Origin of the sequence: Streptomyces sp. AM 4-1-1 (assembly GCF_029167625.1) — a bacterium.
In the GTDB taxonomy this organism is placed as follows: domain Bacteria; phylum Actinomycetota; class Actinomycetes; order Streptomycetales; family Streptomycetaceae; genus Streptomyces.
Genome location: NZ_CP119146.1, coordinates 228,841 through 286,091, shown reverse-complemented (window position 1 = coordinate 286,091; position 57,251 = coordinate 228,841). Strand labels below are relative to the sequence as shown.

The 57,251-nt window shown below is 69.5% G+C and carries 55 protein-coding genes and 3 pseudogenes (2 of these 58 only partly in view); 40 read left to right on the top strand and 18 right to left on the bottom strand.

Annotation, left to right across the window (positions count from 1 at the left end):
• Positions 1-405, top strand: the 3' portion of a protein-coding gene (locus PZB75_RS31985; protein WP_275538518.1) for a hypothetical protein. The gene continues 99 nt to the left of window position 1, outside the view; 405 of the gene's 504 nt are visible here — the last part of the coding sequence; its start codon lies off the left edge, out of view; it ends in the stop codon at positions 403-405.
• A gap of 105 nt (positions 406-510) precedes the next feature.
• Here PZB75_RS31985 and PZB75_RS31980 read toward each other — a convergent pair whose 3' ends face one another.
• Positions 511-753 (bottom strand): hypothetical protein, encoded by a 243-nt coding sequence (locus PZB75_RS31980; RefSeq protein WP_275538517.1) that lies wholly within the window; start codon positions 751-753, stop codon positions 511-513.
• Positions 754-843: 90 nt separating this feature from the next.
• Between PZB75_RS31980 and PZB75_RS31975 the strand changes: the two genes are divergently transcribed.
• From PZB75_RS31975 to PZB75_RS31965, 3 genes are all read left to right on the top strand, one after another.
• Positions 844-3,006, top strand: coding sequence for an NACHT domain-containing protein (locus tag PZB75_RS31975; protein ID WP_275539191.1), 2,163 nt, complete (start codon positions 844-846; stop codon positions 3,004-3,006).
• A 248-nt stretch (positions 3,007-3,254) separates the two neighbouring features.
• Complete coding sequence (locus tag PZB75_RS31970; RefSeq protein WP_275539190.1) at positions 3,255-3,419, top strand: hypothetical protein; 165 nt, start codon at positions 3,255-3,257, stop codon at positions 3,417-3,419.
• Between the two features lie 35 nt (positions 3,420-3,454).
• The gene (locus PZB75_RS31965; protein ID WP_275539189.1) at positions 3,455-3,619 is read left to right on the top strand and encodes a hypothetical protein; all 165 of its coding nucleotides are present in this window, start codon (positions 3,455-3,457) and stop codon (positions 3,617-3,619) included.
• A 939-nt stretch (positions 3,620-4,558) separates the two neighbouring features.
• Here PZB75_RS31965 and PZB75_RS31960 read toward each other — a convergent pair.
• The 14 genes from PZB75_RS31960 to PZB75_RS31895 form a co-directional block, all read right to left on the bottom strand.
• Positions 4,559-5,545, bottom strand: a complete 987-nt coding sequence (locus tag PZB75_RS31960) for a hypothetical protein (protein WP_275539188.1) — start codon at positions 5,543-5,545, stop codon at positions 4,559-4,561.
• Between the two features lie 56 nt (positions 5,546-5,601).
• Positions 5,602-5,808 (bottom strand): hypothetical protein, encoded by a 207-nt coding sequence (locus PZB75_RS31955; RefSeq protein WP_275539187.1) that lies wholly within the window; start codon positions 5,806-5,808, stop codon positions 5,602-5,604.
• Positions 5,809-6,031: 223 nt separating this feature from the next.
• The gene (locus tag PZB75_RS31950) at positions 6,032-6,196 is read right to left on the bottom strand and encodes a hypothetical protein (protein WP_275539186.1); all 165 of its coding nucleotides are present in this window, start codon (positions 6,194-6,196) and stop codon (positions 6,032-6,034) included.
• A 172-nt stretch (positions 6,197-6,368) separates the two neighbouring features.
• A complete protein-coding gene (locus PZB75_RS31945; RefSeq protein WP_275539185.1) occupies positions 6,369-6,893 on the bottom strand; it encodes a hypothetical protein in 525 nt (174 codons plus the stop codon).
• Positions 6,894-6,933: 40 nt separating this feature from the next.
• Positions 6,934-7,500, bottom strand: a complete 567-nt coding sequence (locus PZB75_RS31940; RefSeq protein WP_275539184.1) for a hypothetical protein — start codon at positions 7,498-7,500, stop codon at positions 6,934-6,936.
• Between the two features lie 228 nt (positions 7,501-7,728).
• A complete protein-coding gene (locus PZB75_RS31935) occupies positions 7,729-7,965 on the bottom strand; it encodes a hypothetical protein (RefSeq protein ID WP_275539183.1) in 237 nt (78 codons plus the stop codon).
• A gap of 277 nt (positions 7,966-8,242) precedes the next feature.
• On the bottom strand, positions 8,243-8,599 hold the full coding sequence (locus PZB75_RS31930) for a hypothetical protein (RefSeq protein WP_275539182.1): 357 nt from the start codon (positions 8,597-8,599) through the stop codon (positions 8,243-8,245).
• A 73-nt stretch (positions 8,600-8,672) separates the two neighbouring features.
• Complete coding sequence (locus PZB75_RS31925) at positions 8,673-9,071, bottom strand: hypothetical protein (protein ID WP_275539181.1); 399 nt, start codon at positions 9,069-9,071, stop codon at positions 8,673-8,675.
• On the bottom strand, positions 9,068-9,508 hold the full coding sequence (locus PZB75_RS31920; protein ID WP_047181660.1) for a hypothetical protein: 441 nt from the start codon (positions 9,506-9,508) through the stop codon (positions 9,068-9,070). The genes PZB75_RS31925 and PZB75_RS31920 overlap by 4 nt, the downstream gene beginning before the upstream one ends.
• Before the next feature lie 8 nt (positions 9,509-9,516).
• Positions 9,517-9,789 carry a hypothetical protein gene (locus tag PZB75_RS31915; protein ID WP_275539180.1) on the bottom strand — a complete coding sequence of 91 codons (273 nt, stop codon included), beginning with the start codon at positions 9,787-9,789 and terminating at the stop codon, positions 9,517-9,519.
• Positions 9,790-10,527: 738 nt separating this feature from the next.
• Positions 10,528-10,701: a hypothetical protein gene (locus PZB75_RS31910; protein WP_275539179.1), complete on the bottom strand. Its 174-nt coding sequence runs from the start codon at positions 10,699-10,701 to the stop codon at positions 10,528-10,530.
• A gap of 60 nt (positions 10,702-10,761) precedes the next feature.
• The gene (locus tag PZB75_RS31905; RefSeq protein ID WP_275539178.1) at positions 10,762-12,309 is read right to left on the bottom strand and encodes a DUF2637 domain-containing protein; all 1,548 of its coding nucleotides are present in this window, start codon (positions 12,307-12,309) and stop codon (positions 10,762-10,764) included.
• Positions 12,306-12,590: a hypothetical protein gene (locus tag PZB75_RS31900; RefSeq protein ID WP_275539177.1), complete on the bottom strand. Its 285-nt coding sequence runs from the start codon at positions 12,588-12,590 to the stop codon at positions 12,306-12,308. The genes PZB75_RS31905 and PZB75_RS31900 overlap by 4 nt, the downstream gene beginning before the upstream one ends.
• Positions 12,587-13,222, bottom strand: coding sequence for a WhiB family transcriptional regulator (locus tag PZB75_RS31895; RefSeq protein ID WP_275539195.1), 636 nt, complete (start codon positions 13,220-13,222; stop codon positions 12,587-12,589). Before PZB75_RS31895 ends, PZB75_RS31900 begins: the two co-directional genes overlap by 4 nt.
• A gap of 148 nt (positions 13,223-13,370) precedes the next feature.
• On the opposite strand from PZB75_RS31895, the gene PZB75_RS31890 reads away from it, so the two are divergent.
• From PZB75_RS31890 to PZB75_RS31760, 27 genes and pseudogenes are all read left to right on the top strand, one after another.
• Positions 13,371-14,147: a GntR family transcriptional regulator gene (locus PZB75_RS31890; RefSeq protein WP_275539176.1), complete on the top strand. Its 777-nt coding sequence runs from the start codon at positions 13,371-13,373 to the stop codon at positions 14,145-14,147.
• 1,020 nt (positions 14,148-15,167) lie between these two features.
• Complete coding sequence (locus PZB75_RS31885; RefSeq protein ID WP_275539175.1) at positions 15,168-16,793, top strand: hypothetical protein; 1,626 nt, start codon at positions 15,168-15,170, stop codon at positions 16,791-16,793.
• A 488-nt stretch (positions 16,794-17,281) separates the two neighbouring features.
• Positions 17,282-17,767, top strand: a complete 486-nt coding sequence (locus PZB75_RS31880) for a hypothetical protein (protein WP_275539174.1) — start codon at positions 17,282-17,284, stop codon at positions 17,765-17,767.
• Positions 17,768-17,840: 73 nt separating this feature from the next.
• The gene (locus PZB75_RS31875) at positions 17,841-18,296 is read left to right on the top strand and encodes a hypothetical protein (protein ID WP_275539173.1); all 456 of its coding nucleotides are present in this window, start codon (positions 17,841-17,843) and stop codon (positions 18,294-18,296) included.
• 135 nt (positions 18,297-18,431) lie between these two features.
• The gene (locus tag PZB75_RS31870) at positions 18,432-19,202 is read left to right on the top strand and encodes a transposase family protein (protein ID WP_275539172.1); all 771 of its coding nucleotides are present in this window, start codon (positions 18,432-18,434) and stop codon (positions 19,200-19,202) included.
• 2,196 nt (positions 19,203-21,398) lie between these two features.
• Positions 21,399-22,397, top strand: a complete 999-nt coding sequence (locus tag PZB75_RS31865) for a hypothetical protein (RefSeq protein ID WP_275539171.1) — start codon at positions 21,399-21,401, stop codon at positions 22,395-22,397.
• A gap of 180 nt (positions 22,398-22,577) precedes the next feature.
• Positions 22,578-22,844 (top strand): hypothetical protein, encoded by a 267-nt coding sequence (locus PZB75_RS31860; protein WP_047181773.1) that lies wholly within the window; start codon positions 22,578-22,580, stop codon positions 22,842-22,844.
• Positions 22,841-23,959 carry a conjugal transfer protein gene (locus PZB75_RS31855; protein ID WP_275539170.1) on the top strand — a complete coding sequence of 373 codons (1,119 nt, stop codon included), beginning with the start codon at positions 22,841-22,843 and terminating at the stop codon, positions 23,957-23,959. The genes PZB75_RS31860 and PZB75_RS31855 overlap by 4 nt, the downstream gene beginning before the upstream one ends.
• A 17-nt stretch (positions 23,960-23,976) precedes the next feature.
• Complete coding sequence (locus tag PZB75_RS31850; RefSeq protein WP_275539169.1) at positions 23,977-24,321, top strand: hypothetical protein; 345 nt, start codon at positions 23,977-23,979, stop codon at positions 24,319-24,321.
• Positions 24,318-24,881 carry a hypothetical protein gene (locus PZB75_RS31845; RefSeq protein ID WP_275539168.1) on the top strand — a complete coding sequence of 188 codons (564 nt, stop codon included), beginning with the start codon at positions 24,318-24,320 and terminating at the stop codon, positions 24,879-24,881. Before PZB75_RS31850 ends, PZB75_RS31845 begins: the two co-directional genes overlap by 4 nt.
• Before the next feature lie 42 nt (positions 24,882-24,923).
• A complete protein-coding gene (locus PZB75_RS31840; protein ID WP_275539167.1) occupies positions 24,924-27,527 on the top strand; it encodes an ATP-binding protein in 2,604 nt (867 codons plus the stop codon).
• Entirely contained in the window at positions 27,524-29,971 is a 2,448-nt protein-coding gene (locus PZB75_RS31835; RefSeq protein ID WP_275539166.1) for a hypothetical protein, read from the top strand. The genes PZB75_RS31840 and PZB75_RS31835 overlap by 4 nt, the downstream gene beginning before the upstream one ends.
• Positions 29,972-30,046: 75 nt before the next feature.
• Positions 30,047-30,718: a hypothetical protein gene (locus PZB75_RS31830; protein ID WP_275539165.1), complete on the top strand. Its 672-nt coding sequence runs from the start codon at positions 30,047-30,049 to the stop codon at positions 30,716-30,718.
• Entirely contained in the window at positions 30,711-32,168 is a 1,458-nt protein-coding gene (locus PZB75_RS31825) for a peptidoglycan DD-metalloendopeptidase family protein (RefSeq protein WP_275539164.1), read from the top strand. The genes PZB75_RS31830 and PZB75_RS31825 overlap by 8 nt, the downstream gene beginning before the upstream one ends.
• A 223-nt stretch (positions 32,169-32,391) precedes the next feature.
• The gene (locus tag PZB75_RS31820; RefSeq protein ID WP_275539163.1) at positions 32,392-32,877 is read left to right on the top strand and encodes a hypothetical protein; all 486 of its coding nucleotides are present in this window, start codon (positions 32,392-32,394) and stop codon (positions 32,875-32,877) included.
• A 33-nt stretch (positions 32,878-32,910) separates the two neighbouring features.
• Positions 32,911-35,388: an ATP/GTP-binding protein gene (locus PZB75_RS31815; RefSeq protein WP_275539162.1), complete on the top strand. Its 2,478-nt coding sequence runs from the start codon at positions 32,911-32,913 to the stop codon at positions 35,386-35,388.
• Positions 35,385-36,398: a replication-relaxation family protein gene (locus PZB75_RS31810; protein ID WP_275539161.1), complete on the top strand. Its 1,014-nt coding sequence runs from the start codon at positions 35,385-35,387 to the stop codon at positions 36,396-36,398. The genes PZB75_RS31815 and PZB75_RS31810 overlap by 4 nt, the downstream gene beginning before the upstream one ends.
• 78 nt (positions 36,399-36,476) lie before the next feature.
• The gene (locus PZB75_RS31805; protein ID WP_275539160.1) at positions 36,477-37,778 is read left to right on the top strand and encodes a ParB N-terminal domain-containing protein; all 1,302 of its coding nucleotides are present in this window, start codon (positions 36,477-36,479) and stop codon (positions 37,776-37,778) included.
• Positions 37,775-38,890: a DUF4417 domain-containing protein gene (locus PZB75_RS31800; protein ID WP_275539159.1), complete on the top strand. Its 1,116-nt coding sequence runs from the start codon at positions 37,775-37,777 to the stop codon at positions 38,888-38,890. The genes PZB75_RS31805 and PZB75_RS31800 overlap by 4 nt, the downstream gene beginning before the upstream one ends.
• A gap of 80 nt (positions 38,891-38,970) precedes the next feature.
• Positions 38,971-39,372 (top strand): hypothetical protein, encoded by a 402-nt coding sequence (locus PZB75_RS31795; protein ID WP_275539158.1) that lies wholly within the window; start codon positions 38,971-38,973, stop codon positions 39,370-39,372.
• Complete coding sequence (locus PZB75_RS31790) at positions 39,372-41,999, top strand: hypothetical protein (RefSeq protein WP_275539157.1); 2,628 nt, start codon at positions 39,372-39,374, stop codon at positions 41,997-41,999. The genes PZB75_RS31795 and PZB75_RS31790 overlap by 1 nt, the downstream gene beginning before the upstream one ends.
• Positions 41,999-44,272: a hypothetical protein gene (locus PZB75_RS31785; RefSeq protein ID WP_275539156.1), complete on the top strand. Its 2,274-nt coding sequence runs from the start codon at positions 41,999-42,001 to the stop codon at positions 44,270-44,272. Before PZB75_RS31790 ends, PZB75_RS31785 begins: the two co-directional genes overlap by 1 nt.
• A 20-nt stretch (positions 44,273-44,292) precedes the next feature.
• Positions 44,293-44,760: a hypothetical protein gene (locus PZB75_RS31780; RefSeq protein ID WP_275539155.1), complete on the top strand. Its 468-nt coding sequence runs from the start codon at positions 44,293-44,295 to the stop codon at positions 44,758-44,760.
• 158 nt (positions 44,761-44,918) lie between these two features.
• Complete coding sequence (locus PZB75_RS31775) at positions 44,919-45,347, top strand: hypothetical protein (protein ID WP_275539154.1); 429 nt, start codon at positions 44,919-44,921, stop codon at positions 45,345-45,347.
• A gap of 244 nt (positions 45,348-45,591) precedes the next feature.
• Positions 45,592-46,095 (top strand): hypothetical protein, encoded by a 504-nt coding sequence (locus PZB75_RS31770; RefSeq protein ID WP_275539153.1) that lies wholly within the window; start codon positions 45,592-45,594, stop codon positions 46,093-46,095.
• A 158-nt stretch (positions 46,096-46,253) separates the two neighbouring features.
• The gene (locus tag PZB75_RS31765) at positions 46,254-46,610 is read left to right on the top strand and encodes a hypothetical protein (protein WP_275539152.1); all 357 of its coding nucleotides are present in this window, start codon (positions 46,254-46,256) and stop codon (positions 46,608-46,610) included.
• A pseudogene (locus tag PZB75_RS31760) lies at positions 46,603-46,758 on the top strand (hypothetical protein); the annotation flags it as partial. The gene PZB75_RS31765 and the pseudogene PZB75_RS31760, both read left to right, overlap by 8 nt.
• 128 nt (positions 46,759-46,886) lie before the next feature.
• On the opposite strand, the pseudogene PZB75_RS31755 reads toward PZB75_RS31760, so the two are convergent.
• Positions 46,887-47,333 (bottom strand): annotated as a pseudogene (locus PZB75_RS31755) (IS30 family transposase); the annotation flags it as partial.
• Between the two features lie 545 nt (positions 47,334-47,878).
• On the opposite strand from PZB75_RS31755, the gene PZB75_RS31750 reads away from it, so the two are divergent.
• Positions 47,879-49,237, top strand: coding sequence for a hypothetical protein (locus PZB75_RS31750; RefSeq protein WP_275539151.1), 1,359 nt, complete (start codon positions 47,879-47,881; stop codon positions 49,235-49,237).
• A 169-nt stretch (positions 49,238-49,406) separates the two neighbouring features.
• Here the strand turns inward: PZB75_RS31750 and PZB75_RS31745 are convergent, their stop codons facing one another.
• Both PZB75_RS31745 and PZB75_RS31740 read right to left on the bottom strand, forming a co-directional pair.
• The gene (locus PZB75_RS31745; protein ID WP_275539150.1) at positions 49,407-49,646 is read right to left on the bottom strand and encodes a hypothetical protein; all 240 of its coding nucleotides are present in this window, start codon (positions 49,644-49,646) and stop codon (positions 49,407-49,409) included.
• A 147-nt stretch (positions 49,647-49,793) separates the two neighbouring features.
• Entirely contained in the window at positions 49,794-51,389 is a 1,596-nt protein-coding gene (locus tag PZB75_RS31740; RefSeq protein WP_275539149.1) for an ADP-ribosylglycohydrolase family protein, read from the bottom strand.
• A 305-nt stretch (positions 51,390-51,694) separates the two neighbouring features.
• Between PZB75_RS31740 and PZB75_RS31735 the strand changes: the two are divergent.
• The 8 genes and pseudogenes from PZB75_RS31735 to PZB75_RS31700 form a co-directional block, all read left to right on the top strand.
• Positions 51,695-52,105 (top strand): annotated as a pseudogene (locus PZB75_RS31735) (HU family DNA-binding protein); the annotation flags it as partial.
• Positions 52,106-52,255: 150 nt separating this feature from the next.
• Positions 52,256-53,008 carry a hypothetical protein gene (locus tag PZB75_RS31730; RefSeq protein ID WP_275539148.1) on the top strand — a complete coding sequence of 251 codons (753 nt, stop codon included), beginning with the start codon at positions 52,256-52,258 and terminating at the stop codon, positions 53,006-53,008.
• A 26-nt stretch (positions 53,009-53,034) separates the two neighbouring features.
• On the top strand, positions 53,035-53,805 hold the full coding sequence (locus PZB75_RS31725; protein WP_275539147.1) for a hypothetical protein: 771 nt from the start codon (positions 53,035-53,037) through the stop codon (positions 53,803-53,805).
• Between the two features lie 189 nt (positions 53,806-53,994).
• A complete protein-coding gene (locus PZB75_RS31720) occupies positions 53,995-54,345 on the top strand; it encodes a hypothetical protein (RefSeq protein WP_275539146.1) in 351 nt (116 codons plus the stop codon).
• Positions 54,342-54,947: a hypothetical protein gene (locus PZB75_RS31715; RefSeq protein ID WP_275539145.1), complete on the top strand. Its 606-nt coding sequence runs from the start codon at positions 54,342-54,344 to the stop codon at positions 54,945-54,947. The genes PZB75_RS31720 and PZB75_RS31715 overlap by 4 nt, the downstream gene beginning before the upstream one ends.
• A gap of 62 nt (positions 54,948-55,009) precedes the next feature.
• A complete protein-coding gene (locus PZB75_RS31710; RefSeq protein ID WP_275539144.1) occupies positions 55,010-55,993 on the top strand; it encodes a hypothetical protein in 984 nt (327 codons plus the stop codon).
• Positions 55,990-56,448 (top strand): hypothetical protein, encoded by a 459-nt coding sequence (locus PZB75_RS31705; protein WP_275539143.1) that lies wholly within the window; start codon positions 55,990-55,992, stop codon positions 56,446-56,448. The genes PZB75_RS31710 and PZB75_RS31705 overlap by 4 nt, the downstream gene beginning before the upstream one ends.
• A gap of 69 nt (positions 56,449-56,517) precedes the next feature.
• A protein-coding gene (locus PZB75_RS31700; RefSeq protein WP_275539142.1) for a hypothetical protein crosses the window boundary here: on the top strand, positions 56,518-57,251 show its 5' portion. It continues 628 nt past the right edge of the window; 734 of the gene's 1,362 nt are visible here — the first part of the coding sequence; it begins with the start codon at positions 56,518-56,520; its stop codon lies beyond the right edge, outside the window.

Genomic DNA, 57,251 nt, shown 5'->3' with positions numbered 1-57,251 from the left:
GGGCACGGGGTCTATGTAGTGATCCGCATGGCCGTCGCTCCCCCGGCGTTCCTCTCCTCCAGCTCGGCCGGACATCTGAAGGGTCGCAACCCGTCCGTGGCCCCCTGCAAGCTCGCCGATGCCTGGGTGGACGGGGCGACGGTCGTCTATGTGGGCAAGGCTGGAGGCCGCAACGGGTTGCGCCAGCGGCTGACCGCGTATCGCCGGCACGGAACCGGTCAGCGAGCCGGGCACTGGGGCGGCCGCTACATCTGGCAACTGGCCGATTCGGACACGCTGGTCGTGGCTTGGCGGCCGACGCCGCACGCGAGTAAGGCGGAGCAGGCCCTTCTCGACGAGTTCAAGATCATCTACCACGGTGCACTGCCTTTCGCCAACCTCAGGAACAGCACCCGCAACAGGTAACGCCGGGGAAACTGGCTAAGGCCTCCCCGTCCCTCGCGACCGAGTCCGCCGTCGTGCCCGGCGCCGTGTGTGTGCATCTGTCGCAGTGCAGCACTGCATCCGTCTTCATAGTGCTGCGAGGAGGAAGGTCAGCAGTGCCAGGGAGAGGGTGGCGCTGCCTGCGAAAGCCAGGGCACCCCGTAGCAGGGCGCCGGCGTAGGTGGCTCCCTCGATGCGGGCAAGCTTGCCGGCCGCTGCTCCTACAAGGGTGCAGAAGATCGCAACGACTGCGAGCAACAGGACCAGGAGCATCAGGTGGCTGGATGAGGTGTTCATGGCTTCTTCCCGGGACGCTTGACGAGGTGACACCGAGGAATTTCTCGGTTTCGGTGTTCGCCGGGGTTCGGGGTGAACAAAGATGAACGAAGGCGGTCGCCCTGCAGGACGGAGAAGCGGGACATGGGGGACGTGGACGAGGATCCGTTGGCGGAGCTCGCGTCTCGGCTGCGTACCCTCAGGGTGCAGCGTGGTTTGCAGATGGGTGGGTTGCAGCAGAGGACCGGGCTGGGGCGGACAACGGTCAGCCAGGCACTGAATGGTCAGGCGTTGCCTTCCGAGGCCACGCTGGTGGCCCTGGCCAAGGCGTTGGGTGCAGATGTGGAGCCTCTGCTGGCCTTACGTAACGCCGCCTCCCCCGTGCCGCAGGCACGCAGGAACTATCCGCAGCTGGTTAGGGCAACGCGGCTGAAGGCACAGCCTTCGTTCGAGGAGCGGTACCTCCGTTACGTGGCGGAGCGGCATTCCCAGCTGACGGTCGTGGGGCTGGATCTGAGTCGGCCGGAACGTGCGCGTTGGCCACTGGACGCGGCTTACTTGAGCTTGGAACTGGCGGAGCGGCCGGAAGACTGGCTTGCGGGCAATGAGGAAGCCAACCGGCCGTCCGTCGTCGTGAAGCGTGCGGAGCACGCGTTGGCCAACTGCCGCCGAGTTCTTCTGCGAGGACTCGCGGGCAGCGGAAAGACAACACTGCTGCAGTGGCTGGCTGTCGCGACGGCACGCAATGAGCTGCCGGAGGAACTGGCGGACTGGCGGGGGCGCGTACCTTTCGTCCTGCCACTGCGGACGCTGGTGAGGCGTGGCCCGCTTCCTGAGCCGCACGATTTCCTGTCTGCGGTCGGCACCCCCTTGGCCGCATCACAGCCTGAGGGCTGGGCCGATGCTGTGCTCGACAGGGGGGAGGCACTCGTCCTGGTCGATGGCATCGACGAGGTTCCTCAAGAGCACCGCGGCGCCACGCGGGACTGGCTCGAGCAGCTTCTTGCGGCCTACAAGGACGCACGCGTCGTGGTCACCACACGTCCGTCCGCTGTCCCGGAAGGCTGGCTGGCCTCGTCGCACTTCACCGAACTGTCAGTGCGGCCCATGAGTGCGGCCGACACCGGAGTCTTCGTTCACCGGTGGCATACCGCAGCCCAGCACAGTTCTACGACCGAGACCGAGCGGGCACAGCTACATGATCTCGAGACAGCGCTCCAGGTCACCGTGCGTGCGCAGCGCGATCTGGCGCAGCTGTCCAGCACACCCTTGATGTGTGCCTTGATTTGCGCGCTGCACAGGGACCGCCGCGGTCATCTGCCTCACAGCCGCATGGAGTTGTACGAGGCAGCGCTGTCTATGCTGCTCGTGCGCCGCGACCTCGAGCGCAGCATCGATGACCCGGAAGGCATCCAGCTCACCGAACACCAGAGCGTCCAGCTACTGCAGCGTCTGGCTTACTGGCTCATCCGCAACCGCCAGACCGAGATGGAACGAGCCACTGCGCTGGCCCTGATCGGCGACGCGCTGCCAGCCATGCAGGCCGTGGCCGAACAGGGCACCCGCGACCAGGTTCTAACACACCTGGTCGGCCGCAGCGGGCTCCTGCGCCAGCCCACGGCGGACACCATCGACTTCGTCCACCGCACCTTCCAGGACTACCTCGGGGCCAAAGCCGCCATCGAAGCCCACGATTTCCCTACCACCCCGGCCGGTAACACCTACTCGTACGCCGTCGAGACGGGCGAGAACGGCGAGGCGATCTACGACCTGTCCCGCGTCCTCCAGGACGGGGTGTTCCCCATCGGCACGATCGTGGTCCACCCGAACTGGGAACTGTTCCCGAAGACCGAGGGTCTGCTGAACGTCCAGTTCGGCAAGGGCAGCGCCACCGACCGCCACGAGCGGACCGACGCCCCGAAGCTGGGCGACATGGAGCTGCCGTACGTGGTCGGCAGCCACCTGGTCAACCCGGCCGACCTGACCGCCGAGACGGACAACGGGAACGCGCCGCTGCTCAAGTTCCGCAAGCGGATGCTGGGGGCCGCCTTCGAGACCAGCGCCCCGGCCGAGAACGCCAGCCCGGAGACCTTCGAGAAGGTCCGCGACCTCGTCACCGGCCTGATCACCACCTACCAGACCGACAAGGCCACCCCCGCCCGCCAGGCCACCTACACCAAGTTCCTCAACAAGCAGCGCGCCGAAGCCACCCAGGCCCAGATCAACAAGCTCGACGACAAGGCACAGGCACTCGCCTTCATGCGCGCCGAACTGGTCGAGAAGCTGAACGGCTACAACGCCGCCTAACCCCCCAACAACCCACGGGGGCACAGACCCCCACCAAGGGCCGCCCCACCCCCCACACCCCCTCCAAGGGCCCCCAAGGGCCCGCCCGCGGCCCTGGGAGACACCAGACCAGGGCCGGGCGGCCCTGCCCTCCAAGGGCCGCCCGCGCCCGCCACAGGCCCGGCCCCAGCCCCCCTCACCCCACTGGGGCCGGGCCGCCCCCACCGCGCATCTCCGCGCCGCCCTCACAAGCTAGGAAAGTGGGACCGATGATGAACCGCAGGATCAACCGCCGAGCCGGGATCTTCCTGGGTGCCCTGCTGGGTGTCTCCGCAATCGTCCTCACTGTGTTCAGCTTCAAGATCTCCATGGATGCTTCCCGCGCGCTCTCGAACCCCGCCGCCGAAGCTCACGCCGTGCCCCGTTGCCGGTAACGGCTTACACCCGTTACCCACCGAGAGGACCCCTGATGACTGACAGCAAGATCACGGAGTTGCTTGCCCGCGCAGCGAGTGGCGACGCTGAGGCCGCCGCCGCGTTCGTGCGAGCGCGAGCACTCCGCCTCTACGCGGCGGGACACGTCAGCGCCAGCGGCCGGGCGGCTGCACGGCGGATGCTGCGGCGAGCTTCGTAGTCTCGCGTGCCGCGCCTCACCCGGCGCGCCCCCGGCCCTTGCGCGCCCCCGCTCAGCGTTTCGCTGGGCGGGGTCGCTTGCGTTCCGCAGCCCTCGGCAATCTGCTCAACTCACCGGCCCTCTCGAACCCGTCTCGGCTCTCTACCTCGTACTCACGGTCCCTGGGGCTTCCCGCTTCCGTTCTCCGTTCTCCCTGTCTGTCTCAGTGCTTCGTGGTCTATCTGTGTCTCGTCTGTCGTTGTCTGCTTCGGCTGTTCCTCTACCTCTTCGGCTCTTGTGCTCCTCGGCTTCTTCCTCTCGCTTGCTGTTGTGGTTCTGGTTGCTCCCGTTGTTCGCTACTCCTCCTTCCCTCGCTCCTTCCGTCCTGCTGCTCTCTCGTCCGTCTCGCTTCCTCCTCACTCCTCTGCCGGCTTCCTCCTTCCTGTCGTTCGTCTGTAGCACTTCGCTGGTGTCCTCAGTTCCCTTATGGGTCTTATAGAGAAGTAGTCGGCGCGCACCGGCCCCCTTGACCGTCCCGCTGAAGTGCAGTTTTCCCTGTCGAGTGCGCAGCGTGGGGGCAAGTTGTGGGGCAAGTCGAAGGGCAAGCTGTAGAGCAAGTTGTGGCGCATGTTGTAGGGCAAGTTGTAGGGCAGGTTGCCTTTTGGAGCCCTTAGTGGGGTTGAGTCGCACCGTTGGGGGGGTGATTTCTCCCCCCTGTGGCATCTACGTGGGGGAGAGAAATCACCCCCCTCTGGCTAGTGAGTTCTACAGGAGGGGGGAGAAATCTCCCTCCGTCAGGGGGGGGGAGATTTCTCTGTTGCCGTGGGGGGAGATTTCTCCCCCCACTTGGCCTTGGGGGGAGAAATCACAGTCCCTTGGTGCGTGCCCGGGGCGGGGCGCCGGCGCAGGTCGGGCGTGCCACTCAGCGCCGGCAGTTGTGCGGTCTTGGACGCGGTAGGGTCATGCTTCCTGCGGCGTCAGGGCGGTGGCTGGCGCGCTGTCGGGGGAGCGCCCGTCGAGGCAGAGTTCGCGGTAGCCGGGCGGGTAGGTGAAGCCGTGGCCCTCGCAAGTGGCGCAGTCCGGGGCGTGAGCGGTGGGAGTGCCAAAGCAAAGGACCGGTTCCTGGTGGACCGGGGTGTAGATGTCGTCGCCGTGGTGCTCCCAGGTGAGCACGGTGAGGACTTCACCGGTGCCGTAGCAGTCTCCTGCGCAGTCACGGGGGTGCGGGTCGTCGTCCTCCTCCTGGTCGTCGAGGTCGCGGAAGGCGTCGCGGAGGTAGGCGCGGGGAGGGAGGTCAGTCAGGGCGGCCCGGCGGTCGAAGGTCCGCAGGACGTGGCCGGCGTTGGCGGCGGCCGCCGCTGCGGCGCTGTCGGCCGGTGCCGCGGAGGCGGCCCAGTCGAGAAGGAGTCCGCGGGTCATGACGTGTCGCCGTTGCTCGCTGGCCACGTCGACGGCGTGGAAGCGGGAAGTGAGGCCGAGGTGGGCCCAGGCGTAGGCGTCGAGCATGTGGCGCACCATCCGCGGGCCGGATCGGCGGAAGGGGCGCTTGATCGGCCGAGACTCGTCAGCGGGATGGGGTGCTCGGCATGCGTCGCCGTGGGTGTGGTGATGGAGCCGGGCGTACTGGGCTCGCAGGTGGTCGAGACCGTCGTTGGGGTGGTCATGGAGGGCCAGGCCGTCGACCTCGCGGAGGGCGGCGCCGTGGTCGCGGGCGGCTTCGTAGAGGTCGGGGTCTCGGGTGCGCAGGGCTAGGACGTCGATGAGAGCGCCGGCGTGCAGGAGCTTGAGGCGGCGCAGGGCAGGGACGGTGTTGCTGTCGGGGTCGTGTTCGAGAGTGTCGGTGAGGCGGTAGTGCGCCCACCGCGCTTCAAGGATGAGTCGGGTGACGGACGGTCGTTCGTCCTGGTACGCCTTTACGGCGTGTTCGGGGTGGTAGCCAAGGGGCACGAGGATTCCCTTCAGGGTGATTCTGGCGGGTGTGCTGGGCCTCGTCGGCCCACGCTTCAGCAGGGCGTTGCAGGCGAGGGCAGGATGGCGTCGGTCAGGCGGTGAAGGCGTTCGTCCTGCGGAGCTGCGGTCTTGAAGACGCGGTGCGCGGCTCCGGCGGGGGCGTGGGGCAGTGCGAAGACGCGGCCGCGGTCGAGGACGGCGAGGAGGCGTGCGGCGTGGTGTTCGCATGCGTCGGCGCCGGCGTTGTCCGCGTCGAGCACGGTGACGGTGGCGGGGCCGGCGCAGGGGGTGTGATCCGTCGGGAGTGCAGCGGGGCATCGGTCCTCATCTGGTGGGGTGGGTGAAGTGGCTGTGGGGTGGAGGGCTGGGGAGGGTGGCGGCTAGCGCCGTTCTTCGTCGAGGAGGTGTCGCGTGTCCCCAGGGGTTCGGTTCCGGAACCGGGCGTCCGTGTGCGATGTCCCGGAGGCGCTCGCGGCGGCGTTCCTATACGTAGCCGCGGCAGTGCAGGGGGTTGTGCTGGGAGGTGGGCCAGGCCGAGGCTGTGACGCACCAGGGGCAGTGCGGTCGCCGGGGCAGGCGCCGGCTGACGGCGAGAGCGGGCAGGGTGACGGCGGCTCCGAGGACGGTTCCGAGAACGAAGGGGTGCATCTGGTGTCTCCCACGGATGATGCGGGGCCACCGGATGGTGGCCCCGCATCGGAGGTAGTCGGAGCGGGTGTGCTGGGGGTCGGTAACTGGTCGCGTGGCAGCGGATCGCCAGGGAAGAGGGTCAGTCGTGACTCACCGGGGCTCCGTGGCGTCGGTCCTCGTTCCGTTTCGATCACCACCAGTGTCGGAACAGGTAGTCACTGCGCGGGAGTTCGCCGCGTCGGATGAGATCGGCGAGGATCCGCTTCAGCGACGGGGAGAAGGCGCGATCGGCGAAGAATCGGCTCTCGAATACGGCGTTCTCAAGGTCTTGCGTTTCAGGCGGGTTCGCCTCGACAGTGGCTGGCGTGTGCTCGTCAGCGACGCGGATACTCAGCCAGTAGTCCAGCTCGGTCATGCCGGTCTTGACGACGCTCTCACCGATGCGGGAGTCCCAGCCCAAGTACAGCTCGGCGTCGTCGAACTGTTCGAGTGCCTCCTCGTAGTCCCCGTCGGAGGCGAGTTCGTACAGCTTCACGCTGTCATTACCGATGTGCTCGTCGTCCCACTGGCATCCGCGCAGCGAGCTGTACGGCTTGCCGTAGACGCGCTCGGCGATGGCTTCGATCGGGATGTATCCGTTCTCGGCCGTTGCATGATCAGCGTGTGGCTCCAGCATGTAGATGCTGAACGACGTGTACTCCGGTTCACGGGGCATGACGAATACTCCTGATAGGGGTCGAGGTCTCCGGGGTCGGTCAGATGTGGTCGTGGAGATCGGTGTCGTTGTAGGTGGTCTCGGAGACCGTGACCCAGCCGGTTCGGTCGCCGTCGCGGAGCTGGAGCTCCCACTTGCCCAGTTGCCAGCGCTGGCCGGTCTGCTTCCGGCCGACGTGGTGGCGCTGGCACTGCTTGGTGGGCTGGCTGCTGCCGTCTGTGGTCGAGCCGGAGGAGTCGGGCCTGGCGGTGCCGGAGGTGCCTCCGTTCGTGAGCGACTTGCCGGGCGGGGTGCCGCCGGACGAACCGCCGGAGCCGTCGGGGGTGGTGTCGTTGTTCTTCTTGCCGGTGCTGCCCGACGAGCTGGACTTGCCTCCGCTGGAGCCGCCGATGCGGCCCGCGAAGGCGGTGGTGGTGAACGAGCTGGTGCGGATGGTCGAGCAGTCCTGGCGGTACACGTCCTTGTACTCGGGGGTCCAACGACCGGCGTAGCCGCGCTTGTCGATGACTTCGCCGTGCTCGATGGGCTCGTTGGCGCAGCCGGTGAGGGCGAGGAGCGCGGCGGCCGCTATAGCGGTGCCGAGCGTCAGGGTGCGGGGCGTGGTCACGGTGGACTCCAGGAAGGGTGTGTGGGTGCGCTCATCTGCTACAGGTGTTGTGCGCGAGCGGCGTGTGACACAGAGGCGGAACCTTCTCCGTGAAGATCACAGTACACAGTGAAACATGAATAGGCAACGTTCGCTTGATGAGGATGTGACTCTGCGCTTCACCGTGAGACGTTGTTGGAACTGCCCGGTTGTGAGCGCGCCTGAGCGCTGAGCGGGCGATCGCGGGCGTCAGCGCATGGACTGGATGATCCAGGCGAGCAGGCAGACTGCGGCGATGGCCGCCCACATGCGCAGGGCGGCCGGATCCTTGGCGACTGGCTTGGCGTTGGACTCGAACACCTCGGCTGTCGGGATCATGCCGGGATGGTCGCTGTCGCGGTGCTCGTCGCGCTTGGCGGAGGCCTGCTCCTTCGGTAGCCACCCGGTCGTGACCCCGCACGGGCCGCACTCATACCGCCATGCCACCGTGGGCTCCCCTTCCACCGGTCCTTTCGGATGTGGTTCGACGGTACCGGGCGGCGGCGCACTGCGGGAGGAGAACAAGCCGATAAGGCCCGTTAGATGAGGTCGGTAGATGCTTCTACCGTTGGGATAGATCCGCAGGTCAGACGGTCGTAGATGTGACCGATAGATGGCCGGCGGGGCCCCTGTGGGGGAGGGGAGAGGCAGCTGGCCGAAGGAGGTTTCGGGTACCCGGGAGCTCCCTCTGGGCGGCGGCGAGGGGGCTCCCGGGTGCAGGGGATCAGTCGGCGTCCGCGGGGGCCGCGAGGAAGGCGACTTCGGGGGGTGGGGCGGGCGCCCCGACAGGGGGCGCGGCGGGGGCGTTCGGGGTGAGGTCGGGGACGAGCTGGGCGGGGATCCGTAGGGCTCTGCCGAGGGCCTGTTCGAGGTTCTCGACGTGCACCCCGAAGTAGTTCCTCCCCTGGATGCCCATCTGGGTTCGGACGGGGATGCCGAGGGACTTGCACTTCTGCCTGATCATGGGTTCCGTCCAATCGGCCAGGAATCTCTCCTGGTGGATCCGCTTGAGGAGGGTGTCGGTGTGGACGCCCTTGCGGCCCTGGCGGACGGCGAAGGCGACGCTGTGCTCGATGAACACTGCGAAGGCGGCATCGGCTTCGGCTGAAGTGACCTGCGCCGGCGTCGTTTCGGGGTCCTGCTCCCCCGGCTTTTCATGATCGTTCTTGGTGGCGCTCCCCTGCGGCTCTTCCGCCGCGGCAGTGGCGTGTGCGACTTCCAGGTCCTTCACCGTGCGGCCGGCCGACAGACCGGTGCGAAATGGCGACGGTCGTGACGACGACGAGACCGGCTGCGCCGTAGACGTACCAGAGGCCGGGATGCTTTTCAGTGAAGTAGAGAGCGATGTAGCCGCCAAGGCCGAGTGCACCGAGGCGGACGAGGAACCCGCCTCGCTCTTGGTCGCCGGCGCGCAGCCAGGCGCCGACGTAGCGCAGGGCGACCATGGTGGCGCTGGCGACGACGGGCACCTCGCGTACGAACGGGATGTGCTCCACCCTGATCGTCCGCCGTTTCTGCTTGGAGGTGTTCGTCGTGTCTGACTTCCCGGTCATGCGCCCACCAGGGACAGTCCGGCAGTGGCGACGGCAACGACCGCCCGCCAGATGGAGCCCTGCGCGGCGGCCATGGCGGCTGCGGTGAGCATCCCCCACAGGGCGCCGGTGAACGGCACGATGGGGGCGAAGGCGGACAGCACGAGCAGGATGATCACCACGGCAGTCATGCCGATGGGTCCTAGGTCGGGGTTCGCGGCGATCTGGCGCGGGATGTCCTGGACAGCGGTGCCGAGGTCGTGGGGCCAGGAGTCGGCACGCAGGAAGGCGAGCTCGGCGAAGAAGCCGATGGCCTGGGCCGGTCCCCGGGCCAGCTTCTTCTTCCCCTTGCCCCAGATGCCGTAGATGAGCGTGACGATCAAGATGATGCTGACGGCGGTGGCGGACATCGGGCCGAGGGCGCTGGTTCCGGCCCCGGCGGCGAGCAGGCTGGTCACGGGAATCCTTAAAAGGTGGAGGGCAAGAACAGCAGGACGGCGATGCCGGCGGAGGCGACCGGGATATGAGTGAGGAAGCGGACCGCGGCGCAGAACGAGGGCAGCCGGTACAGCCATCTCTCCACGAAGGCGGAGATGCCGCCGCCCACGACTGCGGCGAGCAGGATCACGCCGCCACCGACGATGAACGGGGTGGACGGCTCGTTGCTGCTGGCGGCAGCGTCGTGCATGACGGCGAGCGTCCACTGAGGCAGCCCGGCGTCCCACTGGGCGGTGAACACGCCCCAGCTCCAGGCACCGGCGGTTGCGGCGGATCCGTTGTGGAGGATGAACCGCTGCAGCGGTGTGAGCGACGCCCACCAGGCGGTGAGAGCTGCGGTTGCGGCCCGGCCCGGTCCTCTCCCCTGCAGATGCCGACGGCTCCTGGCCAGTGCCGTAGTAGTGGTTGTGCACCTCGTAGGTGTCCGGGTCCGATGCCTGCGGATCGGCGCTCTTCCGTACGCGGAACCAGTCGGGCCCGTCGCCCTCCGCATCCGCGGCGGCCGGGTCTTCGGCCTGGTCGTCGCCCTTGCGCCGGCGCCGAGAGATGCGAGGCGGCCAGGCGCTCTTCGCCTGCCCGCCCGTGGACTGCGACTCCGATGGCCCGGCCGGGTCAGGTGTGGCGTCCTGATTCTCGGCGGGCATCGGCCCGTCGGCCGGGGCCTGCTGCTGCTGGAGGTCCGTCAGGTCGATGGTCTGCCCGGGAACGGGCAGCCGTCCGCCGGGCGACATCGAGATCCGGCGGGTGGCACCGGCGGAGTCCAGGGCGTGGTCGGGGCGGGCAGCGCCTGGCTCGGGCTCCTCCTCGACAGGCTGCTCGGCGTGGCCGAGCGGCCGGACACCGATACGGGTCAGCAAGCGGCGCAGTTGCGTCTCGTCGTCCGGCGTGCCGCTGTCCGTCTCCGGGGTCTGGGGCGGTTCGTTGTCGGGGGTGCGGGAGTGGGCCCGGCTGGTCCGGCCGCGGGTGGAAGGGGTCGTGCTCACTGCTCGCTCCCTTCGTGGGAGGCGGGGCGTCGCACGAGGGCGAGGCGGGGCCGGCCGTGCTGCGGGGCGGCGGCGGATCGGGCCGGCCGGGCGGCTGTTGCCGGGCGGCGGGCCGGGGCGATGAGGGCGAGGGCCTCGTTGACGTGCTGGTCGAAGGTGGTGGCGGGCATGTGTGGTCCTCACGGTCGTGCTCGCGGGCAGCCCTCCTGGGCGCCCTGCGGAGCGGGGCGTCAGGGTCGGCTGCCGGCGGCGGGGACGAGGAGGCCGCTGTCGTGCTGTTCGAAGTGGTCGCCCACGGTCGGGTCGAGGTGGAAGAGCTCGTCGAGAGGCGGCTGCGGGCCGGCCGGTGCCGGGGCGGGCTGGAGGTCTTGAGGGCCCGCGGCCGACGGCGATGGCTCGTTCGCGAGGGCGAGGGCCTGGTCGAAGTGGTCGGGCTGCTCGCCGTCGGCGACGCGCGCGGCGGGATGGGCGGCCAGAGCCTTGGGCAGCCACTCGGCCCGTGTGTCCACGAACCTCTTGGCCCGCGGGTTCCCGATACCGAGAGCGGCAGCGATCCGGTTGATGCCCCAGGCGGGCTTGCCGTCATCCTTGAACGGGACGGTCTGGACGAAGGCGGCCATGACTTCCTCGTCGGTCTTGCGCCCGGCGGCCGTGTCCTCATCCTGCTCGGCATCGACGTCCGCGCCAGACGACGTGACGTCCTCGTCGACGGTGTCCTTCCCGGACTCGTCTCTCTGCCCCATCCCGTCCTTGACCTGCACCTCTTCCTCGTCATCCGAGTGGGATGACGGAACGGGATGAGGGCCGGCCGCCTGGGATGGGATGGTCGGGATGGTGCCGATCAGGGTGTTGAGGATCCCCTCGAAGGCGACGGGATTGCGCAGGTTCATCCCGGCGATGTCGGACTGGCGTACGCGCAGCTGCAGCCGGGCGACGACGCGCTTCAGGATGGCGGGGTCGGAGCATCCCGCTCGCTCGCTGGCATCCTGGGCGCGGCCGTCGGCATGCATCTCGGCGAGGCGGTATGCCCAGCGGGTCATCCTGCCGGCCTGCTTGACCGCGTCCTGGGCACGGCGAAGCCGGTACCAGCGGTAGGCGGCCCGGGAGATCCGGACCTCGGCGGTGGCTTCCTCCTGGGCCAGGTCCTGGCGGGCGGCGAGCAGCAGCGCGACGCGGAAGGCCTCGACGGGGTGGAGCAGGCGCACCAGGGCGATGCGCCGGTCCGGGCGTCCGCCCTTGTTGCGGGCGGCGCGGCGCTCCTCGAGCGAGCCGATCTCCCAGAGCACGGCGGCCAAGACCGGCCAGACCGCGCGGACGACGCCGCCGAGGAGGGAGTCGGCTTCGGACGCGGAGAAGACCGAGCTGATGCCGGCGAGGATCCAGAAGAGGGCTCCGGACAGGCCTGATCCGTCGCCGTCGCGGGCGCGGCGGCGGGCTCGGCGGCCGCAGACCATCGCCGCGACATCGAGTGCGACGAAGGGCAGGAGGTCGAACGGGGCTTCCAGGCCCATCTGGTGCTGGCCGACCCGGCGCAGACCGGTGGCCGACAGGGCGGCCGCGGCCGCGGCGATGACGACGGTGAGGAGGTCCTCGACCCGGCGCCCGCGGCGGTCGACGGCCGCGGCGCGCTCGCTGTCGGCGAGCGCGGCCAAGGCGATGCGGCGCCGGCGCAGGGCGATCGCCGGCCCGAGGGTGAGGACGAGCGCCCCGAGGACGAACTGCCAGCTGCCGAAGAGGTCGGCGAGAGCCGCGCCGTGGGGGGCGAGGTCGGGTGTCACGGGGAGTCCCTCCGGGCGAGGTTGCTGGCCGCTTCGGCGGCCTGGGCGCGCAGCGGGTCGTCGTTGGGCGGGGCCGGGTCCTGGGTGACCCAGTTCCTGTAGGCGTCGCGCTCGGCCCTGGCCTGGCCGAGCAGGACCAGGAGCAGCAGGGTGAGCGGGTTGACGGGCGGTATGTCGGCGCCGGCCGGTACGAGGACGGGAAGTAAGAGGACGTCGTCGCGGCGGGCGAGGGCGCTGACCAGGGCGCGGTTAAGGGCGTAGACGTCGCCGGCGGAGTTCATGCGGCGGCTGTCCAGCCGGCGGTGAGACGGTGGGCGGCGACGAGCTCGTCGCGCCGACGGGCGGCCTCGCGCATCTTCTCGACGTTCTCCCTGCGCTTCTGGGGCTGCCCGGTGCCGAGGTACTGGCCGGTGAGCCGCAGGAGCTCGGCGCCGGCGGCGAAGCGGGCGCGCTGCTGTTCGCCGGCCTGTTCGTCGGCCACGCGGGCACGCTCAAGCCTGCTGCTCTCGGCCGCCAGCCGGCGGTCGAGCTTCTGCGGGTCCAGGCCGCCGCGGACTCCGGCGGTGTCACCGTCGCGGAGGGCGAGCTCGGCGCACGCGGCCCGCACCGGGCAGACGGTGCAGTGGTCGCGGACCGTGCGGGTGCGGCGCTGCTTCCAGTCGGCGTCCGGCTCACCGTCCTCCTGGAAGAAGCTGTCGACGTCCGGCTGAACCGCGTGGCACACCGAGCGGTTCATGGCCTGGCGCAGCTGTGGGGCGCGCAGCTGGTGTGCGATGAGGCGGCCGTCGTGGCCGGCCAGGTATCCGCCGGCGACGAGGGAGTCGACCGGGACGGTCTCGGCGATGTAGGCGGCGATGCCGTCCTCGGCGATTCCGCGGTGGCGGGCGGGTGCCGGCGGGCGGGCTGCCATCATGGTGTTCACGCGTTCTCATCTCCTGTGACGCTCTGGTGGGTGGTGAGGCGCGTTCGCGGCCTCCGGGGGGACCAGCCCCGGGGGTCGCTCTTGCTTTTCCACGCGCCATCTGCCTTAACTGCCTTAATGCAGATGCGTCAAATGATGCATGCTGTTGGCGATCACGTCAAGGAAGAAGGTCCAGCGGATGAGCCGTGAGCTCTGGCGGGTGCGGCAAGATGTGCCCATGCCCACGACGTCCCATCACCCGCACGAGCAGGTCGCGGCCGCGCTGCGCGCCGACATCCTGAGCGGCAGGCTGGCCCCGGGCGAGAAGCTCCCCGGTCAGCGCGAGTTGGGTGAGAAGCTCGGCGTCGCACCGAACACCGTGGCCCAAGCGCTGCGGCTCCTCGAGGGGGAGGGCCTGGTCGAGACGGCCCCGCGCCGCCGCAGTCGGGTTCTGCAGCCGGCCGCCGCCATGGAGGTCTGGCTGCACGAGGACGGGCTGTTCCGGCCGGCGGATTCCGTCGACAACGGCCACACCGACCTGAGGCGCGGAGACCCTGGCACCGATGCCCCTGCGGTCGAGGCCCTGGACCTGGCGCCGAATGCCGTCCTGTCAGCCCGGCAGGCGGTGCTGCTGCAGGCCGGCGCTCCGTGGGCGCTGCAGACCCTCTTCACCCCGGAGCCGCTCGTGGTGAACTCGGCCGAGGCCGTCACCGTCGCGCCGTTCGTGGTGGGCCCGCTGCGGCGCGAGGACAGCCACACCAGCAGCTGGGGCGCGAGGCCGGCCACCGCTGAGGAGTGCTCGCTCCTCAAGTCCAAAGTCGGCACCGCGGTGTTCGAGATTCGAAGGACGGGGTTTACGGACGAGCGCCCAACTTCATACCTTTTGACGGTAGTACGGGCGGATCGCGTGACTATCCGTATGAGAAGCGCCAGTTAGCAGCTTTTGAGTCAACTGCCCATCTTTGGCCTCGCTTTCGACGCCGAATGGACAACGTGCCGAGAGCATGTGCGCGGCGGCGGTCAGGGGATAGGGTGACTTCCGCTTGATCCAATACGCCTCACCTCGGGCCCCCGGCGCACAGCGCCGAGGAGGAGCCCGGTGAACCGAGAAGGCGGTTCTCCCATGACCAGCACCGCACAGACCCCGAGCGGCAGCGCCGCGCCGGGCGCGGCGCTGCCCTGCGTGACCGGGCCCAGAAACGCGAAAACCCCCGGGAAGGGGGAGTTGCGGATGTTGTAGGTCTTCCGGGCGGGCGCCTCTAGCAAAGGCTGCTCCTCGCCCCTCTCCGCCGGCTTCGGAGTTAGCAGCTCCTCTGCCGGCCGTCACCGCTCAGTCCTGGGTTAGCGGCCCAGTTGAGCGAGGGCCAGACCGAATGGTCCGGCAATCACTGCCCTCCAGCAGCAATCCCCCCGAAGGGGTTCGTCGTTTCCCGGGGCGACCCGGGAGAACGGGGTCCATCTTGCAGTACACCCATGCCCTTTGTCAGCTCGGACGCCACCGAAGCAGGCCGTTCACAGCGAATTTTCGCCCGTCCGTGACGCCAGCGCCACGCTGCGTGCCCACTCTTACGGTCAGGGTTCCGGCCGGGATCGGCCGCGGCGCAGAGCGGTCCGGCGATCTGCCCTCGACCAGTCCCGGTCAGCCCCCCTTGACCAGCAAGGCCGGCGCCTCACTCCCTACGCCCGGCCGTCGGACCTTCACGGCCCCGGTCAAGGGGGTCTGCCGCCACTCCGGACGCCCCCTTGACCCGCAGGTCACAGGCTCGCCAGGGATTTTCTCGGCCGGACTGTCACACCGTCGGCTTTTTCGACACCCGTAGCAGCTGAAGGACCCGTTCCTTCAGCTTCCGCCCGAGTGCCCCTGGCCAGACCCCAGACCGTGCGTCCTTGCCGGACGCCGTCGAGACCCAGCGCACCCGAGTCGCCGCCCCGCGGCGCCGGGTGCGCCAGGAGAAGCGTGCCCCGCACAGCAGCAGAACCGAGCAGCCCGCCGCCGGCGGGCGATCAGGCGCGCCCGCAGCGCCGCCAGCGGGTCAAGGTGCCCCTGCGCCTCGTCGTCAACCCGCACTACGCCGACGTCGCGCTGACCGCGTACGTGAAGATCGCCGCGCTGGCGTCGCGTCCGGAGGGCTGCACGGCGGCGACCGTGACCATCGCGGAGTACGTCGGCCTGTCCAAGGCCTCCGTCGAACGCGGCATGACGCAGCTGATGCGCCCCGGGCCCGACGGCGTCGTCGAGCTGTCCTCGACCCGCCGTTCCCTGCCCGGCGGATGCGGCACCTCGGCGGTGCGCCGTACCCGGCCTCTCTCCCCGGCCGAGCGGTTCGTGTGGATCCCCGTCGCGGCGTCCGAGGACCTCACCCCGCGCCAGCTACGCGCGTACGCACTCATCGCCTACGCCCAGGCCCAGAAGATCCCGCTCACCGAGTCGGAGATCGCAGGGGCGCTGCACCACTACAGCGGCCGACGGTCCGGCCAGCCGCTCACCACCGCGGCTGCCGGGGAGATCGTCGACGAGCTGGAGGCGACGCGGTGGATCACTGTGGAGCGGCGCGCCGGCGTGCGTGGCCGCCACCACTTCGTCGCTCACGACATCCCGCCCGCCACTCAGGACCCGGGCTGTGGACAACCGTCCTCCACGGACGTCGTGCCCTCCTCCACTTCTGGTCCTGGTGAGGGATCGGGTTTGTCGGCTGGTGAGGGATCACTCGCGACTAAGGAACAACCTAGGACTGACCGACCTGATGACGAGCGAGCCCTCTTCTCACCCGCCGTAGGCGAAGTACAGGTAGGTGAAGGTGTGGAAAACCGCGATGCGCAACCGCCACGCGGCAGGGACGAAGGTGGACTCGCGCTGCGCGCGGATGACCACCAGACCCCGTTGACCACCCCCTTGACCAACCCCACCGGCGCCTACAGCGGGCCTCGGCTGACCATCAGTACCCGGGTGCACGGCGTCCTTGAGCCGGTCCACTGGCTCTACCGGCAGACCAGCGTCTACATGCAGCGGCGCATCGCCCGGGAAGTCGGCCAACAGCTGCGCTCCGGCGTCGACGACGCCCGTCTGCGGCAGCGCCTCCAGACGCGGGTCGCCCAGACCTTCACCGACGAGATCCGCGATCCCGGCCGGTGGATCCTCAGTGTCGGCCTGCCCCACTGGGGCTGCGGAATCTTCGACTGCGAGGCCGGCGTCCTGTGGAGCAGCGGCCGCCGATGCTCGGTGTGCGAGGAGATCGTCCGCGACCGGCGCCGCGCCACGGCGCAGCCCGAGCCGCCCGCCCCCGGCATCGTCCATTCCGTACCTGCTCGTGTTCCCGTCCAGCCGTCCACTCCTACGGCTCCCCGGGGCCGGTGCCCGGAGTGCGGCTGCGCCGTCCTGGTGCTGAACCGCGCCGAGCCGGCCCCCAGGTGCAAGCCGTGCCGAGAGGAGCACGAGGGTGGACGGGCCAGCGGCCCGTCCCCGTCGACGCACTTCGAAGTGTGCGCGGGATGGGACGGCAGTGGATGCACCCGGCCGGCCCTCGGCTCCACCGGGCTCTGCGTCCGATGCCGGACCCGCCGGATGGAATGGGCCGCATCCTGAGCCGCCCCTCCCCCGTCGAGGATCGACACTCCCAGGCGGCCCCGAGCCGCATCCACGGATCGCGTTCTGTTCCGTCGGCGCCCGGTCAACCGTTCAGAACCAGGGTTCCTCGTAGCGCGGAGGCCCCCCTTGGCCGGCCCGGCCTTCCCCACCCGCTGGGGAGCCTCCTTGACACGCGGTCCGGGGCAAGGGGAACTCCACCGTCCATCGTCGGGCGCCGCGGCACCTCGAAGTCACCGGCGTGGAGTGGGACCGAGGGCCGCGGCCACAGAATGAGTGAGCTGCCGCCAACCTGAATCCACAGGTCAATGGGCTGGTGTGGTCGGTCCTCAGAGTGCTCGTGCTGGTCGTGGGCGGGAGTCCATCGAGAAGATCGTCTGACAGAGGTCGGGATTGTCTCCGAAACGGAGTCAGGGGCGGCGCTCTGGCCCGTGCACCTGGGCTGGGGGCGCAGTCCGCTGCTGGCCAGCGCATGACATCCTGGTCCGGTGCTCCTGAACGATCTCTCCAGCAGTGTCGACCTCCGCCCAGTGCGCTATCAGTTCGCCACCGTTCGGGGCGACTCGTACGACGACAACTGGCTGGTCATTGAGGGCACGGTGACGACTCCTGAGGGAAACTGGTCCTTCGCCGATCCGTGTCTGCTCACCGATGAGGCCCGCCAGGTGTCCGCGTGGCTGCGCGCGGTGGCCGCCGGGACGGTGGACGTCACCGAACCTGATGCCGAAGGTGAACTGTCCCCGGACCTGTCGTTCATCGAGCCGGTCCTGGCTTTCAGCCTCGCCAATCGAATCGCAGGTGGGACCGCGGTGATTCGCGTTCATCTGTCCCTGGAGGCGGCGCCTCCGTGGCAACAGGGTGAGGACAGGGCTGACATCTACCAGTACGTCGTGGAGGTCAGGTTGGACACCGCAACGCTGCTGCACGCGGCTGACGAGTGGGACCGCTCTCTGGCTTCCCTCCCGTCCCGCTGATCGAGCCACCCGACACTCCCCGGACAACCAATTCCTGCCTGCTGGGGTCGGGTGCCCCTCTACGATCCGGTGCATGCTGGATCCCGAACTGCTGGAACGGATCACCGCGCGGCGCGCGGAACTGGACGAACTCGAAGAGCAGCTGGCCAAACAGCTGGCGGAAGTGCGAGCTGAGCGGGACGAACTCGCAGTCGCCGAGCGCGTCCTTGAACGGATGACCGGGCAGCTCGCCGAGGAACGCGCCTCCACCGGTCCGGTGCCCGGGCAGGTGGGCGGCCGGGCGGTGATGCTGATTCCGCACCGTGAATCGGGCGTGGAGGAGGACTCGCTGCCGAGGGACTATCAGCGCATCCTCGCCGCCGTGCGGCAGGCCGCCGGACCGGTCATGGCCCGCGAGGTCGGCGAGATGGTGGGGGTGGACACCAGCGTGAAGGCCAAACTCGAACCACTACGCAGCAAGCTGATCAGACTCGTCGATCGCGGCTGGCTCCGCAAGCTGCCCGACGGCCGGTTCACCACCCGCCTGTGATCAGGAAAGCCACTACTCGGAGTGGACCGGCGCGGGCGTAACCGGGGTGCCCCCGGCGGCCGTTGGAACTGTGTGACGAATACCAAAGAGCGCACAGAGGACACCCTCCCGCTTGTCTACCGGTGCCGTCTGCCGTTGTCCACGCGCACCGTCAACCACCTCGCCGATCTGCTGCGGCGTCACCTGAAAGTGATCCGGTCACGATGGCGGATCTTGCCGCCCGGACGAATCGCGGTGATCGTCCTGGCCGTGCTGCGCCACGACCAGCACCTGGCCGACATGGCTGGCGGCAACGACGTGTCCGAGTCCACCGTCCGCCGCTGGCGCGACGAGCTGATCGCCCTGCTCGCCGCGCAGGCCCCGCGCCTGGACCGCGCCCTGAAGAAGGTCGCCCGGCAGGGCGGGGAGGTGGTCCTGATCGACGGCACCCCCATCCACACCCAGCGCCGCACCGGGAAGGCCGACCGGCGCAACTACTCCGGCAAGCACCGCAGCCATGGCTTGCACTTCCTCGCCCTGACCGACGAGAAGGGCCGCCTGATCTGGATATCCGCCGCCCGGCCCGGCCGCACCCACGACAACACCGCCGCTCGCCACGACCACATTCTGGCCCATCTGCGCGCCGTCGGCCTCGGGGCCCTGGCGGACCTCGGCTTCCGCGGCCCGGACAACGACTTACTCGATCCCGTGATCGTCACCGGCTTCCACGCCAGCCGCACTCACAAGCTCACCCCCGGCGAGAAGATCGCCAACCGTGTCCTCGCCATCGGACGCGCACCGGTCGAGCACGGCTTCGCCCACCTCAAAAACTGGCGGATCCTCACCAAGCTCCGCACCGACCCCGCCCAAGCGACCCGCCTCCTGCGCGCCCTGCTCGTTCTGACGAACCTCGAAGTCAACCGCTGACAAACGATCTACTCCGCAGACAGCCGCCCACGACCAGCATGAGCACCCCGAGAGCCGGTCACACCAGCCCTTTGACCTGCGACTTCAAGTTGGCGGCAGCTCAGTGGACTCCACTCGATGCCCCCGGGTCCCAGCGCACCGGTGGTGCCACCGATGGGAACCAGCGGACAAGGCGAGAGACGGCATCTGCCCGAAGCCCAGAGGGGATCGTGGAGAAGCGGCAGCATCCCGCCCGCCCGGGGGTGCCCTCGCGCTTCTCTCCCTCCTTGACCAGGTTCACCGCGCGAGCTCCCCACCCCTTGACCGGCTCTGCCTCCCCCCTTGACCGCGGGCCGTGGCCCTCCTCATTTCCCCTTGACCTCGGCCCAGGTCAAGGGGAAACCCGGCGGCCACTCACCGTCCAGAAACTGATGCGGCTGGGGCGCTCCACTGACGCCAGCGGCAGCCAATTCGACACGAGCCAGCCACCAACGGACGAGCAACGGGACGGACAGGCTTCCCCTGGGCGCGCACACCGGTGCGGGCGGTACGCCGTGCAGGGGTGATGGCGGTCCGGGTCTTCAGCCCGACCTCGCGATGGCGTCCATCGCGGTGTGGACGGCCGGCGCACGGGGGGCCTGCGCGTGGATGGGCCCGAACGCCCCGCGATGGGTCCTGGTCCACCCACTCGATGTGCTCCATCCAATCCAGTGGACGGAGCGGGCAGCCGGCGTCGAAGTCCACCCACCGGGTGGGCTCCATCCGGACCTCGGCAACACCCTGATGCCCACCCGATGGAGTCCGCCCACGCCACCGGATGTGGCCCACCGACCCATGCAACGCCGGTGGGTGCCACAGTGGCCATGGCCCACCCACGCAGTGGACTCCACTCGATCCCCGAGGCCAAGGCGGAAGGCGGCGTCAGCCCGAAGTGTCGGTGGAAGGTGAAGCAGAGCGTGTCACGCTCACCGAGACGGCCCCGGCAAACGTCTTCTGACGACGCCCCTCTGCTCTCTCTGGCCCCCTTGACCAGGTTCACCGAGCAGCTCGCCACCCCTTGACCGGCCCCCTTTCCTCCCTTGATCGCCGACCGGCCCGCACGCGTTTCCCCCTTGACCCCACCTCAGGTCAAGGGGGAAACGCGTGCGGGCCCCTCCTCGTAAGAGGATGAAGCCCGGCGCACTCATCGACGCCCGAGGTGGTCTGATGGGGCCAACCTGCGGATGATCACCCTGGCCGGCAAGGGGTCTCGGCTGTCGGCCCCGGCGCGCGCGGATCACCGCGAAGGCGACGGCGCTCGGCAGGTCCAGCCAGAGCTTTCGATGGCGTCCATCGCGTGGGACGGGTGGATGGGTGGGCGGGCCGAGGGGTGGCCAGCGCGTGGTCGTACGCAAGCGTCGCGACGAGCGGTCTATCGACTCGAGGGCTCCATCCACTGCCGGTGGCCTTCACCCCACTCCGATCGGAGCGGAGCCCACCCCCAACCACCTCCCCCTGCAGACACCCCCTTGACCACTCCGCCCACCCTGTGACCACGGCCCCTTGCCCACCCAGGTATCGGAGCGGGCCGGGCCTTCGGGAGGCGGCACGTGCCGCCTCCCGGCGGGCGGCTTCTGGTGACGCCCTTCCTGCCCTGCCCACCCCTTGACCGGGCTCTCTTCCACCCCTTGACCATGGCCTGGGCAACTGCCATTTCCCCTTGACCTCGACCCAGGTCAAGGGGAAATGGCACGGGCGCTTCCGCCCCCGCCGCCGCGGAGGCTGGCGCACTTCACCGGCACCGGGGGCCGGTCCAATGAGGCCGGGCAGTGCCCCTCCCAGCGCGCACCGGAGCGGTACAGAACGACGTCCAGATGTGATGGCAGCCCGCGGGTCTCGACCCGAATTGGCGATGGCGTCCATCGCGGCGGCGATGGGTGGGAGCGCCGAGTCCAGTAGGTGGCCGGTGGGCGGATGTACGCAGCCCTTCAACGAGGCCGCGATCCATCCACTCGGTGGGCTCCACCCGATCCAGTGGGTGAGCCGGCGTCGACCCCGAAGTCCCTCCACTGCCAGTGGCCCCCACCCGGTGGGCACCGCCCCCTTGACCACTCCGCCCACCCCTTGACCACGGCCCCCCTTGCCCACCCGGGCCACCCAGGTGCCGAGGCATGTTTCCCCTTGACCTCGTCGCGCCGCGAGAGCGGTCAGACCGCGGTCAAGGGGGGTGTCGGGAGTGTGAGCGCCATCGAGACCAGATGGCGCGAAAGGACGGACACGGACGTGGCCACCACCCAGCACACCCCGGCACTCGACTCCTCCGAGTCCACAACCCGCTACGACACGCTCACCGTGATGAACCGCGACTGGGTCGCGCTCTGCCGCGACCTCCGGGCGGCCGACCGCGTGACGGCGTGGGCCGAGGAGCACCCGGACCTTGCCGGAGCGGCCGGTCCTCAAGACGTGGTCGACAAGATCTCCGCCTACCACCGCTGCGGGGACCTGGACGGCCACGACCGCGTGATGCACCTGCTGGTCGAGCGAGCCGGCGGGATCGGCTTCGACGCCCACCTCGCATGGCGGGTGGCCGTGCGAGTCCTGCTGCCCAAGGCAGTCTTGATGGCGAAGACGCAGCGGAGGTCCTACGGCCTGCCGTGGGACGACGTGTGCGCGACGGTGCTGGGCGCGGCATTCGAGGTCGTCCGCACCTACCCGCTCGACCGGCGGCCGCGGCGGATCTTCAACAACCTCGCGCTCGACACCCTGCAGCTCACCCGCCGCACTCTGGCCGCCTGCCTCGACGACGTGGAGGACGTCCAGGAGTTCGCCGCCGGCGTCGCGCCCCTGGCCGAAGCCGAGTGCCACGCCCGATACGCGCACGTCGTCTCCAGCGAAGACCCCGACACCCCGCACCGCACGGTCGAGCTCGCCGACCTGCTGGTGCGGGCCGCCCAGATGGAGCTCGTCGACGTCAACGAGCCAGCCCTGTCGCGTCACGAGACGCGGACGGAGGTCCTCGACCTGCTGCTGTGGGCCGTCGAGGTCGGAGCGCTCAAGGAGTTCGAGGCTCAGCGCATCGCCCGGTACTACCTGTCCACCTCGCAGCGCCCCGACCAGCGGCACATGACCACCCGGTCCATGGGCCACGAGGGAGACCTGCTGCGGCAGCACGCCAGCCGTGCCGTTCGCACACTGCGCGCGAAGTCGGACCTCGCGCAGTACCGCGCTGCGGCCTGAGAGCCGCCGGCGCCCCTCGGATCGGGCGCCGCAGAAGTTGCTCGAAAAAACCTCGGCCTGACTGTCACACCGCGCGCTTCCTCAACACCTGTAGCAGGCGAGAGGGCCGCCAGATCGGTCCAGCCCCACCTGAACGCCCCGCCCCACCCTTTCGACTCCGGGAGAACCGACGTGACCACGATGTCCCCGGCCAGCACCGGCCGACAGCTGCTCGACGCCGACGAGGCCCGTGTGGCCCGTGCTTCGCGCGAACTGACCAAGATCGCCGCTGCTCTGGTGAGCCGGCCGATGGACCGTGACCTGCATGAGCAGATGCGTGCCTTCCTCGACAGGGAGTCGGAGGCATCTCTGGCGTCGTGGGACGTGCTGCTGCAACGCACGCCGGACCAGCTCAAGGAGCGCATCTCAACGGTCCTGACCGTCCAGGCCCTGCGGACGGCGTCGTGAAGCGGCAGCGTCGGCCGCGCACGGCGGCCAAGAAGCAGCTCGTCGAGGCGGAAGCCTGGGACGACGAGGTCGAGGAGCTCCGGGAGACGTCGGCGGACGAGCCGGATGAGACCGGGTGGAAGACGAGCACGGCCCAGATGGCTGGCCTCTCCCGGCTGGTCCGTGCCGGTGTCTGGGTGCTCGTTGTCTCCGGCCCGGTCCTCGGCGCACTCGCGTTCCTCTCCTCGTCCGCTCCCGCCCAGGGCGCGGCCAAGCCGGTCGCCGCGGCGTCGCCGGCATCACCGGTCGGGCCGGCCGGCTTCGCCGAGCTGTTCGTCGCCGCCTATCTGCAGGCCGGCCAGGGCACCGAGCGGGACCTGGCACCGTACTACTCCGGCTCCGTCGCGCTCGCGGTCAAGCCCGGGACCCGTACGGCCACGCAGTCCACTGTGATCGCGTCCCGCGAGGTTCAGCCCGGCTACTGGTCCATCACCGTCGCCGCGGACGTCACCGCCCACGACGACAAGGGCATGTCCAAGCGGCTGGGCATCCAGTACTTCCGCGTCGGGATCCAGGCCACCGGCCCGGCTGGTGCCGGCGGCACCGAGCCGGGCGCCACCGCCGGCTACGCAGCGACGTCGCTGCCGTCGCAGGTGGCCGCGCCCACCGCGCTCAAGCCGGGCGGCCTGGCGTACGAGACCGACCGCGGCTCGAGCAGTGCAGACCCGTCGGTCGAGACCTCTCGCGGGTTCCTGGCCGCCTACCTCACCGGTACGACCGAGCTCGACCGGTACACCTCGCCCGGTACGCGGCTCCAGCCGATCAGCCCTGCGCCGTACGCCGCGGTGAAGGTCACCGGCGTCCAGGACGACTCGTCCGGTTCCGGCCAGCAGAAGGTGCCGGCCGACGGCACGGTGCTGCACCAGCTGGTCCAGGTCGATGCCACGGACCAGGCCGGCAGCCCGGTCTCGCTGAGCTACGCGCTCACCCTCAAGTCCCGCGCCGGCCGCTGGGAGGTCGCGTCCGTCGACGACGCCCCGGCGATCCGCGCGAGCAGCCCGCCCTCGGCGGCGCCGCACACCACCACCCCTAGCCCCGACGCAGCTGCGGCAACTCCCTCGCCGTCGAACTCCTGAAGAAAGAGGAAACGTTCATGCACACCCTGGCAGCAGCAGCCAACCCGGACCACGTCGTCCTTGCCGGCGACGTCCTCGACTGGGCCAACACCAAGACGGGCCAGGTTCGCGCGCTGGTTCTCACCGTGGCCGCGCTCATGGCGATCATCGCCGTGCTGATGGCCTGGTGGAAGACCCGCTCTTTCGTCGGCACCCTCGTGGCCTTTGTCCTGGCCGCCCTCGTGCTGTGGGGCATCAGCAACCTCAACGTCCTGCAGACCAAGGTCGGCTCGGAGATCAACGACACCGCGGGCTCGGCCTCCGTCGTCGACATCACCGGCGGCGCACCCGCGCTGGCGGGTGAGGGCCGGCGGGTCGCGTGAGCGCCTCGGAGGAGGAGCTGGTCGGGCACTCGTACACGCGAGCCCGTCGGCACCCGCTCGTCATTGGCAAGCTCCCGGGAGCCGGTCGGCTCCCGGGAGGGCCCTACACGATCACCCAGGTCATGACGATGGTGATCAGCTTCGGGCTCCTCGTCACGACCAGGGACCTGTGGGCCCACTTCGGCGCCATGAACTTCATCCTCATGGCACTGATCCCGTGGGGTCTGGCCTGGGTGCTGCGGTACGCGCGGCTCGACGGCCGGGACCCGGCCCGCGCCGTGCGCAGCCTGCTCATCTACTCCTCCACTCCGGCCCAGGGGCGCCTGGCCGGCAAGCCGCAGCGGGCCGCTCGACCGCGACTGGCCACCGCCACCTGCACGGTGCGCGTCCGGTCCGCCGAGCGGCCCGCCCCGGCGGCCGCCACGAAACCTGTCCCGCAGCCCGCTCCCGCAGCCAGGCGAAATGCCCGCCCGGTCCCGGTACCAGCTGCAGCCACGGCGGGCCGGACAGAGCCGAAGACCGGGCTGCAGGCCCTCCTCGCCTCCCTCGACGAGCACTGATCAACCGCCTCGTCCCACCACCCGCACAGAAGGAAGAACCCCATGCGTCTCCCCGTCCGGCACATCAGCGGCCACCTGATCTGGACCACCGCCGCCACGGTGTGGGCGGTGTGGCGCGTCGACACCGAGAACTACACCCACGCCAGCAAGTCCACAAAGCGCGAGCGGCTGGACGCCCTGGAGTCCCTCTTCAAGTCCCTGCGGGGCGAGGCCCTCCTGCTCAGCCTGTGCCCGAGCGTCGACGCCGCGTCGGTCGTCACCCGCATGACCGCCGGCGTCGACCTCGACGCCTCCCCCGAGTACGTCGACCTGGCCCTCAAGGTCCTCGACCAGCTCCAGGACCTCGAACTCACCGGCCGCGTCGACTTCCTCGCCGTCCCCCTGCCCCACCTCGACTTCAAGCAGAGCACCAAGGCCGTCTTCTCCTCCCTCCAGGTCGAGGTCATGGGCGCCCTCGGCCTGCCGGTCGCCCCGATATCCCTCGCTGAGGAACGCCAGCGCCTGGAGCAGGCCAACCGCCTGGCCGCCGGCTGGCCTTCCGGCATCAAGATGCGTCCCGCCACCGAGGCGGAAATCCTGTGGATCTACGGGCACAGCGCTCGCCGCGGCCTCGCCGAGCCGCTCCTGCCCGAGGACGGCGCCCCGCGCGCCCTGCGCGGCCGCGGCCACACGGTGACCGCCCACACCCAGGTGATCCTGGACGAGGGCGGCCGCGGCACCCGGGCCTCCAAGGGCCCCACCAACCCCTTCAAGCGCCGCTACCTGCGCGCCACCAGTGAACACGGAGACTCCTACCAGGCGTTCTGCGTTCTCTCTGAGATGCCGGAAGCCTTCCGGTTCCCCGGCAGCGAGTACCTGGCGGCGCTGGACGAATTCAACTTCCCCGTGGACTGGGCCGTCCGGCTGAACGTCGAGGCCGGCTCGAAGGCCGAGCCGAAGAGCCGGCGCCAGCAGCGCGAGCTCGCGCACCAGCGCGGCGAATACGACGGCGAGACCTCCGGCGTGCCGGCCTCGCTCGACAAGGCGTCCTTCGCCCTGGACGAGTACCGCGACCGGCTCACCGCCTCCAGCACCGAGGTAGAGATCCGCGCCACCGTCGCCACCTGCGTGTGGGGCACGACCCCGGAGGAGGCGGATGAGAAGGCGACGTCGCTGGCCAACCACTTCGGCGGCAACGACTACACGCTCGTGAGGCCCACCGGCGACCAGGTCGCCCTCTTCCACGGCATGCTGCCGGGTACCAAGACCCCGGGCCCGATGCTCGACTACACCCAGTACCTTCTCGCCCGCGACTTCGCCATGTCGATGCCGTTCTGCGGTGCCGGACTGGGCGACGACTCCGGCAGCCTCTTCGGCCTCCAGCTCAACGGCGGCGGCGTCCGCCCCGTTCTCGTGGACTTCTCCCACGGCCCCCGCGTCAACGCCTCCGCGTCCGCGGCGTTCGTCGGCGAGCTCGGCTCCGGAAAGTCCGTCGCGATGAAGTGCGCGATGTACAGCATCCTGACCACCGGGCACCGCACCGGCCGGCGCAACTCCCGCGGCCGCGCCCTGGTCATCGACCGCACGCCACAGCAGGAATGGTCGCGGTTCGCGCTCGCGTGCCCCGGCACGACGCAAATCATCAACGTCGACGAGAACGCCGGCGTCAGCCTGGACCCCCTGCGCGTCTTCCGCGGCCCGCGCGCCGCCCGCTACACCGAGTCCTTCCTCACCCCGCTCCTGGACATCGGCTCGATGAGCATCGAGGGCATCACCCTCGCTGAGGCGATCGAGGCCACCCGGCTCGGGCCCAAGCCGAGCATGAACGCGCTGATGAACACGCTCGCCGACCGTGCCCGCACGCCCGACCCGGAGGAGCCGAACGACAACGCGGTCCGCGCCACCGCCTCCGAACTCGTCCGGAAGCTGCGCTCGCTGGCGAAAAAGGACCTCGGCCGCACCATCTTCGACCAGACGCTTCCGGTCGTGCGGATCACCGACTCCGACAGCATCGTCTTCGCCGTCGACCGCCTGGGCCTGCCCACCAAGGAGGAGCTCTCCGAGCACCGCCTCCCGAGCCTGGAGGTCGAGAAGCGGTTCGGCTGGCGGCTGATGTACCTGATGACGGCTCTCTGCCGCGAGATCGCGTTCGCCGACCCAAACGAGTTCGCTGGCGTCTTTCTCGACGAGTGCTGGTGGCTCACCTCCTCCGCCGAAGGCTCCAACCTCATGCTCGAGCTCATCGCCGACGGCCGCAAGCACAACGCCGGTGCCTTCGCCGGCAGCCACGACCCCTACGACATCGGCCCCAAGTCCGAGATCGGCGACAAGATCCGGGCGCTGCTCAGCCACATTTTCGTCTTCCGCCACCGCGGCAAGGCCCTGGCCGCGCGGTGCCTGGAGTTCCTCGACCTCGACCCGACCGACGACGAGATGCTCAAGGTCATCACCGAGAACCTCTCTCCGCTCAACGTCAGCGAGACCGAGCGCGCCCTGCGGGCCGGTGAAGGCCTGTACCGCGACCTCCGCAAGCGCATCGCGGGCATCAAGGTGCTGATCCCGGCGGACGAGAACGCGGCCGCCGCGATCACGACCACACCCGGGCAGGCCACCGAAGAGGACGACGAGGCCGTGGAGTTCGCCAAGGCGGACGGAGCCCTGGCATGAGTCGCATACAGGGAAGGGGCATCAAGCGGCGCCTTGGTCTGATCGCCGTTCTGCTGGCCGTGTTCACCGTGGTGCTGGCCCCTGCGGCGACGGCGGACCCGTCGCCGTCGCCCAGCACGTCCGCCGGCCCGGCCGGCAAGAACTTGAACCAGAAGCCCAAGGACGGCAGCGACGGCCTCCTCCAGCCGTTCAACGTCACCGACAAGGACGGCGTCCCGATCAGCTCCTACACCGTCAAGACAGACACGGGCGGCTGGAAGGACATCGACCTCAAGATCTGGAACATCGTCGCCCAGCTGCTCTTCGGCGTCTCGAAGTGGGTCATCGGCTTCACCTGCTGGTTGATCAAGTGGGCGCTGAACTTCGGGCTGGCCAAGGTCATGATCGGCCCCGTCGAGGACATCTCCAGCACCATCAAGAGCCAGGTCATCGACAGGCTGGGGCTCCCCGGCCTGTTCCTGACGTTCGCCAGCTTCTACTGCGGCTGGCTGATCCTGTTCAAGGAGCGCTCGCGCGGCTTCGCCGAGATCGGGGTCTCCCTGGTGGTCGCGGCGCTGACCACCACCGTGCTGGTCTCTCCGGCCCAGGTGCTGCTCGGTCAGCACGACCAGGCGCAGCCGCAGGGCTCCACCATGCTGCTCTCGGAGGAAGGTCTGCTGGGGAAGTCGAAGGACTTCACCCTGGAGGTCGCCTCCATCGTGCTGGCCGACGACCCCGCGAGCGCCCAAGGCAGCGCAGACCCCAACAACGTGGCCAAGCCGATCACCGACGCCCTCGTCGAAGCGTTCATCGTCAAGCCCAACCAGCTCATGGTGTACGGGCAGACCTTCGACGGAGCGTGCGACAAGGCGTTCCGCGAGTTCAAGCTCGCCGAGTTCAACCTCGACCAGCTCGGGGTGAACTACTGGGAAGCCGCGATGATGGACTCGGTCTACGACACGAACTTCATCGGGCAGCTCACCGAGAACTCGGAGAAGTTCGAGGCCGCATGCGGGGACGTGAAGCCCAAGGCCAAGCGGGCCTCGGCCGACCTCGCCTTCTCCGCTCTGTTTGTCGCGATCGCCGCCGTCATCGTGGCCGTCCTCATGATTCTGGTCACCGGCACGTTCCTTACCGCGCAGGGCTGGCTGGCCTTCGAGGCGATCCGCGGCCACTGGGCCCTCACGGCCGGCATCCTGCCCGGCGGTGGCCGCGCCACCCTGTGGCGATGGTGCTCCGCGATCACCAAGGCCGTCCTGGGCATCATCATCGCCATTCTCTTCCTGGCGATCTTCATCCTGATCATCTTGGCCCTGATCGCCGCGGACACCGGCGACGTCCTCGCCGTGAAGTTCATCGTCATCGACGTCACCGCCGTCGCCGGTCTGGCCGGTCACAAGCGCATCAAGCAGACCGCCCAGAGCATCGCGGTCAACCTCAATCGCAAGCTCGCCAACGCCCGCGTCGGCGGCGCCGGCCGCCGGTCCGTGTTCAGCAGCCCCGGCCGTTACGCCGAGACCGCCCCCGGCCTGAAGCAGATGTGGGGCGAGGCCCGCGGCGAGGCCCGGCGCGTGAGCAAGCCCGTCGGCCAGGGCCTGAAGGCCGCCAAGAACACCTGGGTCGGCTCGCCGCAGGCCAATCGCAAGGCCAGCCGGCTGCGGACCGCGGCTCGGCTCGCCACCAACGCCGCCGCGGCCGTCGGCACCGGCGGCGCGAGCACGGCCGCGAAGGTGGCGGCGCAGCAGGCGGCCAAGCAGACCCTGAAGAAGCGGCTTGCCACGGCCGCGGCGAACAAGATGTCCCAGACCCGGGGCGGTAGGGCCACCATGGCCACCGGCAAGGCGGCCGCCGCCACCGCCAAGTACGGGGCGAAGGCGACGAAGTTCGCCTTCATGGCCACCGTCGGCGCCCCCGTGGGCGTCCCGCGCGGCGTTGCCGCTACCAAGCGGGGCACAGCCGCGGCCACCGCCCGTGCGGGGCAGGTGCGCGACCAGCTCAAGGCCGTCAAGGAACGCACCGTCGACAAGAAGGTCCAGGAGGCCAAGGACTTCGGAGCCGAGTACAAGCGCAACGTCGCCACGGCCAGCAGGTTCGTCGCGCAGCAAGGGACGAAGGCGCAGGTCAACCTCGGCTTGGCACAGATCCAGTCGACCCCCAGTGCTGCGACTCCTCCCGGCCCCCGGGCCGGCGCCATCGCGCCGAAGACCCTCGGGGGCGCGCCGTCGGCGGCCGGAGCCAAGACGCCCGGCAAGCCCGCGTCCAAGTCAGCCGGCGCGAAGACACCAAGTTCGATGAAGCCCCCGGCCGCCGGGCCAACCGCGGTGCCGAAGATGCCGACCCCGCCCACCCCTGCGCCGCCGACACCGCCGGCTGCGAAGAAGTCGACGCCGGCCAAGCCGCCGGCTCCGCCCCGGGCCATCCGGCGCGCCACCCGGCCGCCCGGCCCGCCCAGGCCCCGGCCGTAACCGGACTGCGGCCGGGGTCCACCAGGCCCCGGCCGCCCAGATCACCGCACCAGAACCACCTCACGGGGGACCCCCATGCCCAAAACCGATGTCGCGCGTGTCCGCGCCCAGCGCGGAACGATCGCGCTGTTCGCCGCTGCGGCGGTCCTGGCAGCTATCGGTGTCGCCCTCTTCCTCGGAATCGGTGATGCCGATCGTTCCGCGGCCCCGCACTCCGCTCCGCGCACAGCCATGCCCTCGGCAACCACCGGGAGCAGCTCCGGCAGTGCAGACCCGGCGACAGCGTCGCCCGTCGCCGAGCCGACCGAGTCTCCCGCCGCCTCGGCGCCGAGTCAGCTGCCCGCTCCCATGCAGGAGGCAGCCCGGGCCTTCACGACCGCGTGGGCAAGCCACGACGCCCGCCCCGGTCACGACACCACGTACGGCGACGCGTCCCGACGTGCCGCCGCCCTTGCCGACGGTGATCTCGCCGATGACCTGCGCAGCCACACCAGCGGCAGCGCCGGCGGGCGGCAGTGGCAGGACTGGAAGGACCGCCAGGTCCAGGTCACCGTGACGGTTCTGCGGGTCTCACTGCCGGACGGGGCGCCCGCCCCCACCGAGGACTCCGGCTTCGCCCGTGTGCTCTACAAGCTGACGGAGACGCCGGCCAGCGGCCCTGCCGTCGCGTCGGAAGAGCACGTGGCCCTCAAGCTCCGCCGTACCGCCGACGGGAGCTGGCGCGTCGTCGGGTTGCCCAATGTCTGAACAGGGCGAGCCCAAAACCCTGCGCCGAGTGCTGATAGCGGCCTTCCTCTCGTGCCTGCTCGGTCTCGGTCTGATCATGGCCGCGGTGCTGGCACTGACGTCGGCGATCGGTGAGGACAACACCAGCGACGCACTGGAGAACGCCGGGTTCGGCGGCGGCCTGTCGGACACCAAGGACATTCCCGACTGGCTGCGCCCGATCATCCTGGACGCGGTACGGGACTACGGCTGCGCCGAAGTCACACCGTCCCTGATCGCCGCCCAGCTCTACCAGGAGTCCACCTTCCGCAAGAACCCACCCGACGGCGGAGCCGGCGCACTGGGCATCGCCCAGTTCATCCCTTCCACCTGGGCAACGGAAGGCATCGACGCCAACAAGAAGGGCGGCGCGGATCCGCTGGATCCTGAGGATGCAGTCCCGTCGATGGTGTCTTACGACTGCAAGCTCGCCGATGAGATCCGCAGTGTGCCCGGCGACGTCGTCGACAACATGCTCGCCGCCTACAACGCCGGCGGGTACAAGGTGAAGAAGTACGGCGGGGTCCCGCCTTACGAGGAGACCAGAAGGTACGTCCGCGAGATCCGCGACCGGGCCGAACGGTGGGCGGCGCCGATGGACGGCAAGGTCTCCGGCGGTCTCGACAAGGTCGTCGCCGGTGCCAGAGAGGCCCTCAACACTTCCTACCTGTTCGGCGGCAGTTGCAAGCCGAACTTCACCGGCGCCAACCGGTGCGACTGCTCCAGCCTGGTCAAGTACGCCTGGAGCAAGGTGGGCGAGAACCTCCCCCGCAGCACCTACGACCAGGTGAAGATCGGCAGCAAGGTGAAGTCGGTGAACGACCTGCGCCCCGGCGACCTCATCTTCTCCGACGGCAGCGCCTCCCGCCCGGAGCACGTCGCCATGTTCATCGGCGGCGGAAAGGTGATCGACGCGCCGCACACCGGCGCCAAGGTCAGGATCAAGCCCCTGTCGTACTGGAAGGACCGGATTCTGATCATGAAGCGTCCGGACTACACCGAACCCGCCACCGGCGGCAGCTCGGGCAGTTGGGTCGCCCCGGTCGCCGACAAGCACATCGGCACCGGCTACCGGGTCTCAGGGTCGATGTGGTCGAGCGGCTACCACACCGGTATCGACTTTCCGGTGCCCACCGGGACCGCGATCCGTGCGGTGGGCCCGGGAACCGTGGTCACAGCCGGCTGGAACAGCGCGTACGGCTATCAGGTGGTGATCAAGCACGGGGACGGCATGTACTCGCAGTACGCGCACCAGTCCTCGCTGGCCGTGGTCGACGGCCAGAAAGTGAAGGGCGGCGACCGGATCGGCTACTCCGGCGCCACGGGCAACGTCAGCGGTGCGCACCTCCACTTCGAGATACGCACCGGGCCCGAGTACGGATCGGACATCGATCCGGTGGCCTACCTCCGTGGTCACGGCGTCAAGATCTGACCCGTCGGCCGGCGTCATGTGCCCTTGCGAGGGGTCGTGCCGCCGGCCGGCGCAACCTCGCGAAGAAATTCTCAGCGGAGTGTCACACCGAGCCGGATCTCGACACCTGTAGCAGGTGAAAGGCCCGTTTGCTCTCTGGAGGTGCCGCTGTGCTCCCGACTTCCCCCGTGCCCGCTCCGGCCGCCGCGGCACCGCCGCTCGCCTCGTCCTCAGGCGGTGGGCGATGAACACGACCGATCTCGTCGACGGTGCGATCGGCTTCCTCGGGGACCTTCCCGGCCATGCCGAGCGGCTGACGGACACGGTGATGGCCAACGCCTGGTGGGTCGCGCTGCTGGCCCTTGCTGTCGGTGGTGCCGCTGCCGCAGTCCGCTGGGCCCTTTCCCGCGGCCCGATGTCCGAGCGAACGGTTCTGGAGGTGCTGCCGACCACGGGCTTCGACCCGAATCCGGAGGAGGTCATCCGCTTCGGACACCAGATGGCCCGCGCGCACAAGAGCGTGTCGCGCTGGCTCGTCTCCTCGACCCGCACCAGTGCTCTGCGTGTCCGCTTCACGTGCTCCAACGGATCGCTGTCCATGAGGGTCGAGGGCCCGGACCGGGCGATGTCGGTGCTGCGCCACCAGGGCTACGCCCAGGTCGAGATGCGGCCCGTGGAGGCAGACGGCCGTGCTGCGCGCGAACGGCCGCAGATCCGGCTCGGCTCCTGACGCCCTGCGACCCACACCACAGACAGGTAGATCATGACCATCGCACCAGACACGACCGTCGCTCCGCCCGTCGATCTTGCCAAGCCTGAAGCGGACGACCGCGGCAAGTCGGCTACCCGGGAGATGCACTACGCCCGCGCCGAGCTCGCCCTTGCCCTCCCTGACCACCTCGCCCTGCGCGAAGTGCCGCTCACCCCGGATCCGCTCGAGGCACTGGCCAACGCGGTAGCCGACGTCCGCGAGGACCTCGGCGAGAGCGCCGACGTTGTCCTGGACCTCGTTCCCGTCACTCCGAACCGTGTCAGCAGCCGCCGCCGGCGCCTGCTGGCCCAGGCCCGCCGCAACCCCTCCGACGGGCCGGCCATACCCGGCATGCCGCAGCAGCGCACCAACCGGTTCGGCTTCGACCTCGGGCAGGTGATGTCCGAGATCGCCACCGAGATGAAGGGCAACCAGGGCGGTGGCGCCCGCCAGCGCCCGCACCACCAGCAGCAGCGTGCCCACCGCGTCACGGACATGAAGGCCGCCATGGGCAAGCTCGTCCCCGGCGCCGAACCCGTCTTCTCCATGCAGATGCTCGTCCGCACCTGCGCACGCGACGAGTACCGGGCCCGGATGCTGCTGGACCAGGTCCTCGCCGCCCTGGAGCCGTGGTCCGGCGACAACCACCTCCGCCCCGTCGGTCTCCACCTCGGTGTCACCCGCGTCCGTGCGGACCACTGGATCTACCGGGGCAAGTTCGACCGCCGCTTCGAGACCGGGCTCTTCGTACCGCGCCGGCACTCCTGGGTGACCGCCCAGGAGATCGCCGGGCTGCTCAAGCCGCCCACCAAGCACAACATGGCCCCGAACATCACCCGCTCGGGCGGGGTCGTCCCACCGCCCCCCGCAGCGCTCCCGACGTGGACGGGCCAGCGCGGTCTGCTGCCCCTGGGGTGGGTGACCAAGTCCGGCGGCGGGGAGCGCCTCGCCGGCGTCCCGCTGAAGTACCTGCTCTTCGCCCTCTTCCTCGGCAAGTCCGGCTTCGGCAAGACCGAGATGTCGCTCGTGCAGGCGATCGCGATCGCCCACGGCGGGTTCGGCGTGCTCTTCCTCGACCCCCACGGTGACGGTTGGACCCGTGCCCGGCCGTACCTTGCGCACAAGGAACTGGCTGACCGGATCTGGGAGATCGACCTCACGAGCCCCGAGCTCGACAAGATGGTCGGCTCCTGGAATCCGCTGTCCATGGAGCGCCGGCGCGAGGCCGAGATCCCCGACATCGTCCAGTACATCGTCACCGGCTTCTCTGCCGCAGTGGGCTGGAACGATGCCTCAGCCCGCGCCAAGACCATCTTGACCCGGGCAGTGGAATCCCTGGTGTACCTGTCATGGCAGGTGTGCCGGGCCGGAAGGCCGGACCTGGCCCCCACTGTCTTCCAGATCCGCACGATCCTCACCGACGACGTATGGCGCATGACTGTTCTGCCGTACCTGCCAAAGGACGTACGGGACTTCTGGGAGCAGACCTTCCCGGGATACTCCAAGGAAGCCATTCCGATCGTCATCGGCATCATCGAACGACTGTCCTCCTCCAACGCCGTCAAGGCGTTCCTGGGATCGAGCCGCTCGACGTACGACATCCGGCACGCCATGGACACAGGGAAGATCGTCTTCGTCTGCCCTGCCGGCACCGGCGACGTCGACCGCATCATCAGCTCCCTGCTGGTCTACGACCTCTTCCGCGCCGGCCTCTCGCGACGCGACACCGCGCCCGACCAGCGGCGCGACTTCTACGCCTTCATCGACGAGTTGACGAGCGTGGACGGCGCGGCCAAGGGCACCCTGGCTCAGATCACCGAGCAGTTGCGCAAGTACAACGTGAAGCTGCTTGCCATGACGCAGATGGCGCAGCGGTTGAGCCCCACCACCAGGCAGGGCCTGCTGCAAAACCTGTCCATCCTGTCGACGACCGCCTCCGACGTCGACGAGGCCGCCTTGGTGACCCGTCGCTGGGGCAAGAAGGTCGCCTCCGACACCATCGTCCAGCTCAACCGGTACAACTACGTGATGTCCGTGACGCTCGAAGGCGGCACGACCGATCCTTTCCGCGTCCGGGGCGCCTCGGTGGAGGACCTGTACGGCGACTACTACCGGCCGCAGAACGAGGAGCGGCTGGCGCGAGCCATCGACGAGAACCTGCAGCGGCGCTCGGTCCGCGACATCCTCACCGACCTGCGCCGCCTGGACTGGCGGCTGCGCCGGTTCATCGTCACGCTCGACGTCCCACCGGACGACGACCCCTCCGACGTCGACCTGCCGCCGGACGAGCCCGACTTCCGCGAGACCGCACCGCGCGCCCCCCAGGACCCGAACGGACCGGCCAACGGCTCCACATCCGGCGGCGGGGCGGCCAAGCCGCGGGTCCACGACAGCGAAGGCCCCGTCATCAGCGGCACGGACCCGGCCCCGGCCGGTGAAGCCCCCGACAACGTCCACCCGATCAACCCCAACCAGTCGAGGCTCGGATGACTGTCCCCCCTGTCGAAGCTGCCGCACCAGCACCCACGCGCAGCTTCCACGCGATCGGCAGTGAGGTCCTGGGGCTGCTGTACCAGCACCGAGTGCTCTCCACCCAGCAACTGCACGTGCTGCTGACCCTGCCCGAAAAGCGGCCGGCCCGTCCCGTGTACCTGCGCTGGCAGCTCGGCGAGCTGCACCAGGCCGGGCTGGTCGACCGGATCCGAGCCCAGGGACCCGGCGGCCGCGGGCGGGTCCGGAGCCAGCCCTTCCTGTGGTTCCTCACTGACGCCGGCGCCGCGTCGGTGGAGGAGGCCGGAGAGCTGCCCTCCCGGCCGTACCGGGTCTCGCCCGAGTCGGTCGCCGGTGCCCGGCAGGCGCACACGCTCGGCGTGAACGAGGTCGGTGTTGCCTTCGTCGAGTGGGCACGCCGGCTCGGCCACGAGTGCGGTCCGCTGGACTGGACCCCAGAGGTCGCCAACCGGATCCGTGACGGGCAGCGCCGCTTCGAGGACGACCACGTCATCAGCGACGCCGTCCTCAACTACGTGCACATGGAGCGTGGTGGCCGCCGCACGATGCTCAGCTTCTTCATCGAGTTCGACCGCGCCACAATGACCTCCGCGCGGCTCGCCGCAAAGTTGCAGGCGTACGGCCGGCTGTACGAATACGTTCCGCAGAGCGCGGACCGCAGGCGCCGGACCGTGAACGCGACCCGGCCAGCGTGGATGTACAACTACCCGGTCTTCCCCCGAGTCCTGGTGATCCTTGATGCGGCACCACCGAAGGCCGGGGAGCCCGACCGGCGCCCGCAGCGCCTGGCCGCGCGCACCGAAGACCTCTACACGCGCGCCAGCGCGGATGTCCGCCTCGGCCGGCTCAAGGGTGACATCAGCATCGGCGTCACCACCCTGCAGCAACTCCAGGAGCACGGGCCCTTCGCCCCGATCTTCACTCCGCTGCTGCGCGGCACGCCGTCTGCCCGCCCTGCCCCCACCGACCTCTACCTGGCCACGAAGTGACCGGCCGCGCCCCGCGGCCCTGAAGGAAGCAGCGCCATGACCAGTACCTCGCTCGCGGCTCCGCCGGACGGCGGGAGCATGATCCGGCTCACCGAGATCCTGCACCGCAGCGTCAAGCTGCGGCAGCGGCGATTCGAGATGCTGCCGCTACGCGGGCAGGGTGCGCCCTTCACCGAGCCCCACGCCCGCAACCCCTCCGACTCACTGCCTCCGTCCGAGCTCGCCGACCTCATCTCCTCCATGTCCGTCATCGGCCTCCTGGAGCCGGTCCTGGCCGAGGAGATCGTCGTCGACGGCAAGGCGCCGACGATCCGCCTGGTCACCGGGGAGCGCCGCCTGCGCGCGATGCGCTGGGGCGCCGTCAACCGTCCGGACAACCCGCACTTCCAGGCGCTGCCGGCCGTGGTCTGCCCGGGCCCGTTGTCCGAGGAGGAGCGCCACATGTGGCGCTTCGTCGAAAACTTTGCCCGCGAGCCCCTCCGCCCGGGCGAGCAGGCTGCCGCATTGCTGTACCAGCGATGCGCCATCCTCGTTGGCAAGCTCCTGAAGGCCGGCAAGCCCGTGCCGCAGGAGGTCTACGCGATCCCTGACCCGGCCGAGCGGTTCCTTGCCCTGGAGAAGATCCGCGGCACCGACAGTTCCTGTGCCGCCCCCTGGAGCGAGGTGCTGGACCGTCTCGGTCTGCAGCTCAACGAGCGCAAGGCCGGCGAGCTCGTGCGGGCCTTCCGCGCGCTGCCTCGCGACCTCACCGAGGAGATGGACGAGGCCGCAGTCCGCCTGAACACCCGGATCCGGTTCGCCGAGCTTCGCAACGGCCGGGCCCAGGCCGCCGAGGGCATCTGGGCCGCGCTGAAGTCCACCAAGCGGCTCCACCTGCTGCCGACGGCCGTGAACGTCGGCCTGGAGGAGCCCGAGCTCGGGCCAGAAGAGATCATCACCGAAGCCGAGGAGCGGCAGGACGCGGCGAACGCCGACCGCCGGGCGAAGCTCACCCGGGTCCCCACCCGGGCGGAGGGCCAGGAGGAAACCGAAGAAGGCGGCGACGACGCTGCTTCGCCCCTCGGCGTGGACGAAGTGGCAGCGATCGCGGAGCCGGACAGGCCGTTGCAGCCTGCGGCGCCGGCACCGGAAGCCGCCCCAGAAGCGATGCTGGCCGACGCCGCCCCGAGCCGTCCGGCTGTGGAGTCCAACACGATCCGCACCGCGCTGGACGGCATCCGCGGGCTGCTGGCCGAGGTCCGGGCCGGCAAGGAGATCGCGCGGTACGACCGCGGCTCCCTGCGCCTCGCCCTGCGCGAGCTCCACGCCCATCTCAACGACGCGTCCGCCGACGGCGCGACGGACGACGACGCAATCACCGAAGGAAGCGAAGCAGCATGACCAGTGTCTGCCTGCCCATCCCGACCGTCGGCGTTCCCCTCCCGGGCCGCGGCTGCGACTGCAACAGCTGCGCCTTCTACGCCGGGCCCGACGGCCGGGGCGGTCCGGCCACCGTCGAGCCCCTGTGCACCGGCCAGAACTCGGACTGCCGGTTCTGCGGGTGCTCAGCAGCCGAGGCCGACGCACCGGCGAACGCGTGCGTGACCCGCAAGTGCCCGATCCGGTGCGGGAGCCGGACCGACATAGCCGGATGGATGGCGGACGTCGGCGGCACCCTGACCTTCGACGACATCAACGTCGACAGCACGCTGCCCGACGGCCTGCCGTCCTTCATCCCCATGACCGACGGCTCCGCGGTCACCAAGCTCGACGCCAGCCTGAACTGGCCGGCCTACGGCGTCGGTCTGCGGCGCGTGTTCTCGCCCGACACCCACACGCTCTACAAGCGGTTCACCGAGCAGACCGCCCGCCAGGCCCTCGCCCTCAAAGACCACCAGAAGGCCGTGCTGGTCGGCTACGGCGAGGACCCGCTCGTCGAGGCCTTCTGGACCCGCCGCGGCACCGACAGGCTCGTCGAGCGGATCGCCGAGCAGGAGTGGGACCTGGTCCTCTCGTGCAACTACAGCATCTACGGGGACTGGCCGCGCACGGAACACCTGCTCAACATGCGCCGATCGCTCCTCCTCGCGCAGGAGTTCGCCGAGGCCGGCGTGAACGTCGTGCCGAACTGCTATTGGTTCCGGCTCGAGGACCTCCAGCGCTACGTCTCCTGGATCGAGGACACCCAGCCAGCCGCCATCGCCATCAACGTGCAGACGGTCCGTGACAACGCCGACTGGGACAGCTGGGAGCGGCCCGGTCTGCACTTCCTGGCCGAGAACCTCCCCGAGGACATGCCGGTCTTCCTTACCGGTCTGTCCCGGGCCAACCGCATTGCCGAGATGGCGCAGATCTTCGGCCCCCGGCTGACCCTGATCTCGCAGAACCCGCACCAGTACGCCCTGCATGGCGCGATCATGACGGCCAACGGTCGCGAGGACGTTCACGCCCGGAGCGAGGACGCCTTCGCCGCTACGGTCCAGTACATGGCCTCGCTCCCGCCCGGTCGCTGAAAACTTCTTCGCGCGCACTGTCACACCGGCGGCTCCTCCCACACCTGTAGCAGGTGAAAGCACCTTTGGGAGGAGCCTCCGTGACGACCGAACCCGACACCACTGAAACCCAGACGGCGGAGCCGTCGACGGCCGCTCCGGCCTGGCGACTGTGGATCCTGCTCGTCTGGCACCCCGCGGCCGGCCTCCCCGTCGACCCCGTCGCCGTGCTCGGCCTCGACGAGAACCGCCAGCCAGCCGAACGGGTCGTGCGCTGGGTCCCCCTCGTCTACGAGCCGGCCGCCCCCTGGCGCGAGCGCCTGGGCGAGACCACCAGCAGCCAGGACATCGAGCGCTGGATTGCGCAGTCCGGGGGCACGTGCTCGCTCGAACCGGCGGACGTTCCGGAGGGCGCGCTCGACCTCACGCACGCAGCCGACCTCGTTCTGGACGGACTGCTCGCCGAGGTCTTCCCTGCGCTCCCGCCGCGCGGTGATGTCTGATGGGCACCGGCAGCAAGTCCTCGCACGCTTCCTACGCGGTGGGACCCACCACGGCATCTGAGACCGACGATGTGGTGGCCGAGGCGCCGGCACAGGCGATGTCCGATGAAGAGGTCCAGGCCAAGGCCGACCTAATGGTCGCGATGGACCTCATGGGGGAGCTCGCCGGCCCGCCGTTCGCCCTCGATCCCGAGGACGAGGTCCCGACGGACCCCGTCGAGCGGTACGACCTCTTCGTCGGCCAGGTTGAACAGGCTCAGGACGCCATCGAGAAACTGAAGGAGGCGGGCGCTTCCGACGAGGAGATTGAAGCCCACACCAAGGCGCTGAAGGCGCAGACCCTGGCCTACCTGAACTCGCTCGACGAGGATGACTTGCGCGAGATCGCCGAGGCCAAGGGCTTCGAGCACCCCGCTCTTGTGGGCCTGTCCGGCAAGGGCCAGCACCCCCTCATCCACTGGCTCGACCCCGCATACCCGGGCGACATCCCGTCCAAGGCGAAGATCCAGGCCGCCGCCCTCAACCGGTACAACGAGCTGCTCGCTGGCAAGACGGTCGGTGGAATGACGCTGGCCGACCTGCACGAGATCGAGGGCACCGACCCGCCCCTCAGTGGCGGCGCGTGGAAGGCCACGCCGGACGAGGTCACGGCCTCCGCCCAGGCAGTAACCGCGTCGATCGACGCCTGGACCGACGCGTCGAAGACCTACGGGCCCCAGTGGCAGGGAAAACAGGCCGAGGCCCTCCAAACGATGCTCGCGGCCGAGCAGAAATTGGCCTCGGCCGACTGTCCTGAGCTCGGCGAGGACCTGGCCAAGACCAAGGCCGAGGCCAAGTTGGCGGTTGACGAGGTCCTCACCCATAAGTACATGCACCCGAAGGTGGTCCAGCCCTCGGTTCAGGAGGCTCTCGCTACTGGCCAGCTGAGCGAGACCGAGGCGACGCACCTCAGTGGCCAGCAGCTCGTGACACTCATGCGGCCGAACACACCCGAGAGTGAAGTGGAGTCGCTGAAGGCCGTGGCGGCCAAGCGACAGGAGCAGCTGTCGAATCTCGACGCCGGGTACGCCGCGCACATTGCGGTGGCGCCCGAGGGCGGGCAGCCCCTGAACCTCCCGGCGGCTGGCGACCCGGGCGCACCGCAGACGATCGCCGCCTGGGCGAAGAACGCCGGCGACGTCCAAGACATGCAGATGGCCGTGAAGGGCTGGTACGCCTACACCCAGCAAGGGGGTGCCAGCGACACTCCGTACGCCGAGCATCCGGCCCTCGGGCCAGGGAAGTACCTTCACCCCGGCGATCTGACGAACGACTTCAAGGCGTGGGCCGCGAAGCAGAAGCTCTCCGACCTGCGCGGCGTTGCGGCCGAGCTAGGGATGGACAACAACGCCAAGGCCACGCGTGCCCAGGTCCAGAACTACATTGCCGCGAGCTTCAACGAGAAGTACGACCAGCAGGCGATCAAGGACAAGGTCACTGCGGACGTCGCGAAGAAGGAGGCGGCCAAGGCCGCCAAGGCGGCGGCCGCGGCGGCGCCTTCGATGAAGCCCGACGGAGGTTTGGCCTCGGACGAGGCCGTCCAGGCCCTGGCGAGCAAGCTGCCTGCGAATGCCACCGGCTCCGGGGCGAAGCCGGCCGCACCTGCGGCGAAGCCGGTGAAGGCGCCGAAGCCGGGCTCGTTCAACGCCAACGTCCAGGCCATGATGGCAGCGGTCCAGCACGCCAAGGCGACCCACCAGGACATGCCTGCCCGCGTGGACGCCAAAGAGGTCGCCGGCTGGGCCTTCGGCCCCGGCACCACAGCGTCGAACCTCGGCGGAACGTACGCCAAGACCATCCACGCTGCGCCCGACGGCTCGCAGTGGATGTTCAAGGCCGACCACAACCACGGCGGTGCCCTGGGGCACACCGAAGCCGCCGCGTCCCACGTCCTGTCGCTGGGTGGCGTGCCGGCTGTGCCGGTGTATCACCACAAGAAGGCCGACGGAACGGTCGGCTCCATCCAGCCGCTGCTCAAGGACGCCAAGCCGTTCACTTCCAGCCCGAGTCAGTGGACACAGTCCCAGGTCGACGCGATCGTCCGGTCGCACGTGGGGTCGTGGCTCGTCGGCGAACACGACGGTCACCAGGACAACTGGCTGAGCACGCCCTCCGGCGGCCTCGTGCAGATCGACCGCGGTCAGGCCTTCAAGCACTTCGGCGCGGACAAGCTGTCGGTGGACTACGCCCCCAGCGGCGGGGGCGGGTTCACTCCCGTCCACCAGAAGCTCTACCAGGCAGCCCTGGGCAGTGGTCTCGCCAGCGGGGTCAAGATCAACCCTGCCGCCGCGCACCCGGTGATCAAGAAGTTCGAGTCCATGCCGGACGCACAGCTGCGCTCCATCCTGCACTCCACCGCGCACGAGGGTGCCAAGAGTGGCGTGGCGTGGGTGCCGCAGATGCGCAGCCGGGCAGCGAAGGCACTGAAGATCCCGCAGTCCCAGGTCAGCAACGACCAGATCGCGACCGCGTTCCTGGACCACGCCGTAGAGAGGAAGAACAACTTGCGCCAGAACTTCTCCGACTTCTTCGTCAAGCAGCTGGGTCTGCCCTCCGGCGCCTCCCTCAAGCACGGCGGTGGTAGCTGATGGGAACCGGATCCAAGTCGAGCCACCAGAGCTACGCGGTCAGTCCCACCGCGCTCGCCGAGGCCCCCGCTGCCCCGTTGGACATCACCGGCGCGCCGGCAGCGGGTGAGGCGGCAGACCTTGCGGGCGCGGCCGTGGGATCTGCGGGGGAGCCCGCGTTCGAGGTGCCGGAACTGCCCGAGCCGGTTGTCGAGCCGGCTCCCTCTGCGGAACTTCCGGCCGGCGACGACCCGCTGGCGGAGCTGGAGACGCTCCTGGGCACCGAACCCGAATCGGAACCCGAGCCGGCCGCGTCCGCCGCACCGCCGGAGGAGGAAACCGCAGAGGCGTCTGCCGAGGCCGAGGACGTGGTAGCCGATGGAGAGCTGCAAAGCGGCGGTGAGGAGCCGTCTGCGGAGGAAGCCGTGCTGCTCCAGGCCGAGGACATCGAGGAGGTCCAGGAGGAAGAGGAGGAGGAGACGGACCCGCCGCTGACGCCGGTGCCGGCGGCGCCTCCGGTGGGCGAGCCCACTGGTACGCCGATCCTGGTGGGCGGGGACGACTTCATCAACTCCGAGGCAACCCTGGTCGCCTACGACTCATCGGACGGTCCACGGGAGGTGCTGCTCACGCACATATCCGAGGAGGCAGAGGAGAAGCTGCTTGATGCGCTCAGCATCCCCGGCACGCACATGGAGGAGATCCAGGTCGAGGAGGAGGTCAAGGAGCGCCTTGACCTCGACAAGCAAAAGAAGCTGGCCGAGCTGACCAAGACCGCCATCAGCTCAGTGCAGCACAAGCTGAAGACCGGCTCCGAGATGTCGGAAGCATCGATCGCCAAGCACCAGGCAGCCTACGACGCAGTCGCCGACGTCCTTCACAACCCGTCGATCAGCGACGACGAGAAGGCCATGGCCCTGCACTACCTGCAGCAGCTGAACGTCGTGAAAGACAAGATCGACAACGGCGGGGCGCCCATGCCGTGGATGGACGCCTACGAAGTGACCTCGACCAAGATGGTCACCAAGCAGATCCCGGTGCCCGACGGGGATCCGGAGCCCGGCACGCTCGCCGCGACGGTCCGCAAGGCGAGCCGGATCAAGGCCACCCTCGACCCGGAGACCGGGCAGACGTCATGGGACGGTGTCACCCGCTCTTCCGCCAACGGCACGGAGTACGAGATCGACATGGGCGACGGCTGGAAGGCCGTCTACCGCCCGTACAAGGACAACGACCCGGCGAACACGGAGTTCTCGCTGCGGGGACAGCTCGAGGTCCACGCCCCTGCGGGCGCCGGCCACGGTAAGGACCTCGTGGAGCGGCTGGAGCAGCTGCACCTGATGAACAAGCCGATGACCGCGGCAGAGGGGGAGTGGACGTACCTGGCGAACAACATCCGGGCCCAGGGGTTGGAGGGCTCGGCCGGCATGAAGGGCGCTATGGAGACGGCCCAGGGTCTCCAGGATCTTCAGGTCCAGGAGATCGTTCACCAGCGCATGGAGTCCCTCATGGGTCTCGACAGCGACGCCCTGCAGACGGCGATGAAGAGGATCCACCTGGAGGCATCCCACAAGGTGCTGCCGATGAAGGTCGAGGTCGTCCGAGACGCCGTCGCAAAGGCCTCCGGATTCGCCAGCGGCGCCGAACTCGCGGCCAGCCCGGGCTACGAGCCGACGCCGTCGACCGGCGGCAAGTGGCTGACCTGGTCCCGCTTCGACGTGACCGGAAAGAAGGCGGAGGTCCAGGGCGCGTTCAAGGGCCGGTCGCTGACCCACAACCTCAACGGCGGCGATCTCGCCAGTCTCCTCGGAACGGGGGTCCTGGCCTCCACGGAGAAGCGTGCAGTGATGGGCATCGGTGGCGGGCTCGGCATGAGCGAGCAGTCCGACAAGATGACCGGTGGTGCCAACTCGGTGTTCCTGCGGGTCAAGAAGACGCCCAGCTCCCCGGGTGGAGGCCGGCTGATCTGGGACGACCCGAGCGTGCTCATGCAGCGCAGCGACTACTACGCCTACAACGGCGACCACTACGGCGCCATCAACCCCGCGCACCACAACTACAACGCCGGGACGATCACGCGGGACCCGATGAAGATCGCCAAGTTCTCCGGCAGCAGCAACGAAATCATGTTCCGCAACGGGATCGACCTGCTCGGGGCCGAGGCCCCCAGCCGGATCGTGTGCCACACCGCCGCGGAGCGCAACAGCATCCTCGCTTCCCTCACCTCGCGGGGCATCACCCAGCTCGGCGGGAAACCCGTCGAGGATGTCCTGTGCACGGAAGCCGACTACTAGATCTGACCAGGAGCGATTCGATGACAGCAACACAGCAGCAGTGGCACCAGCGGCTCTCGGACCTCGTCGCGGGCAACCACAGCCCGACCGGCGACCCAGTGGACGCCGGCGCGCGCCTGGTCGTGTCGGACCCCGACGGGACGGAGGTCTTCCGTGCCGCCCTCGCCCGGCACCACCGCTACGAGGACGACGGCGACCAGGTCATATGGATCAGGCCCCTGGTCGGCGGCCAGGACACCGGGAGCGGCTACCTGTTCAACCTCGGCCTGGCCCGGCGGCGATCCCTTCCGGTGGCGCGTGCTGACGTCGTGGACGACGGAGTGGAGATAGACCTGACCACAGGGCAGAAGGCACGGATCGAGCCGGCCGACGGCCCCGAGCTCGAGCAGCTCACCCGCTGGGACGACTTCACCAACCGTCTCTCCCCGGAGGAGGACGCCGCACTGGGTCGACTGGATGCCGACTCCTGGCACGGACGCTATGCGTGAACGGCCCCGTCGCCGGTGCCGAAGAGCGACGGCGGGGCGTGTTGGCATGATGTCCCCGCGGCCGACGGCCGAGGAGACCACTGGCTGGCCCCCGCGCGGGGATGGCCGGCTGAACGACCCGGCCGAAGAGCCGGCCCGCACTCGAGAGGAGGAGACCCATGGCAGAGCGAGCGCACCCGGTGACCGAGCAGCGGCACGCTGACCTGCGGAGCCCGCTCCTGGAACACGAGCGCGACCTTCCCGTCGACGTGAACTGGCTGCGCCGGCGCGCCAAGCTGTTCGCGACCGTGTCCGGGCGCGACTTCCATGTCGTCACCGATCTTGTGGCGTACGCCTCGATCAGCGGCATGCCCTACCTCTCGCACTACGCCGCCCAGGTGTATCTGGGCCCGAAGACCGCACGGCTGCGGGTGCCGTTGATGGCCATCAACCTCAAGCTGGTGACCACGCGCGAGGAGGCCGATCGCGCCCTGGCGCACGAGACCATGCACCTGGTTGTTCCGTCGTACGGTCACAAGGCGGCCGCCTTCGCCCGGGCCCAGCTCTTGCTCGACCAGGTCGGACAACTCACCGCCGCGCAGGCGTAGACCCGCGGCAAGCCGGCCGGCCGCCGCCGCTGCTCTGTACGTCTTCCCGGGCAGAGCAGCGGCTGGCCGGCCACCCCTTCACTCTCAATGTTGTGTATTCCATTTCCAATATGTACTGTGACCTGTGTCGGGCGGGAGTTTCCGCCGACCGGAGCCGCTGTTCGCGGCCTCCGAATCCAGTCCCGGTGACCATGACGCGCGCCAGCGTGCCGATCACGGGCCGGTCCTTCTTCTCGGAGACGCCATGCCGAGCACCATGAGGAAGCCCTTCAACCCCATCGAGGCCGCAGCCGTCCAGGCCGCGGTGGAGCGCGCACAGTCCGGTCAGGCCAGCCAGATCGGCCCGGACCCGGCCCTCCACAGCCATGACGCCGAGCTCCGCTGGGTCGAAGCGGTACTCCGCCACCGCCTCTCGCTCCACTCCCTTGGCCGCCCGATCGGTATCCGCACCAGGGACGACGACACCCACCCGCTGGTCGCAGACGGCGTGCACTTCCCCGCGGTGGCGCTGTCCATCTCCTTCGCGGACAGGACGCTGGGCTTCCTGGCGACCTATGACGACCGCCGCCGCCTCATCTTCGACCTCCTCGCCCCGTGCGCCCTGTGCGGCAAGCCGGTGCCCACTGAGGAGATTAACTCCCTGGGAGACCTGGGCGACTACCTCCTCCAGTCCCGTGGGCTCGGGGGGTCCCCCCGCCAGCGCACCTCCCCCGCGCACGCCGCCGACTGCCCCGCACGCGGCGACTGATCGCGCTTCCCCCCTCCCCCAACGGGCGCCCCCGGCTGAATACAGCCGGGGGTGCCCTGCATGGAGCGACACCTCACCATGACGACAGCCACTCCCCCTCCGATGCCGGCAAAGAGCCGGTGCAGCCCACCCCTGACACGCACGGCCCATTCGGCCGGGTGGTCACCGCCCCCGAAGACAGCCCGACGCCAGCGTCTTCGACGTGGGTGACGCGGCTGCTGTTCATGGTCCCGCTGTGCATCGCCGAATTGCGGGACCTCTCAGAACCCGACATCGAGCGCCTTTCGACGCGGGCCGCCGACCTGATCGCCAGCCACGGCGACGACGCCCAGTACGGCGGCCACCACCAGCGCAGCGCGCGCACCGCCATCGCCCAGGGACTTGCCGTGCTCGTGAGAGCCGACGGCGGCGTGACCGCGCTCGGAATCCACGCGTGCATGCGCCCGCACGTCGGATGCCCCGGCACCTCACCCGCCCGCCCCTCCCCTTCGAAGCACGAGGAACGAGATGTCTGAGAGCACGAAATCGACTGGCCGCACCACCCCCAAGCGGCTCCTTACCCAGAACTCGGACCTAAGGAGGATCGGCGTATTCAACTGGACTCTGCCAGCTTTTGTGATCGAAATGCCCGACGGAAGCCATTTCAACGTCTGCCTGTCTGCGACGGGTTGTTCTGGCCCCACCGGAACGGGGTGGGTTCTAGATCTCGTCGCAACACAAGACCCCAAAGGTGTTGCAATGACGAGGAAGCGTCGAGGAGGGCGGATTCCAGCAACCGTCGCAACACCTGGTCACTCGACTGTTGCGATGAGCCTACTGAAGTGGTGGGCCGGAGTCTGCCAGCCGAGGGTCTTGCGAGGGCGGTCATTGAGTTCAAGTGCGACGGCCGCGAGGTCGGCCGCTGAGTGGACGGACAGGTCGGTGCCCTTCGGGAAGTACTGGCGGAGAAGACCGTTCGTGTTCTCGTTCGTCGGCCGCTGCCAGGGGCTGCCGGGGTCGCAGAAGAAGACCGGGATGTTCGTGGAGCGGGTGAACTCATCGTGACGGCCCATCTCGCTGCCCTGGTCCCATGTCAGCGAGCGTGCGAGCGAGGGAGGGAGGTCCGCGAAGGTGCGGACGAGGGCGTCTCGGACATGCTCGGCGCCGCGACCGCCGGGGAGGTGAACGAGCTTGACGTAGCGCGTCGTGCGGTCAACGAGAGTGCCGATGGCGGACCGGTTGTCCTTGCCGACGATCAGTCGGGTAGCGGGGACGCATTGCTGCATCCCCGCCCCCTCAGAACCGTGCAAGCAGCTTTCACCGCACACGGCTCAAGCAAGCCCCAAAGGCTCGCCGACAGGCAAAAGTGCTGGGTTTGCTCGGTCCTGAGCGATTCCCCGCTCGTCGGAATCCCGGCGAATCGAATTCCGCACCTTCTCAAGAAGGTCAGAGACATTCGGAAGCCTTCAGCGGGCGCGCGACGAGAAGCTGCGCGCGAAGAAGGCAGGCGCGGGCCAGAAGTTCACGCTGGCGCACTGAGTACTCGCGGGGGTGTTTTCGGGGCCGGGCGTATGTGCGCCCGGCCCCGAAAACACCCCCGCGGGCGTGCGACGGCGCCACCCCGGGGGAGGCGTTGCGTATTGTTCTACCGTGATGTACTTTAGCGCCTGCCCCTGCGCGATCGGGGCCGACGCAGTGGAGCCGAAGATGCCGGCTCCACCTCGAGCTCGACCGACCAGGCCCCCACCCGCGGGGCCGACGACCACGGCCTGCGGGTTCACTGCCGGTCCGACAAGGAGTAACGGTGATTCCCGCCGACGCTGATGAACTCGTGACCTCACAGGACATCGCGGAGAAGTACGAGGCCAATGAGGGCAACGTGGCCTACTGGACCACGCTCCCGGGTTTCCCTGAGGGCTGGCCGTCAGGTCCGGGACGAACCTTGGTCCGCGATGCCGCGCTGGTGGACGAGTGGCTGAAGGAGAACCTCCCGGTCCACTGGGCCAAGGGGCAGGACTCGGACAACCCGTTCGGTCTGCCCGCCGGCGGGCCGAAGGACTTGGTGACGCTATCGGACATCTGCGCCTGGGAGGGCAAGGCCCTCGGGCGGACGGAACCAGTGCCGGAAGCCACCCTGCGAAGTTACATGTCCAAGAAGCCGCCGAAGATGCCCGGCCCTGACCGCGTGCCCGGAGACGGGAAGGTCCCCGAGGTCACGGAGCGGAGGTGGTTCCGCGAGACGGCCTACGCGTTCGTGAACCGTCCGCGGCGCATGCGCCGGCAGACGAAGGCCGAGGAACCAGTAGGGACCGCGCAGGCCCCTGCAGCCGGCAGTGCGCTTCCGAGCCGTTCGTCCACCGCGCGCACGGAGCACCTGGACGCCCAGGCCATCGCGACCACATACAGCGTTAGCGGGCAGACGGCCCGGGGGTGGATCCGCGCTGAGGGGTTCCCTGAGGCTGGCGAGCGCGGGTACAACGCGGCCGAGGTCGACGAGTGGGTGCGCGAGAATCGCCGGCGGACCTGGGTCACGGCCCAGCGCCGCGCTCAACTGTCCGGCCACGCGTGGGCTGGGCCGTCGGCAGCTGACGAGGACGCCGGCGCCGAGAAGAAGCGCGCCGCCCCGGCGCCGGCGACAGAGCCGGCCGCCGAGGCGCAGGGTGAACAGGCGCAGCTCACTGCGGAGATGATCGGTCCGCGGTACGGCGTCTCCGAGTACACCGGCCTCCAGTGGACCAAGGTCAAGGAGAAGCGCGAGGGCGACAAGCTCGTTCGCCGGGCTTTCCCTGCACCTCGGAGCACGCAGCCGCGTACCTATGACCAGCGCGAGGTCGACGCGTGGGTGGAGAAGCACCGTCCGCATGTCTGGGCGGCTTTCAAGGGAACCGGGCCGGCTCTGGTCCACGATCTGCCCGAGGGAGATCCGCGGGACCTGCTGGACATCTACGACTTCGCCGAGGTGCTCGGTATGACCACCCGGGGCGAGGCACTCGCGCGCGAGACCATCCGTGCCTACCACGCCCGTGGACAGGTCCCGTACGCCGACCGGACTGTCGATGACGGCAAGAAGCCTCGGGTCTTCCAGGATCACTGGTATCGCGAGACGGTCTACGGGTTCGTCCTCAGTCGCAGGGGGTCCGGCCGCTTCGGTCCCAGGCGCTAAGAGGCTTTCATGGCCGCCGACCGGCTGCCGGCTGGCTCGGCGGGCCGGCCCCCGGGACGGGAATCGGTAGGGCGGACGGTCCTGGACATGCGAGAGCCCGCCGGTCGTCTGACCGGCGGGCTCTCGGCGTTCGCGTGCTGCTGGAGGCTTCGCTCTGGCGTGGGGTGTTCTATCGGGTACTCCCGGGTTCGTTGTCCGCCGCGACGACGAGGGCGTCGAGTTCCTCATCGCTGATGAGGACGAATGCGGTTGCCGGGACCCGAGCGACCTGCGCCTCGTAGCCGACGTTTCGTAGGCGCCGCGTGAGCGACTGTGCCTCGTACGGTGCGAGGACGTACTTGCTCTCCGGCGGATCGGCTAGAGCCGTGACGCGGTAGATCCATTCGTGGCCTGCCTCGTGCGCGGGCATCGTCGTTCCATTCGCTCGTGGTGACGACCTCGCGGTGACCGTCACCAGTTCTGTCCCCTGTCGGGATGTCGTGCGTGGGCATCGCTGAGCGCGGCCTCCGGGTAGAGGCCACGCCTGTGGCTTCAGCGCTGTGGCGCACCGCCCGTGTCAGCTGCGCTTGCGGAAGAAGCGACGGCGGGTACGGGGCTGCGGCGGGTACGGCGGCTGCCCGGCCAGCTCATAGACGGCGTCGTGGAGCTGCGGGTGCGCCAGGAGGGTCCAGTGCTTGCCCAGGGCCGCCCAGACGTCCGTCAGGGCCGTGCGGGGGTCCGTTCCCAGGAGCGTGCTGTACGTCGCTGCCACGGCGGGGGTGCGCGAGCGGCCTGCGACGCAGTGGAGGAAGACCCGCTTGCCTTCCTTGCGGAGTCGGAGAACTTGGCGGGCCGCCTGGTCGAGGGCGTAGTGAAGGTTGGGGTTCTCGCCTTCCTTGTCGACCAGCCAGACGCGGACGTGTTCGACGTCGGTCCCGGAGAAGATCGGCCCCTGTCCGACTCGGCACAGGGAGACGACCGCATCGACCGGCGGTGTGCCAGCGAACTCAGTCATGGGGAGGTTGCCGAGCAGGACACCGGGGTCGTCAGGGTGCTGTGTGGCGTACTCCTTTCCGGCGTAGCCGGGGATCTTGACGCGCGGGGCCGAGGGCCATCCGTCGTTGTCGTCCATGCCCTTGCGGGCGGTCAGGACGGCCAGGCGGACGAGATCCGGGGCGGTCATTGTGGGCCAGCCGTTCACGGCCTGCTGCCAGGCGAGCGGGATGGCCGAGACGCCCCAGCGCGCTCCCAGGAGGGCACCCGCGATCGCGGCCACGGTGTCCGTGTCGTTTCCCGCCCGGACGGCCGCTTCGGTGGCGAGCTTGAAGTGCTGGGCGGGGAACGATCCACGCTCCGGTGCCAGCTCGGGAACGGGCGTGCGGGTGATTGCGGACCACGCGGCCTGGAGGGCGGTGACGACATACCCGTTGCGGTCCCAGTGGTGCGGCGGGTTCGCCTCGGCCTCGTCCAGCCTCGCGTGCCAGATCTCCTGCCGGTCCTCGGCAAGCAGTGTGATGCCGTCGCGGACGCCGTCGAAGGTGCCTTCCATCACGGCGGTCCGAATGCCCGCGCACCACAGGATGCACGCCTCGACGCACTCGGGGTCGCTGTGGGTGAGGGAGCTGATCACCGTGGCGGCCCGGACCATTCCGTCCACATCGTCCAGGTAGGCGAGGGCCACGATGCCGGTCCGCATCAGCGAGCCGTTGCCCGCACTGAACCGGGTGCGGGCGGTGTAGGCGTCAGCTTCCGCCGTCATGGCCTGGGCGGGCGTGCCCGTCTTGTGGCTCTTCGCGGCGCGGAGCACGCCGCTGGTCTGGTTCCCGATGTCGCTTGCGCCCCCGTCGCGCCAGAAGTGGAAGTTGCGGGCGATCTGGTCGAGTGCGGTCGGGCTGGTGAGGTCGATGCCGGTGGACGCGACGGCGGCGATGCACACGTGCATCTGAGTGTCGTCGGAGTACTCGCCGGGCTTGTAAGGGCCCAGCCCGCCACCGATCATGGCGGGCTGCTCATCGGAGCCCAGTCGGCGGGCGAACTCATAGGGAACGCCGAGGGCATCACCGCACGCAGCGCCGAGAAGGACGCCGGCTGCGCGGTCAGTGGCGTGGATGTTGAGCGAGTGGGCCGCCGGGGCCGGGGTGGAGGTTGTAAGGGCAACGAGCTTGGCATTCACGGGCGTTCTCCCGAAGTCATGTACTACGTGCGTGGTCTGAGGAGGGCGGGGCGGGGAGGGCGGCGTGAACTCGCCTGGCGCTCAAACCCGCTGTCGCCACGTCAGAATGACACGACCGAACTGCTTTCGTCAACGTGACGATTAGCGTTGCGTATTACTCATCCAACGTGTACTGTCATTGTTGTCGGAGGCGCTCGACCCGTCCTGGATGACGCGCCCCGCTTCCCTACGTCGGTACCGCGCCCTGAACGTCAGCGGCCCCAGCTCCGGCATCGAAGTGCACGCCAACTCACAGGAGTTCCACCATGAACAAGGCCCAGCTCGTCGACGTGATCGCAGACAAGATGGGTGGTCGCCAGCAGGCCGTCGAAGCTGTCGACAACATGCTCGACGCCATCGTCCGGGCCGTCGTCGCCGGAGACCGTGTCTCCGTCACGGGATTCGGCTCGTTCGAGAAGGTCGACCGACCGGCCCGCTACGCCCGCAACCCCCAGACCGGGGAGCGGGTGCGGGTCAAGAAGACCTCCGTCCCCCGCTTCCGGGCCGGGCAAGGCTTCAAGGACCTGGTCAGCGGTGCCAAGAAGCTCCCCAAGGGCGGCGAGGTCTCTGTCAAGAAGGCTCCCAAGGGAAGCCTCACCGGTGCCTCCGCCGTGGCGAAGAAGGCGATGGCCAAGAAGGCCACTCCGAAGAAGACGGGAGCGGCGGCCAAGAAGACGGGCCCGGCCATGAAGGTCGGGCCGAAGAAGCCCGTCAAGGCCGCCCCCAAGAAGTCGCTCGCCTGATCCGTCGTCGCCGGGCCCCCCTCCCGGCATTCCCTGCTCGACGGCCGGGCGCTGGTGCGCCCGGCCGGACCGGAGAAACCTCTGATGAACTACTTCGTGATCGACGGCACCCGTGTCGTCTCCGCTCATCGGACGCTGGCCTCTGCCCGTTCCGCGGAAGCGCAGGGACCCGGGCGCAGTGCTGAGCCCGGCCCGCTGTTGGACGGTGAACCGGCCTGGTGGACGCGGGCGCGCCCGAGCGGCGGTGTGATGGAGCTCGGCATTGTTCGGGCCGAGGCGACCGATCTCGGCCTCCGCTTCGAGTTGCGCGCCTGCCAGGCGCCGGCCGGCTCCTGCCGCCACAGGCCATGCGGCACCTACACCACGTGGGCCGTGAGCCGTTGGTACGGCCTCCTCAGCGAGCTCGCCGCCTTCGTGCCCCTGTCGTGGATCTGGGTCGGCAAACGCAGCAGCGACCCCCGTGGCGATGCCCCGCAGTTCCTCACCGAGGGCCAGGCCCTCGTCGACCGCCTGGTCGCAGAGAAGCAGGAACCCCTGCGGATCGTCGTGCGGTTCCTGGCGAAGCATTTCGGCCCCGCCCCCGGGCAGGACTCCGTCGCGGTCCGCCCGGTCCTCCACGGCCGGGATCTGCATCTGAGGCTGGACCCGTCCGTCTCGCCGGACCTGCCCGTCTGCGGAGCCATCCTGCCGGGCCGCGGCAGTGACACCGCCGGCACCGAACCGCATGTACGCACCTGCGACCAGTGCTTCGGGCGCGCCCCCATCGTCCCGCCCCCCGTTCTCACCGCCGCCGAGTACGACGCGTGGACCTCATACATCCACCAGCCCGGCTCGTGACCGGCGAACCAAGGAGGGACTCCGTCGTGACCGAGACTTCAACCGCCGTCCTTGCCTGCTCGCCCAAACAGTTGGCGCTTCGCCTGCTCCGGCGCAGGGCCTTCACTGCCGGGTACCTGGCGCAGGTGATCGACCTCGCCGTACGAGAGGTGGCTCGCAGCCAGTTCGACGAACCCGATGAGCGCGAAGCGGCCCAGGTCCATCGGCGGCTGACCCGCTACGCAGCGAACGGGCAGCCCGGCTCCGCCGAGCTCGCCCGCGCCATGCTCGACGTCAAGCACGCCCTGGACCTGGTGCAGCACAGGCACTACCGGGCCTCCGCCGTTCCCGAGAGCGGCATCACCACGACCGTCTCCGCGGAGCAGCTGCTGGAGCTGGTCACCGAAGCCGGCCGGGACCGAGCACTCGCTGCGCAGGGGGGAGCCCTGGTCGTCCTCGCGCAGAACGAGGAGACCAGCACCGTCTACCGTCCGGTGTCCGCCGTACAGGCAAAGGCTCTGCGGCAGGCGGCGCGCAGCGCGAAGGAGGAGGCGATCCGCCTCTACGAGGGGGCGGTTGAGGTGCTGCGCCCGCACGTGCGCATGGCCGACTGGAGCAAGGACGACGGATACGGAGTCGCCGTCGACGTGGTGCGCGACGGAGTGTCGGTGCAGTGGTGGCCGGCCGCGCTGCCCGAGTCCCGGGCGCTGTGGGAGCAGGGAGGCATCCGGCAGCTCTGTGTGTCGCTGCTGGCGTCCCGTTTCACCGTGTCCGAAGGAGATGACGGAGCACCCCACGCCCTGATGTTGCGTATTTAGTTTTCGGTATGTATTGTTCTGGTGTCTGGTTGATCGGCCGCCCTCCCCTTCAAGCCCGTGTGCCGGCCCGCGCCGGCGCCGTGAGGGCGGCCGCCAGGCCACTGCACCGCTGCTGCGTGGCGCATCCCGCAGCCCTCCACCTCACCGCCCCGGGCCGCCGCAGCGCCCGCATCGAACTGGGAGACCGCCATGGGCCCGAGCAATCCCCAACCGCGCCGGACGGCGCCCCTCGACTCGCTCAGGGAGCTGGCGCCGGGCGCCGAACTCGTCAAGGTCCGCGCCAACCCGCACAACTGGAGCCAGGCCGAGCTCCTCGCCGCGTACACGTGGCCGCAGCACCAGGGCGACCGCCTGGTCCCCCTCGACTGCGGCACCTACCCGGACGACTCACACGACACCGCTCTGACCATCGGCGAGTTCCTCAGCCGGTACCAGCAGCTCCCGGTCGTGCGTGTACTCCAGGCCAGCGACGCCGCCTACACCTTCCTGGTCGAGCTCGCCCGCCCCTCCTGGGAGCTCGCCGAGAGTGATTCCCAGTGAGTGCCCCGGCGATCCCCGCAGCGTGCGCGCACCGTCCCACCCATGGCGGCCTGGTCGTCCCGTACGTCTCGTTCGAGCACAACGGTCTGCCGGTCTTCGGCGGGCTCGACCCGCTCAAGCGCGCCCGAGCCTTCGAGAACGGCCTGTGCCAGATCTGCGCACGGCCGCTGGAGCGGTGGTTCTACGTGCTGGTCCGCCCCCAGGACGTGAGTGTCGGGTACGCGCCGGAACCGGGGCTCCACCCGCCGTGCCTGATGTATTCGGAGAAGGCGTGCCCGATGCTCAACGGCACCAGCGCGACCTACCGTCCGGGCGGCGTCATCTCCCGGCACCCGGCGGGCCGTCCGTGCGACGACCCGGCCTGTTCCTGCCCCGCGACGGCGCCCACTGCGGAATCCCAGCTGCGGGCCGGGCGCAAGGCCGACGACTGGGACGCCTGGATGCTCTCGACGCCCCAGTACGAGCTGCGCCGGGATGACCGCGGCGGTGCCGTGGGCATCCAGCTTCCTTCCGGCCCGAAGCGCATCCGCCGCGTGCGGGTGTCTGCCGAGCGCAAGCGCGCCCTCGCCATGGTCGCGGCGCTCCTGGAACTGGGCGCGTAGCCCTCCCCCTTCAACGCCCGGCGGGCGCGCCCGTGCCCGCCGGGCCACCCACGAGGATGACCATGCTCGCTGAACGTTTCCGCCCCTCCGACATCGAAAGCCTGGTACGCATCGCCGGCGCCCTGGCCCACTCCCCGGCCGCCGCCGAACTTCCCCCGCAGTACCGTGAGCTCGCCCAGCGCGTTCACGCCGAGATCGTCGCCGAGAGCTCCGGTCGTAGGTCCCCGGCCGTCTCCGCCTTCCTGGGGCCTCGCCCCGGTGAACAGGTCTGGATGCTGCGCCTCTGGACCCGCCACGAGGACACCACGGCGCCGTACGCCACGAAGGGCGCTGCCCTTGCCGAGCTCGCCACCCACGTGCGCAGCAGCTGGGACAACGTGGGCGGCCAGGGTGACGTACCCGATGAGCCTCCGGCCGACGACGCCGAGGCGATCGACCTCTACTACGGAACCGACGGCGACGCGGTACCCGATCAGGGCTTCGAGCTGTATGCCGAGGAGCTGGGACGGTCGCAGCGCTCTCGGATCGTTCCCTTGGACTTCGCCTTCCCCAACGCTGTGACGGCCGAAGGCCTCAACCGCGGCGCCGTCTTCTACGCTGCCGATGACGACGGACCGTCGTGCATCGAGGTGGCCGGGGTGCTCGTCTTCGGCTACGTGGACGCCGAGGACGGCGTCGTACGGGTCTCGGTCCACACCGACAGCGCCGATCCCGAGCATGTCGTCAGGCCGGACGGGTCCGTACCGCTGCGCGTCGTCATCGAGGACACCGTCGTCTTCGACGACAGCAACCACTACGCCCCGCGTCCCCCCGTGCTGGAGCAGCTCCTGGACGCTGCCGACCCGGAGCAGCGGGATCTGATCTTCTCGGTGGCGGTCTCAGCGGGGCTGATGTGGAGCTGTCCGGACTGCCAGTGGCCGAACCCGCGGGCGACGGAGCGGTGCGAGCGCCCCGGCTGCGGACGCCAGGTCAAGGCGATGGCGATCGGTGCGCAGGCGGCAGCTCTCGCCCCGGCGCCGACTCTCGCGCTGGAGGGGCCGCGATGACCATCAAGGCCTACCCGCCGACGCCCAGGCACCTCCGCGCCGCATGCGTCCATCCGTCGGGGCACCTCACGTCGCACGGCAGCCGCACGACGCTCCAGGTCTACCTGGACGATGGGCTGGTCTACCGCAACGACGCCGACGGCTACCGGCTCCCGGCGGAAGTGGCGCAGGAGCAGGGCGTCGGACCGTACGTCATCACCGGCGCCGGGCGGCGGGCGATCCTGAACGACTCCCAGCTGGCGGCCATCGACTCCGCCGACGAGGGCAGCGCGCTGCGGGAGGTCAGCTGGCCCACTGCCGCCGCCCTCGCCCGCCTCCGCCTCGTCGAGTATCGCGACGCCGACGGTGTCCCGCAGCTCACCGACGGCGACGACGGCCGCAGCGGCCCGAAGCACCGGCCCTTCCTCACCCCCGCGGGCGTCGAGGCCGCACGCGCCGCCAAACCCCAGTCCTGATCCCCCGCTCCCCCGGCGGGTGCGGCCCTTCCCGGCCGCACCCGCCCTGATCCCCGCAGGTACGCGCCCATGACTTCCCTCACCCTGTTCGATCCCGACCTCGACGAGGCCGGTCCCACCACGTCGTCCGGCGGGCCGGCTCCGGCCGAGGTTGCCTCCGCAGAGGCTCTGCAATCCTTCCGCGCGACGAAGCACAAGTCGCTCAACTTCGGTCTTGGCGTCGACTCGACGGCCCTGGTCCTGGCGATCATCGACGATCCAACCGCCTTCGGGATCGCCGAGGACTTCTCAGACTTCTCGATCGTGACGGCGATGACCGGGTTCGAGTTTCCCGACACGATCGCCGACGTCGAGAACCACGTTCTCCCGCTGCTCCGGGACAAAGGCATCCGGTACACGCAGGTCGCACGGGCCGGGCGTCCGGACTCGGCAGGTGTCGAAGTCCTCTCCGACACCACGAACCCCGGCAAGGTGTTCAGCAAGGGCCCGTGGACGCTCATGGACGAGATGGAGGAGAACGGCACGGTCCCCCAGTACGCCGGCGGTCACGTATGCAGCCAGAAGCACAAGGCCTTCCCGATCGACCGCCTCCAGCTCCAGCGGTCGGGCGGGCAGACCGTCGGCAAGCTCTTCGGTTACAACGCCGACGAGCACAAGCGCGCGGTCAAGGCCAACAAATTCCAGGCCGAGCGCAACCAGACGGCGGGCTACGAGACCTTCGCCCTGGACTACCCGCTGCTCAGGCTCGGCTGGGCTCGCCAGGACGTGCAGGGCTACGTGAAGGACCGCCTTGGAATTGACAT

Bases quoted from the DNA above. Each gene is read 5' to 3' on its own strand.
- PZB75_RS31925 (WP_275539181.1), bottom strand. From the start codon at position 9,071: ATGACCGGGAAGTCAGACACGACGAACACCTCCAAGCAGAAACGGCGG.
- PZB75_RS31900 (WP_275539177.1), bottom strand. From the start codon at position 12,590: ATGAACTCCGCCGGCGACGTCTACGCCCTTAACCGCGCCCTGGTCAGC.
- PZB75_RS31820 (WP_275539163.1), top strand. From the start codon at position 32,392: ATGAACACGACCGATCTCGTCGACGGTGCGATCGGCTTCCTCGGGGAC.
- PZB75_RS31775 (WP_275539154.1), top strand. From the start codon at position 44,919: ATGGCAGAGCGAGCGCACCCGGTGACCGAGCAGCGGCACGCTGACCTG.
- PZB75_RS31805 (WP_275539160.1), top strand. From the start codon at position 36,477: ATGATCCGGCTCACCGAGATCCTGCACCGCAGCGTCAAGCTGCGGCAG.
- PZB75_RS31815 (WP_275539162.1), top strand. From the start codon at position 32,911: ATGACCATCGCACCAGACACGACCGTCGCTCCGCCCGTCGATCTTGCC.
- PZB75_RS31895 (WP_275539195.1), bottom strand. From the start codon at position 13,222: ATGATGGCAGCCCGCCCGCCGGCACCCGCCCGCCACCGCGGAATCGCC.
- PZB75_RS31825 (WP_275539164.1), top strand. From the start codon at position 30,711: ATGTCTGAACAGGGCGAGCCCAAAACCCTGCGCCGAGTGCTGATAGCG.
- PZB75_RS31720 (WP_275539146.1), top strand. From the start codon at position 53,995: ATGGGCCCGAGCAATCCCCAACCGCGCCGGACGGCGCCCCTCGACTCG.
- PZB75_RS31860 (WP_047181773.1), top strand. From the start codon at position 22,578: ATGTCCCCGGCCAGCACCGGCCGACAGCTGCTCGACGCCGACGAGGCC.
- PZB75_RS31835 (WP_275539166.1), top strand. From the start codon at position 27,524: ATGAGTCGCATACAGGGAAGGGGCATCAAGCGGCGCCTTGGTCTGATC.
- PZB75_RS31800 (WP_275539159.1), top strand. From the start codon at position 37,775: ATGACCAGTGTCTGCCTGCCCATCCCGACCGTCGGCGTTCCCCTCCCG.
- PZB75_RS31810 (WP_275539161.1), top strand. From the start codon at position 35,385: ATGACTGTCCCCCCTGTCGAAGCTGCCGCACCAGCACCCACGCGCAGC.
- PZB75_RS31975 (WP_275539191.1), top strand. From the start codon at position 844: ATGGGGGACGTGGACGAGGATCCGTTGGCGGAGCTCGCGTCTCGGCTG.
- PZB75_RS31710 (WP_275539144.1), top strand. From the start codon at position 55,010: ATGCTCGCTGAACGTTTCCGCCCCTCCGACATCGAAAGCCTGGTACGC.
- PZB75_RS31745 (WP_275539150.1), bottom strand. From the start codon at position 49,646: ATGCCCGCGCACGAGGCAGGCCACGAATGGATCTACCGCGTCACGGCT.
- PZB75_RS31705 (WP_275539143.1), top strand. From the start codon at position 55,990: ATGACCATCAAGGCCTACCCGCCGACGCCCAGGCACCTCCGCGCCGCA.
- PZB75_RS31770 (WP_275539153.1), top strand. From the start codon at position 45,592: ATGCCGAGCACCATGAGGAAGCCCTTCAACCCCATCGAGGCCGCAGCC.
- PZB75_RS31840 (WP_275539167.1), top strand. From the start codon at position 24,924: ATGCGTCTCCCCGTCCGGCACATCAGCGGCCACCTGATCTGGACCACC.
- PZB75_RS31970 (WP_275539190.1), top strand. From the start codon at position 3,255: ATGATGAACCGCAGGATCAACCGCCGAGCCGGGATCTTCCTGGGTGCC.
- PZB75_RS31850 (WP_275539169.1), top strand. From the start codon at position 23,977: ATGCACACCCTGGCAGCAGCAGCCAACCCGGACCACGTCGTCCTTGCC.
- PZB75_RS31950 (WP_275539186.1), bottom strand. From the start codon at position 6,196: ATGCACCCCTTCGTTCTCGGAACCGTCCTCGGAGCCGCCGTCACCCTG.
- PZB75_RS31780 (WP_275539155.1), top strand. From the start codon at position 44,293: ATGACAGCAACACAGCAGCAGTGGCACCAGCGGCTCTCGGACCTCGTC.
- PZB75_RS31965 (WP_275539189.1), top strand. From the start codon at position 3,455: ATGACTGACAGCAAGATCACGGAGTTGCTTGCCCGCGCAGCGAGTGGC.
- PZB75_RS31790 (WP_275539157.1), top strand. From the start codon at position 39,372: ATGGGCACCGGCAGCAAGTCCTCGCACGCTTCCTACGCGGTGGGACCC.
- PZB75_RS31945 (WP_275539185.1), bottom strand. From the start codon at position 6,893: ATGCCCCGTGAACCGGAGTACACGTCGTTCAGCATCTACATGCTGGAG.
- PZB75_RS31890 (WP_275539176.1), top strand. From the start codon at position 13,371: ATGCTGTTGGCGATCACGTCAAGGAAGAAGGTCCAGCGGATGAGCCGT.
- PZB75_RS31875 (WP_275539173.1), top strand. From the start codon at position 17,841: ATGCTGGATCCCGAACTGCTGGAACGGATCACCGCGCGGCGCGCGGAA.
- PZB75_RS31830 (WP_275539165.1), top strand. From the start codon at position 30,047: ATGCCCAAAACCGATGTCGCGCGTGTCCGCGCCCAGCGCGGAACGATC.
- PZB75_RS31910 (WP_275539179.1), bottom strand. From the start codon at position 10,701: ATGCCCGCCACCACCTTCGACCAGCACGTCAACGAGGCCCTCGCCCTC.
- PZB75_RS31785 (WP_275539156.1), top strand. From the start codon at position 41,999: ATGGGAACCGGATCCAAGTCGAGCCACCAGAGCTACGCGGTCAGTCCC.
- PZB75_RS31730 (WP_275539148.1), top strand. From the start codon at position 52,256: ATGAACTACTTCGTGATCGACGGCACCCGTGTCGTCTCCGCTCATCGG.